Origin of the sequence: Corallococcus sp. AS-1-6, from assembly GCF_020037015.1 — a bacterium.
In the GTDB taxonomy this organism is placed as follows: domain Bacteria; phylum Myxococcota; class Myxococcia; order Myxococcales; family Myxococcaceae; genus Corallococcus.
The window spans coordinates 226966-284636 of sequence record NZ_JAIQDE010000011.1; the positions used below are offsets into that span (position 1 = coordinate 226966).

The 57671-nt window shown below is 68.5% G+C and carries 23 protein-coding genes, 1 tRNA gene and 2 pseudogenes (2 of these 26 only partly in view); 14 read left to right on the plus strand and 12 right to left on the minus strand.

Annotation, left to right across the window (positions count from 1 at the left end):
- The 5 genes from K8612_RS17880 to K8612_RS17900 all read left to right on the plus strand — a co-directional run.
- Window positions 1–12214, plus strand: the 3' portion of a protein-coding gene (locus K8612_RS17880; protein ID WP_223763131.1) for a tetratricopeptide repeat protein. The gene continues 62 nt to the left of window position 1, outside the view; only the last 12214 of its 12276 coding nucleotides appear in the window; its start codon lies off the left edge, out of view; the stop codon is at window positions 12212–12214.
- Between the two features lie 136 nt (window positions 12215–12350).
- Window positions 12351–14495, plus strand: coding sequence for an adventurous gliding motility protein GltJ (gltJ, locus tag K8612_RS17885; protein WP_223763132.1), 2145 nt, complete (start codon window positions 12351–12353; stop codon window positions 14493–14495).
- 237 nt (window positions 14496–14732) lie between these two features.
- Complete coding sequence (locus K8612_RS17890) at window positions 14733–15641, plus strand: hypothetical protein (protein WP_223763133.1); 909 nt, start codon at window positions 14733–14735, stop codon at window positions 15639–15641.
- Between the two features lie 212 nt (window positions 15642–15853).
- Entirely contained in the window at window positions 15854–16336 is a 483-nt protein-coding gene (locus tag K8612_RS17895) for a toxin-antitoxin system YwqK family antitoxin (RefSeq protein ID WP_223763134.1), read from the plus strand.
- Between the two features lie 130 nt (window positions 16337–16466).
- On the plus strand, window positions 16467–17567 hold the full coding sequence (locus K8612_RS17900; protein WP_373692115.1) for a TIGR04552 family protein: 1101 nt from the start codon (window positions 16467–16469) through the stop codon (window positions 17565–17567).
- A 29-nt stretch (window positions 17568–17596) separates the two neighbouring features.
- Here the strand turns inward: K8612_RS17900 and K8612_RS17905 are convergent, their stop codons facing one another.
- From K8612_RS17905 to pabB, 3 genes are all read right to left on the minus strand, one after another.
- Entirely contained in the window at window positions 17597–19711 is a 2115-nt protein-coding gene (locus K8612_RS17905) for an Ig-like domain-containing protein (protein ID WP_223763136.1), read from the minus strand.
- A gap of 175 nt (window positions 19712–19886) precedes the next feature.
- The gene (gene ffh / locus K8612_RS17910) at window positions 19887–21533 is read right to left on the minus strand and encodes a signal recognition particle protein (RefSeq protein ID WP_223763137.1); all 1647 of its coding nucleotides are present in this window, start codon (window positions 21531–21533) and stop codon (window positions 19887–19889) included.
- Between the two features lie 154 nt (window positions 21534–21687).
- On the minus strand, window positions 21688–23802 hold the full coding sequence (gene pabB, locus K8612_RS17915; RefSeq protein WP_223763138.1) for an aminodeoxychorismate synthase component I: 2115 nt from the start codon (window positions 23800–23802) through the stop codon (window positions 21688–21690).
- A gap of 143 nt (window positions 23803–23945) precedes the next feature.
- Between pabB and K8612_RS17920 the strand changes: the two genes are divergently transcribed.
- Together K8612_RS17920 and K8612_RS17925 are read left to right on the plus strand one after the other, a co-directional pair.
- Window positions 23946–24031: transfer RNA gene (locus K8612_RS17920), tRNA-Leu, on the plus strand.
- Window positions 24032–24451: 420 nt separating this feature from the next.
- Entirely contained in the window at window positions 24452–25099 is a 648-nt protein-coding gene (locus K8612_RS17925) for a hypothetical protein (protein WP_223763139.1), read from the plus strand.
- An 8-nt stretch (window positions 25100–25107) separates the two neighbouring features.
- On the opposite strand, the pseudogene K8612_RS38910 reads toward K8612_RS17925, so the two are convergent.
- The 3 genes and pseudogenes from K8612_RS38910 to K8612_RS17950 form a co-directional block, all read right to left on the minus strand.
- Window positions 25108–25879: pseudogene (locus K8612_RS38910) on the minus strand (IS5 family transposase).
- Window positions 25880–26088: 209 nt separating this feature from the next.
- Window positions 26089–27897, minus strand: a complete 1809-nt coding sequence (locus K8612_RS17945) for a UvrD-helicase domain-containing protein (protein ID WP_223763141.1) — start codon at window positions 27895–27897, stop codon at window positions 26089–26091.
- Window positions 27898–27980: 83 nt separating this feature from the next.
- On the minus strand, window positions 27981–29666 hold the full coding sequence (locus K8612_RS17950; RefSeq protein ID WP_223763142.1) for an AAA family ATPase: 1686 nt from the start codon (window positions 29664–29666) through the stop codon (window positions 27981–27983).
- 167 nt (window positions 29667–29833) lie between these two features.
- On the opposite strand from K8612_RS17950, the pseudogene K8612_RS17955 reads away from it, so the two are divergent.
- Window positions 29834–30654, plus strand: a pseudogene (locus tag K8612_RS17955) (IS5 family transposase).
- Here the strand turns inward: K8612_RS17955 and K8612_RS39580 are convergent.
- From K8612_RS39580 to K8612_RS17970, 3 genes are read right to left on the minus strand one after another with little or no spacing between them, the layout of a single operon-like run.
- A complete protein-coding gene (locus K8612_RS39580) occupies window positions 30551–31111 on the minus strand; it encodes an AAA family ATPase (RefSeq protein ID WP_223763143.1) in 561 nt (186 codons plus the stop codon). The pseudogene K8612_RS17955 and the gene K8612_RS39580 overlap by 104 nt on opposite strands.
- A gap of 31 nt (window positions 31112–31142) precedes the next feature.
- The gene (locus tag K8612_RS17965; RefSeq protein ID WP_223763144.1) at window positions 31143–33875 is read right to left on the minus strand and encodes an AAA family ATPase; all 2733 of its coding nucleotides are present in this window, start codon (window positions 33873–33875) and stop codon (window positions 31143–31145) included.
- On the minus strand, window positions 33872–35002 hold the full coding sequence (locus K8612_RS17970; RefSeq protein WP_223763145.1) for a DNA repair exonuclease: 1131 nt from the start codon (window positions 35000–35002) through the stop codon (window positions 33872–33874). Before K8612_RS17970 ends, K8612_RS17965 begins: the two co-directional genes overlap by 4 nt.
- 176 nt (window positions 35003–35178) lie before the next feature.
- On the opposite strand from K8612_RS17970, the gene K8612_RS17975 reads away from it, so the two are divergent.
- Entirely contained in the window at window positions 35179–35484 is a 306-nt protein-coding gene (locus K8612_RS17975) for a hypothetical protein (RefSeq protein WP_223763146.1), read from the plus strand.
- 3 nt (window positions 35485–35487) lie between these two features.
- Here K8612_RS17975 and K8612_RS17980 read toward each other — a convergent pair whose 3' ends face one another.
- Both K8612_RS17980 and K8612_RS17985 read right to left on the minus strand, forming a co-directional pair.
- The gene (locus tag K8612_RS17980; protein WP_223763147.1) at window positions 35488–36462 is read right to left on the minus strand and encodes an NADP-dependent oxidoreductase; all 975 of its coding nucleotides are present in this window, start codon (window positions 36460–36462) and stop codon (window positions 35488–35490) included.
- 134 nt (window positions 36463–36596) lie between these two features.
- Window positions 36597–39593 (minus strand): DEAD/DEAH box helicase, encoded by a 2997-nt coding sequence (locus K8612_RS17985; protein WP_223763148.1) that lies wholly within the window; start codon window positions 39591–39593, stop codon window positions 36597–36599.
- A gap of 321 nt (window positions 39594–39914) precedes the next feature.
- Between K8612_RS17985 and K8612_RS17990 the strand changes: the two genes are divergently transcribed.
- The 5 genes from K8612_RS17990 (at window position 39915) to K8612_RS18010 (ending at window position 45862) form a co-directional block, all read left to right on the plus strand.
- The gene (locus tag K8612_RS17990; RefSeq protein WP_223745004.1) at window positions 39915–40703 is read left to right on the plus strand and encodes a hypothetical protein; all 789 of its coding nucleotides are present in this window, start codon (window positions 39915–39917) and stop codon (window positions 40701–40703) included.
- An 85-nt stretch (window positions 40704–40788) separates the two neighbouring features.
- On the plus strand, window positions 40789–42171 hold the full coding sequence (locus K8612_RS17995) for a di-heme oxidoredictase family protein (RefSeq protein ID WP_223763149.1): 1383 nt from the start codon (window positions 40789–40791) through the stop codon (window positions 42169–42171).
- A gap of 130 nt (window positions 42172–42301) precedes the next feature.
- Window positions 42302–43750 (plus strand): UbiA family prenyltransferase, encoded by a 1449-nt coding sequence (locus tag K8612_RS18000; RefSeq protein WP_223763150.1) that lies wholly within the window; start codon window positions 42302–42304, stop codon window positions 43748–43750.
- Between the two features lie 13 nt (window positions 43751–43763).
- Window positions 43764–45128, plus strand: coding sequence for an FAD-binding oxidoreductase (locus K8612_RS18005; protein ID WP_223763151.1), 1365 nt, complete (start codon window positions 43764–43766; stop codon window positions 45126–45128).
- A complete protein-coding gene (locus K8612_RS18010) occupies window positions 45125–45862 on the plus strand; it encodes an SDR family oxidoreductase (RefSeq protein WP_223763152.1) in 738 nt (245 codons plus the stop codon). The genes K8612_RS18005 and K8612_RS18010 overlap by 4 nt, the downstream gene beginning before the upstream one ends.
- A gap of 56 nt (window positions 45863–45918) precedes the next feature.
- Here the strand turns inward: K8612_RS18010 and K8612_RS18015 are convergent.
- Window positions 45919–57671 carry part of the coding region annotated (locus tag K8612_RS18015) for a non-ribosomal peptide synthetase (RefSeq protein WP_223763153.1) on the minus strand (this coding region is incomplete at its 5' end). 6085 nt of the annotated region lie beyond the right edge of the window, so 11753 of the 17838 annotated nt are shown.

The window sequence follows — 57671 nt, forward strand, 5'->3', positions numbered from 1 at the left end:
TGAAACCGAAGCGGCCCTGGAGAAGACGGGCCGGGTCGAGGAGCTGATCCGCCTGTACGAGGGGCGCTCGCGGGACGTTCCCACGGAGGAGGCGGCGCGCCTGCTGTGCCGCGCCGCGGAGCTGGCCCACGAGCGTCAGCGCAACGCGCCGCGCGCGGAGGACCTGCTCAAGCGCGCGCTGCTGGTCGCGAAGGACCCGATGCCCGCGCTGCGCGGTCTCAAGCGACTGCATGAGATCCGCCAGGACTCCTCGTCGCTGGTGGACGTGCTGGAGCGGCTGGGCGCCGCGACGCAGGGCGAGGAGAGCGCGGGCCACTACCTGAAGGCCGCGGACCTCTACGAGCAGAAGCTCTTCCGGCGCGACCGCGCGGTGCTGTGCCTGCAGCGCGCGGCGCGGGTGAAGCCGGACCGCGCGACGTTCCGGCGCGTGCGCCAACTGCTGCTGTCCGAGGAGCGCTTCCAGCCGGCGTTCGAGGCGCTGCAGCGCGAGCGCGCCGCGCTGGGCGACGCGGGCATGGCGGAGGAGTACGCCGCGCTCGCGGAGCGGCTGGTGGACGACCCCACCGAGCACACGCTGGCGCAGCAGGTGCTGGGCGTGGCGCGGGAGCTGGATCCGCAGAACGCGCGCGCGGACAAGGCCGCCCGCGCGATGCAGCGCTTCGAGCAGGTGTGGCGCGACAAGGTCCGCATGCTGCGCGGCATGTCGCTGGAGGAGCGCGACCGCAAGAGCGCCGCGCGCCTGTCGCTGCTCGTGGCGAAGCTGTTCGCCTGGTACGACCCGGGCTCCGCCGCCAAGGTGAAGGAGGCGTTGGACCGCTGCTTCCTCCTGTGGCCGGGCATGCCCGAGGCGCTCACGCTCATCGAGCGGATGGCGGGGCGCGCGGGGGACTACGGGCCGGCCATCACGCAGTTGGAGGCCATGGCGGGCGAGGCGCGCGACCGCACGGCGCAGGTGGACCTGTGGCTGCGCGTGGGCACGCTGAAGCTGGGGCGGATGAACGACGCGCCCGGAGCGCTCGCCGCCTTCGAGAAGGCCGTGGCGGCGGATGCGTCGCGCGCGGACGCGGCCAGCCTGGCGGCGGAGCTGATGCTCGGCCAGGAGCGCTACGCGGACGCGGTGGCCACGCTGGAGCGCTACCTGGGCACGGTGAAGGACCGCGCGCAGCAGGCCAGCCTGCGGCTGCGGCTGGCGGACCTGTGCATGCAGCAGTTGCAGGACGCGGACGCGGCGCGCGCGCACCTGGAGGCGGCGCTCAAGCTGGAGCCCACCAACGCGCTCGCGGCCTTCCAGTTGTCGCGCCTGCTGGCGGAGGACGAGAAGCTGGACGAGGTGCTGCCGCTCCTGGAGCTGGCCATGCTCGCCCCGCGTCCGCGCGCCGAGCGCGTGGCGTTCTGCGAAGCGCTGGCGCTGATGTTCGAGGAGCAGGAGAACGCGCGCGGCGCCTTCGAGGTGCTGGCGCGCGCGCTGGAGCTGGAGCCGGGGCGGCCGCTGCTGCTCGACACGGTGGTGGAGCACGCGGAGAAGGCCAACGCGCAGCCGGCGCTGGCGCACGCGCTCCTGCGCGCGGCGCAGGGGGCGACGCCTCCGGCCGTGGCGGTGGCGCTGTGGCGGCACCTGGCGCAACTGCTCCAGGGCCCGCTGGCGGACCCCGTGCGGGCGGAAGCGGCGTGGCGCGAGGTGCTCGCGCGCGCGCCGGGCGACACCGCGGCGAGCGAGGCGGTGAAGTCGCTGCAGGCGGCCGCGGCGCTGGCGGATGATCCGAAGACGCGGCTGGAGACGGACATCGCCCGGCGCGAGGCGGCCGGTGCCTCGCCCGTGGAGCTGGAGCCGCTCGTGCGTCAGTGGGTGCAACTGGCGCCCGAGGACTCGCAGGCGGTGCAGCGGCTCCAGGCGCTGTGCGTGGCGCTGTCGAAGTTCGAGGAGGCGGCGACGCTGGCGGGGAAGCTGGCGACGCTCTCCGAGACGCAGCTCGAGCGCAACGAGTGGACCGCGCGGCAGGCGAAGCTGTACGCGGAGCGGCTGAACCGCCAGGAGGACGCGGCGGACCTGTTCCTCGCGCTGCTGGCGGAGAACGTGTCCACGGGCGTGGTGGTGGGCGGCCTGGAGCGGCTGGCGGCCGGAGGCGTGCGCACGGCCGCGCTGACCGAGGCCCTGGCGAACCACTACGGCCGCACGGGTGACCACCAGCGGCAGGTGGCGGCGCTCCAGCAGCAACTGGACTCCACGACGGACGCGCCCACGCGCAAGCGGCTCCTGACGGTGCTGGCCAGCATCCACGAGAAGCAGCTCGCGGACAGCCGCGCGGCGTTCGACACGCGGCTGCGCATGGTGCGCGAGGAGCCGAAGGACGAGTCGGGACGCGCGGAGACGGCGCGCCTGGCGCGAGACCTGTCCGCGCACGCGGAGCTGGGCCGCGTGCTGCGCACGCTCGCCACGGAGTCCGAGGATCCCCTCCTCGCCGTGCAGTTGCTCTCCGAGGCGTCGGTGCTGGCGGAAGAGGGCGGGATGGCGGCGGAGGCCATCACGGCGCTGGAGGCCGCGCTGTCGCGCTCGCCCGAGTCGCCGCAGGTGCTCCAGCGGCTGGTGCGGCTGTACGGGCGCGCGGGCCGCTCCGCGGACGCGGAGACGCTGCTGCGCAAGCGCATCCACGCCACGCGCGGGCCGGAGCGGTTGGACCTGCTCCTGCGGCTCGTGGACCTGAACGTGGAGCTGGGCCGTCCGCAGCAGGCCGCCGAAGCGCTCCAGTCCGCCATCACGCATGGTGGCGAGGAGGGCCGGCACCTGCCGCGCCTCGCGGAGCTCTACGAGAAGGCCGGCATGCAGCGCGAGCTGGGGGACACCCTGGCGCGGATGATCGGCCTGGCGGAGACGGCCGGTGACGCGGACCACGTGTCGCGGCTGAAGCTGCGCCGCGCGCAGTTGCTGCAGGGCTCGCAGGACGGCAGCGCGGAGGCGGTGCAGAGCTACGCGGACCTGCTGCGGCAGCGCCCGTCGGATCCGGACGCGCTCTCGGCGCTGGAGGCGATGCTGGCCTCGGGCCCGTCGCGCGAGGCGGCGGCGCGCGCGCTGATTCCGGCGTACGAGCGCACGAAGGAGCACCGCAAGCTGGTGGCGACGCTGGACGTGCTCGCGGAGGTGGCTCGCGACGACGCCGGCCGGGTGCAGGCGCTGCGTCACGCGGCCCAGGTGCACCTGGCGCACCTGCGGCAGCCGGAGCTGGCGTTCGCGTCGCTCGCGAGGGCGATGCGCCTGGCCCCGGCGGACGGGGGCCTGCGGGCCGCCGCGCGTCAGGCCGCGGAGGACGCGGACGCGCTCGACAGCTTCGCGGAGATCCTCTCCGAGCTGACGGAGGAGGGCGACGTGGGCCCCGCGCGCGCGGCGCTGCTGCGCGAGCTGGCGGAGGTGCAGGAGAAGAAGCTCGACGACCGGCCCGGCGCGGTGAAGGCGCTGCGCGCGCTGTTGGAGCTGGAGCCGGGCAACCTCGACAGCCTGCGGGCCTTGCAGCGGTTGCACCGCGCGGGCGAGGAGTGGGCGGCGCTGGCGGAGGTGCTGGAGAAGCTGGCGGCGGCCATCCAGGAGCCCGCGGATCAGCTCGTGTGCCTGCGCGAGGCCGCGCTGCTGCACGAGGCGAAGCTCACCGACAAGGAGAGCGCGGCGTCCGCGTGGCGCGCCATCGCGGAGCGCGACCCGGCGCAGCGCGAGGCCGCCACGGCGCTGGACCGCCTCTACACGGAGCTCAACCGTCCCAAGGACCTGGCGTGGACGCTCACGCTGCGGCGCAACCAGGAGGGCCAGAGCCCGCAGGGGCGCGAGGTGTCCTTCCGCCTGGCGGAGCTGCTGCGCACGGTGCTGGACGACGCCAACGCGGCGCTGGGCCTCTACAAGCGCATCCTCACCGAGGACCCCGGCCACCCGGGCGCGAGGGCCGCGCTGGAGGCCTGGGTGAAGGCGGCCGTGCCCATGAGCGGCGCGGCGCTGGAGGTGCTGGACAAGGTGCTCGCGCAGGTGGGCGACCATGCCCGCCGCGTGGCGCTGCGCGAGACGCGGATGGAGTCCGCGCTCACGGTGGAGAAGATCATCCTCGCTGGCGAGGTCCGCCGCATCTACGAGCGCGACATGCAGCAGCCGTCGCTCGCGTTCATGGCGGCGGTGAAGGCGTTCGCCAACGACCTGGACCGCGAGGGTGTGCGTCCGGACCTGGAGCGGCTGGCCCGCGACACGGGCAGCCACGAGGTGCTGGCGGAGATCTACGAGAGCGCCGCGGTGGATCTCACCGCGGGAGACCCGGCGACGCTGGACCTGCTGCGCCGCGCGGCGGAGCTGCGTGAGAGCCTGGATCAGCCCGAGGAGGCCACGCGCCTCTGGAAGAACCTGCTCGCGGACGCGCCGCAGGACCGCCAGGCGCTGGAGGCGCTGTCCCGGCTCTACGAGAAGGGCCAGAACGCCAAGAGCCTGTCGGAGGTCTACGCGCGTCAGGCGCAGCTCTCCACCGACCCGGAGGCGCGGCTGGGCCTGCTGCTCAAGGCCGGCGAGGCCTACGCGAGCGCGGGCGAGGACGCGAAGGCCATCGAGGTGCTCCGCTCCGCGCTGGCCATCCGCAAGGTGCCCGAGGGGCTGCTGGCGCTCGACAAGCTGTACGCGAAGACGCGCCACTTCGTGGAGCAGGCGGACGTGTTGGATCAGCTCGCGGAGCTCGCGCCGGACGAGCCCGGGCGCCGCGCGTACCTGCTGCGCCGCGCGCAGTTGCTGGAGAAGGAGGTCGGCCCCACGGAGGCGCTGCCGGTGTACCGCCGGCTGCTGGAGCTGTCGCCGGGCGACGGTCAGGTGGTGGCGGGCCTGGAGCGCCTGCTCGCGCACGACGGCCCCCGCCTGGAGGCGGCGCGGCTGCTGGAGCCCGTCTACCGCGGCCTCAACGACACGCGGAAGCTGGTGGACGTGCTGGAGGTGCTCCTGCCGGGCGTCCCGCCGGAGCAGCGCCTGGAGCGGCTGCAGGAGATCGCCGTCCTGCGCGAGGGCCTGGGCCAGACGTCGCTGGCCTTCGTCGCGCGCCTGCGCGCGTTCAACGAGCTGCCCGCGGAAGCCGGCGTGCGCGACGAGCTGGAGCGGCTCGCGGCGGACTCGGGCTCCTTCGAGGAGGTGGCGGCGGCCTACGAGGACCAACTGGAGCGCGACCCCGCGGAGCCCCTGGCGGGCGACCTGTGGCGGCGGCTGGCGGCCATCTACGACAACCGCCTGAAGCGCTACGACCTGGCGGTGCGCGCGCTGGAGCAGGTGAGCCGGCGCGACCCGATGAACAAGCCGGTGCTGGAGTCGCTCGCCCGCGTGCACCGCCGCACGGGCGCGCACCGCGAGCTGGCGCTCGTCATGCGCCGGCAGGTGGCCGCGGAGACGAACCCGTCCTCGCAGATCAACCTGCTCTTCGAGCTGGCGCACCTGGCCGAGGAGACGCTGGCGGACAAGTCGCTGGCGGCGCAGGCGTACCGCGAGGTGCTGGAGCGCCGGCCGGAGAACGCCAACGCGCTGAAGCTCCTGGGCCGCGTGCTCGCGGACATGGAGCGCTGGGCGGAGCTCGCGCAGCACGTCGAGCGTGAAATCCAGATGGCCGACGCACGCGACGCGCAGGAAGAGGCGTCCGACCTGCGCGTGCGCCTGGGCCGGCTGAAGGTGTCGCGCCTGGATGATCCGCGCGGCGCGCTGGAGCTGTACCAGGCGGTGCTCGCGCGGCGCGCGGGACACCCGGGCGCGGTGGGCGCGCTGGAGGAGCTGGCGCGTTCGGAGAGCCCGCTGCGCGGCGCGGCGGCGAGCGCCCTGGAGCCCATCTTCGCCTCGGTGGGCAACCACCTGAAGCAGGTGGAGATGCTGGAGTCGCGCGCCTCCGCGGAGGCCGTGCCGCAGGAGCGGGCCGCGCTCCTGCGCCGCATCGCGGAGATCTACGCCTCCGCGCTGGAGAACGCGGAGATGGCGTTCCTCTCCGCCACGCGCGCGCTGCGCGAGCTGCCGGAGGACCCGCGCTCGCTGGAGCTGTGCATCCAACTGGTGGACAAGGCGGAGGCGCCCGAGGAGCTGTGCGCGGTGCTGACCGAGGTGGCCCCCAAGGCCAGCGACGCGGCCCGCGCGGAGCTGTACCGCGCGCTCGCCCGGATGCAGGTGGACCTGGGTGAGCCGGCGGAGGCGCTCCAGTCGTGGAAGCGCGTGCTGGAGCTCAAGCCCACGGACACCGAGGCGCTGGACGGCACCGCGCGGCTGGTGGCCTCGCAGGGCCGTCCCTCGGAGCTGCTGGAGGTGCTGCGCCGTCAGCTCGCGCTGTCGGAGGAGCCGGCGCGGCGCGCGGCGGTGCTCCACCAGATTGGCGCGTTGCAGGAGGAGCAGCTCAAGGATCCGCTGGGCGCGCTGGCCACGTTCCGCCGGCTCCTGGAGCTGCAGCCGGACGACGCGGTCGCGCTCGCGCGCATGGACAGCCTCTGCCAGAAGCAGGAGCGCTGGCCGGAGCTCGCGGACGTCCTCGCGCGGCGCATCGCGCTGATGCCGCCGGAGGAGGGCCTGGAGCTGAAGTTCCGCCTGGCGACGGTGCGCGAGTCCAAGCTGCTCGACAAGTCGGGCGCGCTGTCGCTGTACGGCGAGGTGCTGTCCATGCAGCCCAACCACCCGGGCGCGGTGGGCCGCATGGAAGCCATCGTGGCGCGCGAGCCGCAGAACCTGCTGGCGGTGGAGACGCTGCTGCGCGCCTTCCGCGCGAGCGGTGACGTCATGCGGCTGGCGCAGTTGATTGAAACGCGCGTGGGCGTGTCGCCGGACGCCATCGAGCGCAAGCAGTTGCTCGGGGAGCTGGCCACGCTGCGCGAGACGCAGGGCGAGGGCGAGCTGGCCTTCCTCGCGCTCTACCGCGGCTTCAAGGAAGACCCGAACGACAGCGAGGTCCGCAGCCGCCTGGAGAACGCCACCGACGTCGCGGGCAGCTACGACGAGCTGGTGGTGCTCTACGAGGAGGCCCTGCCGCGCATCGCCGAGGCCGCCGACGCGGCCCAGGTGTGCCTCAAGCTGGGCCAGTTGCTGGAGACGCGCCTGCGCGACCCGGACCGCGCGGTGTCCTACTTCGAGCGCGCGCGCACGCTGCACGCGTCGGTGCAGCAGAGCTCGCTCGTCGCGTTGGACCGGCTCTACCTGCACCTGGAGGCGTGGCCGGAGCTGGCCGGCGTGCTGGAGGCGCTGGCCACCGGCGCGACCCAACCCGCGGACAAGATCGGCTTCCTCTTCCGCCTGGGGCAGCTCTACCAGGAGCGGATGGACAGCCCGGACCGCGCCGCGGGGGCCTACGAGGCCATCCTCGCGCTGGATCCGTCGCACCTCGCCTCCGCGCGGCTCCTGGAGGGCATCTACGAGGGCGCGGGCGCGTCCGAGAAGCTCTACGCCATCCTGAAGCTCCAGGCGGACAAGGTCACTGGCAGCGAGCGGGACCGCGTCCTGGGCAAGATGGCGCAGGTGTCGGCCGAGGGGCTGTCGGACCTGGGCCGCTCCATCGACCTGTACCGCGAGCTGCTGGCGAAGAACCCGCGCAACGAGCAGGTCTTCAGCGCGCTGGAGTCGCTGTACGAGCGCGCGGGCCGTCCGCAGGACCTGCGCGAGATGCTCGAGGGCCGCCTGGCCATCACGCTGGATCCGCGTGAGGTGGTGCGCCTCAACGAGCGGCTGGGCCGCGTGGTGTACCGCCTGCTCAAGCAGCCGGAAGCGGCGGTGCCGTACTTCAAGGCGGCGCTGGACCGCGACGCCCGCCACCGCGGCGTGCTGGACACGCTGCGCGAGCTGTACGACGAGACGGGCCAGCGCGAGGAGCTGGTGGGTGTGCTGCGCCGCCTCATCCCGCTGCAGGACAGCAGCGACGGCGTGAAGGCGCTCCGCCTGCGCATGGCGGAGGTGCTCGCGGGCATGGGCCGGCGCGAGGAGTCGCTGGACGCGGCCCGCCGCGCGCTGGAGGTGGAGCCGCACGCCGTCTCCGACCTGGAGCGCGTGTACGCGCTGTCCGTGTCGCTGCGCGCGTGGAACGACGCCGTGCGCGCCCTGGAGCTCAAGGTGCAGGTGCACCTGGCGTCCGAGGAGCGCGACCCGGCCATCGCCGCGTACTTCACGGTCGCGGACCTGTGGGAAGGGCAGGGCGGCAAGCCGGAGCTGTCCGCCGGCGCGCTGGAGAAGGTGCTGGAGCTCGACCCCGCCAACCGCACCGCCTACGAGCGCGTGTGCACGCTGTACCGCGCGAACAACGACTGGCGCGCCTACGCCACGGTGATGGACCGCTACATGCCCCACCTCGTCACGGACGAGGAGAAGATGGCGGCGCTGCGGGAGATCGCCCGGGTGCAGGAGGAGCGCCTGGGCCAGAAGGACGTGGCCTTCCTGGCGCTCTGCCGCGCGCTGCAACTGGACGCGGCCGAGGACGCGCTGCGCGAAGAGGTGGAGCGCCTCGCGGACGAGACGGGCAGCCACGAGGAGCTGGCGGCGGTCTACGAGGAGGTCGCGGACGAGCTGCCGCGCGGCCCGCTCGCGGAGCGCATCTACGCCACGCTCGCGCGCATCCACGACTCGCGGCTGGATGATCCGCAGGCGGCCGAGGCCGCGTTCCGGAAGATCCTCGAGTTCGACCCCACCAACGCCACCGCGCTGGACGGGCTGGCGGCGGTGTTCCAGCGGCGCGGCCGCGACCGCGAGTACGTCGTCGCGCTGGAGCAGAAGCTGGAGGCGGCGGGCTCCATCGAGGCGCGCAAGGGCATCCTCAAGGAGATCGCCCGCGTCTGGGACGAGACGCTGGACGACCCCACGGAGGCCGCCAGCGCCCTCTTGCGCGCGCTGGAGCTGGAGCCGGACCTGGAGACGCTCGGCGTCCTCACGAACCTCTACCGGCGCGGGAACGCGTTCCGCGACGTGGCCACCACGCTGCTGCGGGCCCGCGACCTGGCGGCGTCCAACGAGGAGCGCGCGCGCATCCAGGTGGAGGTGGCGACCGTCTACGAGCGCGACCTCAAGGACGACGAGTCCGCGGTCTCCGCGTTCCGCATGGCGCTGGAGTTCGACCCCTACAACCGCGAGGCGCTGGAGTCGCTGGAGCGGCTGCACACGCGGTTGGACCAGCCGGCGGACCTGCTCGCCATCTACGAGCGGATGCTGGAGCTGTCGCAGGACTACCGCGAGAAGGTCCGCGTCCTCTTCCGCAGCGCGACCATCTGGGAGGACACGTACCAGAACCCGGCCAACGCCGACGCGTGCGTGGAGGGCGTGCTCTCCATCGACCCGCAGAACGTGCCGGCCATCAAGTCCCTCATCCGCCTGCGCCGCGCGCAGTCCCGCTGGGAGGACCTCATCCTCGCGTACGAGCGGCAGCTCGCGCTCGCCACCAGCCCGCAGGAGCAGGCGGAGCTGTACGTGGAGATCGGCAACGTCCAGTACCAGAACCTCAAGGCCGTGGACCGCGCGGTGAACAGCTACCACGCGGCGCTCGCCACCGACCCCGAGTCCCGTCCCGCGCTGCACGCCCTGGGCAACCTCTACGAGCGCAGCGGCAACTGGCCCTTCGCGCTGGAGATGCTCCAGAAGGAAGCGCAGGTCGTGGGCAGCGACCCCAAGGCCGTGGAGCTGTGGCACCGCCTGGGGAAGATCAACGAGGACATGCTCGCGGACATGGCGAGCGCGCGGAACGCGTACCAGCAGGCGCTCGCCATCGACCCGGGCCACCTGCCCACCATCCGCGCCCTCAAGGGCATCCAGGAGCAGGAGCAGGACTGGAGCGGCTACGAGCAGACGCTGCTGCAGGAGGCGCAGCAGACGGATGATCCGGCAGCCAAGGGCAAGGCCCTGCTGGACGTCGCGCGCTACCACGCGGAGACGCGCGACGACCGCGACACGGCCACGCCCTACTGGGAGGAGACGCTCAAGCACATCCCGGACAGCCTGGAGGCGGCGCGCCCGCTGGCGGACGTCTACATCGCGCGCGAGGACTGGGCGTCCGCGGAGCGGATGCTGGACATCGTCACGCGCAAGATGGCGGAGAAGGCCATGGCGGAGAAGGACCCCGCCATCGCGCAGGACCTCTGCCGCCAGCTCTACCGGCTGGGCTACGTGACGGAGAAGCTGGGCCGCCGCGACAAGGCCCTGTCCTCGTACGAGAAGGCCTACGGCCTGGACGCCACGTACCTGCCCGCGCTCGAGGGCTACGGCAACCTGCTGGTGCAGGCGAAGCGGTACGAGGACGCGCTCAAGGTCTTCCAGACCATCCTCATCCACCACCGCGAGGAGCTGACGGACCTGGAGGTCGTGGAGGTCTACTGGCAGCTTGGTGACGTGCACGCCGCGCTCGGCCAGACGGACCGCGCGCAGAACCACTTCGAGAAGGCGCTCGCCATCGACCCGCAGCACGAGCAGACGCTGCGCGCGCTGGTGACGCTGATGGACAAGGCGGGCAACTTCGACAAGTCCGCGGAGCTGCGCCAGGAACTCGTCAACAGCCTGGAGGGCGAGGCCAAGGTCAAGGTCTACCTGGAGCTGGGGCGCATCGCGCGCGACGAGCTGCACGACCCGTACATGGCCATCGACGCGTTCACCGGCGCCCTCAAGACGCAGCCGGACGCGCCGGAGGTGATGGACGCGCTCTACCGGCTGCTGCGCGAGACGCGTCAGGGCCAGAAGGCCGCGGACGTGCTGGGCCGCATGCTGGCGCTGCCCGCGCTCGCCCTGGAGCCGCACAAGGCCAAGCGCGTGTGGTTCGCGCTCGGCGAGATCCGCCGGGACGAGCTGAAGGACGTGGAGGGCGCCGCGCAGGCCTTCAACGCCGCGCTCGACCTGGACCACCGCTTCGTGGAGGCCTTCAGCGCGCTGGAGGCGATGCTCGGCGGCGCGCGCCAGTGGAAGACGCTGGAGGAGAACTACACGCGCATGCTCGCGCGGCTGCCCAAGACGCCGGACACGCACCCCGCGCGCATGACGCTGTGGCGCGCGCTGGGCGACCTGTACCTCCAGGTGCTCAAGCACCCGGAAGGCGCGGTGGCCGCCTACGGCGTCGCGGCGAAGGGCCTGCCGGACGACGCGCCCATCCAGGAGACGTTCGCGGAGGTCGCGGGCCAGATGCCGGGCCGCGAGGAAGAGGCCATCGTGGCGCTGCGCCGCGCGCTGCCGAACACGCAGAACCCGCGCAAGGTGGTGGGCCATCTGGTGCGGCTGTCCGCGGTGCGCAAGGACTACGACACCGCGTGGCTCGCCGCGCAGGCGGTGTCCGGCCTCCTGGGCGAGGCGGGCGAGGACGAGCAGGAGATCCTCACCAAGCTGGGGCCCTACGCGAAGAAGAAGGAGCTGGCGCAGCGTCCGCTGACGGACCGGCTGTGGCAGACCGCGCTCTTCCACCCGAAGGTGCGTGGGCCGCTGTCGGAGCTGCTGGGCCTGCTCTTCGAGAAGGCGGGGCACCTGTACGCGGTGCCCTTCCCGCAGTACCAGTTGGTGCCCAAGCGCCACCGCATCGACGTGGCGACGGCGCAGGAGTACCACGTCAACCACTACCGCTACGTCGCGCGGCTCTTCGGCATGGAGGCGGTGGAGCTGTACTCGCCCTTCCTCGTGGCCACGCGCGAGCGGCTGGCGAAGCGCTCCAACGAACCGGCCCCCGAGCCGCTCGTGAACGTGGATCTGCTTCAGACGCATCCCGCGTGTGTGCGTGTGGGCGGCAAGTACTTCGCGGAGCAGGGGCAGAAGGAGGTGTACTACCTCCTGGGCCGCACCCTGGCGCTGGCGCGTCCGGAGCTGGCGTTCAGCCAGCGCGTCGCGCCCGAGCGGCTGGAGGCCGTGGTGCAGGCCGCGCTCAGCCTGGTGGTGGGCAACGTGCGCTACACGGTGGATCCGCGGCTGGTGGACGTGGAGCGGCAGTTGCTCCAGAAGAGCCTGAGCGAGCCGGACCGGGCCGCCCTGGCGAAGGTGGCGAGGGCCTACCTGCCCACGGCGACGCCGCAGGACGTGCGCACGTGGCTGGAGGGCGCGGAGCTCACCGCGTCGCGCGCGGGCCTCTTCGCCGCGGGCGAGCTGGAGCCCGTGCGCCGCATGGTGCAGGGCGAGACGGGGTCCGCCTTCCGCGTCGCCCCGCGCACCAAGCTGCGGGAGTTGCTGGTGTTCGCCACCTCCGAGGACCTGCACGAGCTGCGTGTGGCCGTTGGCACACACGTCGAGGTCCAGGTTCGAAAGTAAGGCCCTCAGACCGCGACGAGGGTTCACGCGTTGAAAGCAGGCGGGCGTTCAAGGCGGGTGTCCTTGATCTCCGCCTGTGGCCACTTCTACGATTCCGACGGGATTTCGCCCGTCATTTCTGAGGCTTACGGGAACGATGCGTTTCGTCTGCGACAGCTGCCGCGCGCAGTACATGATCAGCGACGACAAGGTTGGCCCGAAGGGGGTCAAGCTGCGTTGCAAGAAGTGCGGTCACACCATTCTGGTGAGGCCCGCCGGTGCATCGGCGGCGAAGGAGGGCGGGGCGGAGGCCTCCGCGTCCACCGAGACCAAGAGCAGCGCGGATGCGAACGCGCCACGCATCGTGGAGTCGTCCGGCACGGGGCTGCCCGCCACGCTGGGCACGCCGCCGGAGGGGGGCCTCTTCACGGACGTGGAAGAGGATGAGATTGGCGCTGTCTTCGACCAGGTCCTGAGCACGGGCTCGCAGAAGCTCAAGGCCGCGGAGGCGGAAGCGGAGGCCAAGGCCGCGAAGGCGGAGGCCGTGCGCAAGCTCGCCGAGGCCGAAGCCGCCGAGCCGACCGCGGAGGAGAAGGCCGCCACCGCGTCGCACGAGTGGTACGTCGCCATCGACGAGAAGCAAGTGGGCCCCTGGACGGTGGAGAAGGTGAAGGACGCCTGGGACCGTGGCGAGGTGGGCCCGGACAACCTCTGCTGGCGTTCGGGCTTCAGCGACTGGATTCCCCTGTCGGAGACGGCGGAGCTGGCGTCGGTGCTGGCGCCGCGCCCGGCCAAGCCGGTCATCGTCGCGCCCGCGCCGGTGTCCACGTCGTCGCCCACGCTTCCCGCCGGTCCGGTGGAGTCCGCCTTCAGCGCGGGCGCCTCCCGTCCGGGCGCGGGTGGCAACTCGGCCGCCGCCGAGGAGCCGGTGGGCTGGAAGCCTTCGGCCGCGAGCGTGCTGGCCTCGCTGGTGAAGGAGGAGAACGACGCCCTCAGCAAGCCGCCGCCGCGTCCGGCGCCGTCGCTGGAGCGCGAGCCGTTGTCACAGTCGCGCCTCCTGGATGTGCCCGTGCCGCCGCCGGAGCCGGGGTCCTCTCCGGCGATGCCCGGGGCCATGATGGCCGCCGCGCCGGGCATGGCCGCGCCCGCGCCCTACGCGCCGCCGCAGCCGCAGGGCTACGCGCCGCAGCCGCCGGTGCAGCAGCAGTACGCGCCGCAGCAGCCCGTGGCCTATGCGCCGCAGCAGCCCCAGATGCCGTACGGGCAGCAGCCGCAGGGCTATCCGCCTCCGGGGTACCCGGCGGCCTATCCGCCTCCCGCGGCGGCACCGGCGGGCGGCAAGGGCCGCATCGGGATGATGGTCGCGCTGACGGCGGGCGTGCTGGTGATGGCGGGCGCTGCGGTCGTCTTCGTCGCGCGCGGCAATTCGTCCGACCGCCCCGCGGAGCAGCCGGTCCAGGTCGCGGCCGCGCCGACCCCCAAGGCGGAGATGCCGCCCATGCCACCGCCTCCAGCGGCGGTGCAGACGCCTCCTCCGGCGGCGGTACAGCCCGCGGCGACGCCGACCGCGCCCGCCGCGACGCCCACGGAAGGCACGGCGACCGCTGCCGCGGGGACGCCCGCCGCGGGTGGCACGCCTCCCGCCGCGGGGGCAACGCCGCCCGCCGCCGCGCCCGCCGTGGCCACGGCTCCGGCCGCCACGCCGACGCCTCCTCCGGCGGCGGTGCAGCCTGCCTCCACGACGCCCAACATGGGCACGGCGGTGGCGCGCGTGGATTCGCGCACCCATCGCAAGTCGGGCTCCAGCGGGAGCCGGGGCTCCTCGCGGGAGGACGACGAGGGCGATGCCATCACCGTGTCGAAGCCTTCCTCTTCATCGTCGTCTTCGTCGACGAGCTCCGGTGGCGGGGATGACGACTTCGACGAGCTGTTCGGCACGAAGAAGGCAGCGCCGGCGAAGCCCGCCAGCAAGCCGACGGCGACGGCGTACATCCCACCCGAGCCGGGAGGCGGCACGCTGGATCGCCTGCAGCAGTCGGACATCATGCAGGTGGTGTTGAGCAACAAGCCGGCCATCGTGAAGTGCGTGAACGAGCAGAAGCAGAAGGACCCGTCGCTCAGCGGCAAGCTGGTGATGCGCTGGACGGTCCAGACGAGCGGCAAGACGAGCAACGTGTCGTGCCGCACGGATGAGTTCCGCTCGAGCTACATGGCCACGTGCATCACGGGCCTCATCAAGAGCTGGTCCTTCCCGAAGCACCAGAAGCAGGGCGAGCCCATCGACTTCCCGTTCACGTTCTGAAGTCCAGCAGCGACATCGCCGTCACGTATGACGGCGATGTCGCTGTGACGTGCATCAGGATTGTGCGCTTTCGTGAACAGTGAATTTCCTTGGGGAGGAGCCGTGGGAAGGTCGGTCAACACTCGTTGACACGTCTGGAGCGAGAGGACTAAAGCCCGCTCGACTTCAAACCCCGGTGTCTGGAGTCAGGTGGCCGGAGACGCCGGGCGACGTACCCCATCCAGGAGGATGTTCCGAATGCAGCTGCGTAAGATGATGGTGATGCTCGCCGCGGTGAGCTCGATGAGCCTGGCCCTGACGGCCTGTGGCGATGACGCGACGACGGTCGAGTCCTGTACGTCGGACACCGACTGCTCCTCCGGTTTCTGCAACACGGCGGCTGGCGTGTGCATGGACACCTGCGAGAGCGGCTCTGACTGCTCGGACACCGAGAAGAACTGCGACGTGCTGGCCGGCTCGGGCAAGACGCAGAAGGTCTGCCAGTGCCAGACCAACCAGTTGTGCAACTCGGGCGACTCCACGGACCTGGTCTGCGGCACCGTGTCCAAGCGCTGCGAGGAGCCCGGCTCCACCCCCGCGGGCTGCACCAAGGACTCTGACTGCGGCGCCGGCAACACCTGCGACGAGGCCACGGGCGTGTGCAGCCCGGCCGCGACGACCTGCTCGGGTACGGGGCAGTCCACCTGTGCGTACGGCAGCTACTGCGGCGGCACCACCTGCACTGCCGTGCCTGCGCCCACGTGCGACAACTTCAATCCTTCCAAGGGTGGCAAGACGCCCGTGTGGAGCGCGACCTCCTCCTCCGGCCCGATCATCTACAGCATCACCAAGCTGACCTGGGGCGCGGACGTCGTGTCTCCTGCGTTCTGCTCTGGCGATACCCTCCGGGCCGAGGTCAAGGCCTACGCCCAGACCGCGGGCACCTTCCCCTCTCAGAAGTCCGCCCTTCAGGGCCTCTTCTATGTGACGGTGAACGGGAGCCAGCAGGATGGTTCGCCGCTCATTCGTCCCTCTGGCTACACCCCGTCGGCTGACGGCAAGAGCGCGACGTTCATCATGAACTTCTGCCCTGCCGGTATCTCCACCATCTCGCTCGGCCTGTACTTCACGGGCGGCAACGAGATCTGCGCTCAGCTCAGCAAGTAGGGCGCAGTCCGGGCTGCCTCATAGGGCCGGTTTGAGCAAATTGGCCTCGTCCCGGTAGGTTGGGACGAGGCTTTTTGTTTGAATCGAAAGCATTCTGTTGGTGGATGGTGTGCGGCGGGAATCTCGGGTGAATTTGCCGAGCGCTCGTGCGTTCTTGACGGTGGCGGCCCGAAGAAGGGCTCCTCGCCGTCTCGCAAGGAAAGGAAGCATCCATGTTTCTGAAGCAGGCTCCCCAACTCCTCATCGCGTCCATGTTGGCCTTTTCCGCGACGAGCCTTGCCGCGGATGCGCAGTTGTCCTGCCCCGCTGGTTCGCTCCAGAAGGGCAAGGCCGGTAGGGATGAGGCTGTCTATTGCGCCAAGATGAACCAGAAGGCTGGCGAGCCGGTCATCCACGGCGCCTATGTGGACTACTGGCCCAACGGACAGAAGCAGTCTGAAGGGCAGTACCTGAACGGTTTCCGCACGGGCCACTGGACGTTCTGGGATGCCAACGGCGTGAAGACAGGGGAAACCGATTTCGCCGCAGGCGACTATCACGGCACCCGTGTACAGTTCTTTGCCAACGGGAAGCCGAAGATGATCGAGCAGTACCGGAAGGGCTTCCGGAACGGCACCGTCCAGGAACTCAGTGAGGATGGGACGGTCATCCGCCAGATGCAGTTCGCGGACGGTCACGAAGTCGCCTCGCGGTAGCGCCTGGAAGGCCGTGGGCCTGCCTGGCTGCAGGCCCACGCTTGCCATCTGGACCGTCGAGGTTGATGGCAACTTTGGGGGCGAATGAGGCTCTTTCCCTTCGCGCCGTGGCCGACTAGGAACGATGCCCGTGAAGGCACCCTCCCTCGCCCCCGTTCTACCTTCCATTCCTGTCCGCACCGTCGACCAGATGGGGCTGCGGGAGCTTGAACGCATCCGGCTCATCCTGCGGGGTGGGTCCGTCATTGACTGGCGACGGATGCACTTCCAGACGCGGGACGAGGTAGACCGTTTCCTGCGCCTGTGTCAGCTCGACGTGTCCCGCTCCTATGACGATGCGTGGGCTCGGACGGTCCTGGCGGATGCAGTGGAGTATCTTCGAAAGACCTTCGACTACCGGGTCGCGGAGGCTGTCGCGGATCCGGAAGAACTCCACGATCTATTTCTCTTTGCGTCGGGAGCGAAGGGCCTCGCTCGCTACCGGCGGATCGCCTGCATCGTTCTGAAGGTCATGCACGTCATCCAGCACATCGAAGGGCGTGACCTGCTCTTCCGGCTGGCGGCCTCCGAGGCCGAACTGGCGGAGATGGTCACGGAGAAGGTGCTGGGCGTTGCTCGTGAGATGAAGGAAATGGGCTTGCCCATCGTGGAGTTCGCCCACTCCATCAAGACGCGGGACTCTCTGGTCACGAAGCTGATCGCGAAGAAGGAGACCGTGGCGGCGCAGGTCTATGACCGCACGCGGTTTCGGGTCATCACCCGAAGTCGGGAGGACCTGTTGCCGGTCCTCTACTACCTCACGCAGCGTCTGTTCCCCTTCAACTTCGTCGTCCCGGGGCAGACGGAGAACTCGCTGCTGCCGTTCAAGGGGCTCCTGGAGGAGAACCCTCACTTCGAGCAGTTCATCCCCCAACTCCACCTGGACCGAGACTTCGAGGACCGCGAGGACCGGACAGGGAACGCCTTCTCTGGAGATTCCTACCGGGTCCTCAACTTCGTCGTGGACCTTCCCCTGCGGATGGACCCCTATCTACCTCCGCCCGAAAGTGATACCCGCTCTCGAAAGGGGCGGGTCACCTTCGCGCTTGTTGAGTTTCAAATGGCGGACGAGGAGACGGCCCGTCGCAATGAGCTTGGTGACAACGCACATGAAAGCTACAAGCGAAGGCAGAAGCGCCGCGTCCTGAATCGCTTGAGCCGGGGGCTCGTTGTACCCAAGCGACAGGGTTGAGGTCTTCCTGAGCTTGGCCTCGCGTGCTGTCAGTAGTTGAGCCTGAAGACGTGGACATTTGCGGACGTCGCATCTGCCTCAGTCCAGGCAATGACCGGCTGTCCATTGGCGTCCATTGAGACGGAGGGGCCAAACGCAGGGGTGCCACTTGCCGTCAAGGCGCTAATAGGCAGTCCCATGGGCTTCCATGAGTTGTCAATCCAACGGCTGACAAGAATGCTGCGTTCAGACGCCGCGACGCCGCTCCAAGCAAGGACATGTGGAGTACCTGCCCCCAGTGCGAGGCTGGGCGAATTGTTCCCCGTGGAGTTATTGCTGACGAGTGTAGGTGTGCTCCATCCACTTGCTTCCCATCGGGCCCAATAAAGCATCCCATCCGTTTCTGCCTGAGCCGGTGATTGTACCCACGACACCCAAGGCCGTTGCGTCGTATCCACCGCGACCGAAAGCACTCGTGCGTCTGTTCCAAGCGTTGTTCCCCCCAGGAGAGACGCGTCGTTCGCAAGAACGGCCACACCTCGACGTGAGGCTGTATCGTCGTAGACCGAATAGGCTGTGAAGATGCTATTGCCCGCCGCGGCTACTGAAATGCTGTCCGCATTGAGATGGCCAGTGGGGTGGACAGGGTTCAGATCGATCCATGCCGAGCCTGTTGATGGAAGCTTGAACCCACGGACCTTTGAGTTGTTTCCATCGTGTTGGGTGGCATGAAAGAAAAGGTCCTCATTGGCTCCGACGACGAGTTGCGGCCGCAAGGCGTATTCTTGTGAGCTGGAGACCAGCGGAATGTATGGCAATGAAGTCCAGGTGCTTCCCGTCCACCGACGCGCGAACACGTCCCGGCCCTCGCCATTGCCAGTGGCCTCGTCCCAGACGACGACCGGACGATTGGATGCGTCGATTGCCAGGTCGGGCCTCGCCGCATCTGTTCCAAGAGCAATCAGACCGCTCAGGGGCGCCCCCAACATGTCCCAGGCTGCACCGGACCATTTGGCAACGTAGATGTTCCGGGTCGAGCCATCGGATTCCGACCAAGCGATGACAGGACGACCCTCGCGGTCCACCTTCAAGATGACATCTTCGGCCGACGTCCTGCCCGCCACGGCGCTGATGGCGCCACCGAGCGGGAGCCAGGAAGGAACCGTGAACTTCCAGGTGGGAGCCGTCTGCACTCCATTTCCTGCCAGATCCGTGATGTTGCTCACGAGCGTCGTGAGATCGACGGAGATCGTATCCGGGGCCGCCAGGGGCTCGTTCGGAGTAACAGTCAGGACTTGTCCGTCCGCAGAGACCGACACCGATTTGGGAATGGCGACCCCCGCGCCTGTCTTGAGCCCCACCGCCGCCTCCGTCACCGAGAGGGGGTTCATGGGCTCACTGAAGGTGACCCGGATGGACTCGTGGACCCCCACGGTCGCCGCGTCCTTGGCCGGCAGGAAGGACGCCACGGTGGGCGCGGTCCGGTCGACGATGATCGTCCTCGGCGCGCTGGTGAAGACCGCTCCGCCGCGGGTCGCGCGGATGGACAACTGGTACGTCCCCTCCGCCTCCGAGGTCGTGTCCCAGGTGAACGAATAGGGGCTCCCCGTGGGTTTCACGAGCACCGTGGAGTCCTTCAGGATCTCCACCTGCTCCGCCGCGCCTCCTTCCACCGTGAACTGGAGGAGCAGGGGGCCTCGCGTGTATGCCTTGCCGGGCGTGGGCACGACCCAGTTCACCACCAGGTCACCGGGCTTTCCGACCGTCACCGTCAGCGTGGCCTGCTTCGTGACCGAGCCGCTCTTGCCCTGGAGCGTCAGCGTGTAGGCCCCGGGCACCGTGCCCGCTCCCACGCGGATGCTCAGGGTGGCTCGCGTTTCTCCCTGGGGCAGGGTGTACGCCTGGAGTTCGATGCCCGCGGGCGGGGACACGAGGTTCCAGGTGACCGCGCCTCCTGCGGCTTCTGTCCAGGCGAGCTGGACGCCGCAGTCCAGGGTTCCTCCCGGGAGGACCTGCTCCTGGGCGGGCGTCGCCGTGAAGGTGAAGTCCGCGTCGGGGGTCGACCGCGGATCCTCCTTGGGCGGGTCATCCAGCGGGGGGACGTCGATGCATGCGGGGCTCAGGCCGATGCAGCTCAACAGCAACAGGTGTTTCAGGTTGGGCATGGGGGCGTGTTTTGCAATGTCAGGACCGGTCCGGTCCCGAGGGCGAACACTGCCATGCCCGTCCGGGGAACAGGACAGGCGTCCGGATCCGCAGGCCCCGGAAACACGACTGCCCGCCGCCCCCTGGACTTCAGGTGGGGACGCGCGGGCAGGGGGGACTGCTGAAGACCGCTGACTACTTCTTCTTGCGGTTCTTCTTCTTGTTCTCCTTCTCCTTCTTGCGCCGCTCCTTGATGGCGTCGCGGTCGTCCGGCTTGCTCACGGACGGTGGCGCGTAGCCCATCAGGCGGGCCTTGGCCATCGCGGCCTGACCCATGGGCGGCGTGTAGCCCGGGGCGATCTGCGGCAGTTGCATGGGCATACCGCCCATGCCTCCGCCCATCGCCGACATGGCCTTCTCCAGCGCCTTCGGGTCCTTCCCGAACATGCTGCCCAGGTCCATGTTCTTCATCTGGCCCAACTGCCCCAACTGCTTGAAGCCGGGGATGCGGCCCAGCAGGCCCGGGTTCTGGCCGATGGTGCCCATCACCTGCTGCATCATCCCGAACTTCTGCAGGAGCTCGCGCACCTCCTCCGGCTTGCGGCCACTGCCCTTGGAGATGCGGTTGATGCGGCTGGTGTTGATGATGTCCGGACGCAGGCGCTCCTTCTGCGTCATCGAGTCGTACATCGCCTCGATCTTCGTGAGCTCCTTCTCGTCCGGGTTCAGGTGCTCGGTGAGGTCGCCGAAGAGGGGGAACTTCTCCAGCAGGTCCTTCAGCGGGCCCATCTTGCGGACCATGCGGATCTGCTCGACGAAGTCCTTCATCGAGAACTGGCCGGAGAGCAGCTTGCGCGCGTCGTCCTCGGCCTTCTTCTCGTCGACGACCTTCTCGAAGTCCTTCATCAGGCCGACGATGTCGCCGAAGCCCAGGATGCGGCCCGCGAGGCCCTCCGGACGGAACTCCTCCAGCTTGTCCATCGACTCGCCCATGCCGAGGAACTTGATGGGCTTGCCCGTCACTTCCTTGATGGACAGCGCCGCGCCGCCGCGCGCGTCACCGTCCAGCTTCGTCAGGATGAAGCCGTCCAGCGTCAGGCGCCGGTCGAACTCGGCGGCCGTGCGCACCGAGTCCTGGCCAATCATCGCGTCGCACACCAACAGGATGGTGTCCGGCTGCACGTTGGACTTGATGGACTCCAGCTCCGTCATCAGCGTCTCGTCGATGGCGAGCCGGCCCGCCGTGTCGATGAGCACCACGTCGCACTTCTGCTCGCGCGCGGCCGCGTAGCCCCGCTTCGCCAGCTCGGGCGGCTGCACGCCGGGCTCGTGGTAGACGGGGACCTTCAGCCGCTCGCCCAGGACCTTGAGCTGATCCACGGCGGCCGGGCGGTAGATGTCCGCCGCGACCAGCAACGGCTTGCGCCCCTCCGCGAGGAGCCGGCTGGCGAGCTTGCCCGTGGTCGTCGTCTTACCGGAGCCCTGGAGGCCCACCATCATGATGCCGGAGAGCTGGCCCTTGGGCTTCAGGTGGAGGCTCGTGTCCACCGGGCCCATCAGGGCCTCCAGCTCGTCGTGGCAGATCTTGATGAAGTGGTCCATCGCGCTGACCTTGCGCTTCTGGCCCCCCGCGTCCGTGACGGTCGTCTGCACCACCTCGCCCACGGCCTTCTCGCGGACGCGGGCGACGAACTTCTTCACCACGTCGAAGGCGACGTCGGCCTCCAGCAGGGAGACGCGGATGTCTCGCAGCGACTCGTCCACCAGCTCGGGGGTGAGTTCGCTCTTGCCGGCGAGGCGGTTCTTGGCGGCCCGGAAGCCCTTGGTGACGGTCTCAAGCATGGGGGGCGCTTTATAACAGCGTCCCGCCGGATGCGACGGTCACGGAAGCCCCGGTCGTCCAGCAGTGGAGGAATCGAGGGGCTTTCCCCACCACCCGGGATGCCACTGCCCCGGGAGCCCCACCCCGGAAGGCCCTTTTCGCCCCTTCCCGGGCTCAGTCCGCCGCCGTCCAGGCCCTGGAATCGGCTCCGGGCCCGGGCAGTCCGTCCGGGCGCCCGAGCGCCGTGCACAGCGCCTTCAGCACCACCCGCGACTTGAGGAGCATCTCCTCCAGTTCCGCCGCCGGGTCGGAGAGCGCCACGATGGCTCCGCCCGCACCGATGCTCACCTCGCCGGGACGGACCACCGCCGTGCGGATGACGATGTTCAGGTCCGCGGCGCCGGTGGCGGAGAGGTACCCGATGGCGCCCGAGTACACCCCCCGGGCCTCCCCCTCCAGGCGGTCGATGAGCTCCATCGTGCGCTCCTTGGGGGCCCCCGTCATGGAGCCTCCCGGGAAGGCGGCGCGCACCGCGTCCACCGCGGTGAGCCCCGGGCGCAGGTGGCCCCGGATGGTGCTCACCAGTTGGTGCACCGTGGCATAGGACTCCACGTGCATGAGCCGGGGGACGTGGACCGAGCCCACCTCGCACACGCGCCCGAGGTCGTTGCGCACGAGGTCCACGATCATCAGGTTCTCCGCCCGGTCCTTCTCCTGGGAGCCCAGTTGCTGGCGCAGGCGTTCATCCTCGGCTGGTGTGGAGCCGCGGCGCAGGGTGCCCTTGATGGGCTTCGACTCGACCCAGCGCTCGGCGTCCACGCGCAGGAAGCGTTCGGGGGAGGAGCAGGCGATGCCCAGCGCTCCCATGCGGAGGTAGGCGGCGTAAGGGGCTGGGTTCAGCCTGCGCAGGCTCCGGTACAGGTCCAGGGGCTCGACGTGCGTCCGGGCGAGGAGCTTGTTGGTGAGGCAGACCTCGTAGGTCTCGCCTTCGTGGAGCTGTTCCAGGCAGCGCTGGATGTCGGCCAGGTAGGTCTCGCGGTCCCTGGCGAGGCGGACCGGGAAGGGGGCTCCGGGGCCTGGCTCGAAGGGGGCCAGCGGGGGGAGGGTGCGCAGGCTGGATTCCGTGGCGTCGAACCAGGCCTGGACCTGGGCCGATTCGTGTTTGGGGGCGAGCGCGACGAGATAGACCGTGCGTTCGAGGTGGTCCCAGGCGAGCAACCGGTCCGCCAGGATGAGGCTCGCGTCTGGATCCGGTGAGGCATGCGGGGCGCTCGCGCCGCAGTCGTGCTTCAGCTCGTAGCCGAGGTGGCCCACGAAGCCGCCCTGGAAGTCGAAGGGCAGCCCAGAGGGAGGGACTCGCAGCCGCGCCAGCTCCTGCTGGAGGAAGTCGAACAGCCCGGTGGAGTGCTCCTCGGTTCCCTGGCTCCGGCGCACGGTGAGCCGGCGTGGGTTCACCCGGTAGTGGATGACGGCGCTGTGGGGGCCGGTGGCGTCCCCCATGAAGGAGAAGCGGGACAGGCCGGCTTCGACGCGGCTGCTGTCCAACCAGAACGCATGCTCCTTGCCTCCGAGGAGCGCGACGAAGGACTGCTCCGGGTCGGCATCGAGTCGCAGCTTCCGGTGATGGACCTGGAAGACTCCAGGCGGGGGGAGGGGCGTTCTCCGCTGGGGCGCTTCGGGGCGGCGACTGGGGCGGGGGGCCTGGTGCTCGCGGCTCAGGCGGACGAAGTTGGCGAGGAGCTGACGGCCGTGGGTGGTGGCGATGGACTCTGGATGGAACTGGACGCCCCAGCGTGGCAGGGAGGCGTGGCGCAGGGCCATGAGGACGCCGTCGGGGGCCCAGGCGGTCTCCACCAGGTCCTCGGGCAGGGGCCGGGTGAGGCAGAGCGAGTGGTAGCGCACCACCTGGAAGTCCTGCGGGAGGCCCTGGAAGAGGTCCGTCCCCGTGTGGCGCACCGGGCTCAGCCGCCCGTGCATGACCTCCGGTGCGTGCTGGATGCGCGCGCCGTGGACGTGGCCCAGGCCTTGATGCCCCAGGCATACGCCGAGGATGGGGACGTCCGCTTCGAGGAGCGCATCGCGGCAGACGCCGAAGTCCGCCGGGTGGTCGGGACGCCCGGGGCCCGGGGAGATGACGATGTTGTCGAACGCGAGCTCGCGCAGCTCCCGCCACGGCCGCTCGTCGTTGCGCACGACGAGGGGCTCTGTCCCTCCGACCTCCGCCAGCAACTGGAAGAGGTTGAACGTGAACGAGTCGTGGTTGTCGATGATGAGCGTCCGCTGCCGCACGGCGCGCACCTTACCGTGGGAGGGGCGACACGGAGACGGTTCGCGCACGGCTGCCGGGCGACCGTACCTGGAGGTCCAAGGATGAAGGGGGCGTGCGCAGGCGCCTCGCTTGAGCTGCCGGGTCTGCTATCTTTCCGTCCATCGCACGAGTGGCGGAACTGGCAGACGCAGCGGACTTAAAATCCGCTGACTCGCAAGGGTCGTCCGGGTTCGATCCCCGGCTCGTGCACTTCTAACCGGCCAGGAACATTGAGTATTTTGGGTCAGGTCGCACCATGGGCCCCTCGGCTGTGGCTCCAAGGTCCGCACGGCGTCTTTCTTCACGTCAGGGCTCAGGTGCGCCTACTTCATCGTCATCTCGATGGAGGCATGCCTTGACAATTCTTGTACGGCCCTTCAGCGGTATGCCACTCATCACCAAGTGGCTGGCAATGGAATGCCGCAGCGTGTGCCATCTTCACCGCGAGCGTGCTCGCCACCAACGCCCCTTCGACCAGAGCAATCCTGGCGGGGTGAGCGGGCGGTTTTGTCTGATGCAGGACAGTAAGATTCGCCCTGAAGGAGTGGACGGCGATTGTAGGCGACGCTGGTTGTCTATTCATCCTGAGGGCGCCTGATGACTCCTGTAGTCCCTTGTCACGATTTAGAGATGCTGTCCTGGTTCCTTGAGCGAACTGACTTCAGCTTCGTCTATGCGGGCGGCGTTCCGGTCGCGGGGCATTTTCCTCCTGAACTGAAAGCGGTTTCCGAAGCGGAGAAGAAGGTTGTCGTTGATCTCGCAGTGACATCCGCCAAGCTTCTGTCTGAGTTCATTGGCGAGCAGGTGCGCCCCGGGGCGACGGCGCTCTTCAGGGGAATCGAGCTCGTGGCCGTGCTTCACAGTCCGTTGCGGACTCAGGAGGCGCAATTCTTCGAACTGTTACTGTCGCAAGTCCCTGAGTTCAAACAGATGAAGCAGGAGGGCCGGGCGGCGATCGTCACCGGACTCCTCCGGTCCGCGGTGGACTCGGCTGGAATGGACCTGGAGAGCGGAGGGCTGGTGAAGCATAAATGGAGCGATGCAGAGATGGAGCAGACCATCGAGCTGCACCTACATCATCGCGCAGACCTGTCTGGCCGGGCTGATGCCATCGAGCAACTCGCCCGGAACCTGAAGCTCGGTGTGGGGCAGGTTTCGATGGCGGTCGATGCGGTCGGTACGCTCGACCCCCAAGACCCTCGCCGCTATCCCAAGCCCAGCAAGAAGCTTGCGAGGCTCTGGGCAAGACGAGGGTTCACCAACAAGCTTGGGATTTAGAGGTGATCTCAGAATTGCCTCAAGAGGATGAGGATGCACCCGAGGTGGAGGAAGCCGAGGAAGTTCTCCACCTTCACCTCGTAGCGCGTCACGAGGCGACGGAAGTTCTGGAGCCAGGCGAAGAGTCGCTCCACCTTCCAACGCCGTCGGTACGGAGCTCACGCCCGTCCTGCGTCTTCGTCTTGCGCCCGCGGCGGTGCGGGGCAATCAGCTTCACTCCGCGCTCGTGCCACAATCGCTCGTCGAGCTTGTCGGCGTCATAGGCCTTGTCGCCGATGAGCCGCTCGGGAAGCTCGTCGATGAGGCTTTCGTCGAGCGTGGCTTCGAGGAGCCTGGTTTCGTGGGGAGAAGCGCTTGCCGCGCCAATGGCGAGAGGAAGACCAGCGCCGTCTGCATCTGCCATGACCTTCGTCCCCTTGCCCCGCTTCGTCTTTCCGACGCAGGGCCCCCTTTTTCGCCGAGGCGAAGAACGCGTCGACGAAGCCTTCCTCCAGGTCAAATCCTCCGCGCTTCTTGAGGTCCAGGGCCAGGGCACGCAGGACCGCACGGAAGGTGCCGTCCTTCACTCAGCCCTGGAGCCAGCGGTGGACTGTCTTGTTAGGGCGGATACTTCCCCTGTGGCAGTTCGCTCCACTGCGCGCCGGTCCGCAGAATCCACAGGATGCCGTCCCACAGCGCTCGTGAGGGCGTGGGCGTTCGCCCAGGCCGGTCCTCCCGCTTCAACTTCCGCGCGGGAAGCAGAGGCTCAATCAGGCTCCACTGTTCATTCGTCAGGTCCACCGGTCAGCTTCGAACATGGCCATCCCCACCATGTCGATCAGCGGCCCGGCCTGCGCCCTCATGCCTGCTCGCTCAATTCTGAGACCGGCTCTAGTATGACTTGGTCATTTCGCGCTGAACTCCGGCGGATCCCCGAGGGAGATTTCCCTCAGGGAAGACCCAAAGTGACAAAGTCGGACTAGCCAGGATGAGAGAAAGAGGGCAGCGGTTCAGGAATGTCCGGACGCATGAATCTGGTTGCTTGGAAAGAGCCCCGATTCTTGGATCGACACGACTGCCTTCTTCACATCTTTCGTGAAGACAACGACGGCAAGCTCGCGGATGGCTCGAGAGCAGCATACATAGAAGAGCCGCCTCGTCCGTTCGATGGCTGGGTCTTTCGTGGCGGTGGTTGCATGCCGATTGCCAGGAGACGGCTCCTTCAAGCGAAAGTACTTGTCGTAGGAGAAGTGGGGGTGTGAACCCTCCTCTTCATCAATCACCGTCAAGACCCGGTCGAACTCAGCTCCCTTGACGCCTTGTTGCGTAGAGAAAGGAGACTCGTCGGACTGATGCACTCGATAGTGCCAGATTTGACTGGCGGGGCAGTCGAGGTAAGCCGCCAAGGCATGCCCCTCTGCTGAATCATCATCTTTGAAGGAAGTGTTCGAGGCGTCCTCGGACGTAGGCTTACGTTCCAGGGCCTCAATGAGTTTCTTCTCGAGCGACACCAACTCATGTTCTTGTACGAAGTTCAGGACGCACCGGGCTCGAGCGCTCTCGGAAGAGCAGAGTTCGATAAGGGCATTGAGGTCTTTCTGAATGTCGCGGAGCAATGCCGAGACATCCGCACCCACCAGTCGATCCTGAGCCAGACGCGGACAGTTTCTTCTCATCAGGTCGATGACTTCGAACTCCCTGCGGTTCCTTGCGGCCTCGACAAGGGGCACGATAACCCCCAGAAACGGTTTCAAGGGCCAAGCGGTGCCGTCAAGGAATCCGGCCTTGAGTCGATCAGGCGCGCCGTCATTGAGGGCCGAGTAGAGATCTGGGAACCCAAGCCGCCTGGCCGACATCCGATGCACGAGGACCAGATTGCGCACGCTGGTTCCCCCGGGAGCTGCCCAGGAAGGGTCCTGGGTCCACTCAGCCATCTGGTGGCGCACTGCCAGGAGTCGCTCGTCGCGCTTGTCATCGCCGGGAACGACGAAAAGGTGAGCCGCCCCCTGGGCCCCATTCCAGGATGCCGAATTGCCGTGAACCTGCTCAATCTTGTCTGCGTGCGCACGGATCCGATTGAGCACGGAGAGCACCTGGGGCGAACTTCGGAAATTCTCCGGCTTCGTGATGCGAGCCCATTCCGGTTCGAGTTTGATTTCACCCGCGCCCCCCGGGAAGATCTCTTGCATCGGGTCCCCAAAGAAGCCAAGGCAGAACGTCCCGATTGCGTCCTTCGCCACGGCTCGCAGCGCATCCACTACCTTGGGGAACGTATCCTGGCTTTCATCGACGAAGAGGAAGGGGAACCGGCGTGACACCAGCTTCCTCAAGAGAGGAGACTGCATCATTAGTTCGGGCACCATCCTGAGAATCGCCTCATGCCCCAGGATGCGCTTGGAGTAGTCCGTCCCATTGCCGTAGATGAACCCTCTGCCGCTCTGGAGGGTAGACAGATGGCCATCAAGTCTGGTGAGTGCTGCTTTATCCCTGTCCAGGGTCTGTTGCTGGCGCCTGCCCTTGGGCTCCGAAAGGCTCTTGCGTAACTCCTGGCACCTGGCTTCGATGTCCCGGAGGACCCAGCCTTGGATGTCGTCCTGGAAGGGCTTGATGAGGGACCATAAAAAGCTGTGGATGGTCGAGACGTGAAAGAGGGGCGAGCCTTTCACGTCCGTCAGGATCTCCTTCACCGCGACCTCGGTGTATGTGATGCAGGCGATACGTTGGCCCCGTTGCCACAGCGTCGTCCCCCGTGTCTGGGCTAGATGACTCAACGCCTTCACGAGAGATGTCGTCTTGCCCGAACCCGCCCCCGCGGTCATGACGAAGCTCCTCGGAGGCTGTGAGTCGAGGCAGGAGCGCAGTTCCAGGTCCGCCGAGGTGTCCGGCTTTCCAACGCGGGAGGTCAAGCTGCCTCCTCTTCAACGTGAAGGGAAGGCAACGGCACGACATCGCGGACTTCCAGTTGGGCTGCGAGCCAGTGCAGGCCTTCGGCGATGTATCCAGGCACTTCCCACCCGCCATCTTCACGGTCGTATGCCAACAGTGCCAGTGCGAAGTCTGTTTTCTTGAAGCTGCTCTTGAGGAGCTTCTCTTGAAGTTTGCTGGTCAGGTCATCCAAGGATAGGTGTTGATTGCCTCGGATGTTGAGCTTGAGTTTCGAACGTGATCTGTCCTGACTCCAGGCCAGGTTCTGGAAGGCGAATGCCGCCTCGAAGGTTCGGCCTGTCCTCGAACTTGATTCTCCCCTCCAGGTCATGGCGCAAGGGGTCTGATAGGCCACGCGAACAAGGGCGGAATTCTCTCCACTCAACCATGCCTGCTTCTCTTCGCCAGGCGTGGCGAGGAGGTCCTGAACAAGGTTCTTCTTTGGAATCCATTGAGCGAGCGTCTGGTTCGACGTGACTGCTCCTTGAACTTCGGGTTTGCATGCTGTGCGCCCCCGAGAGTCTGGTTCATCGTCTTCATCGGATTCCTCCGCGCTCATGCTGGAGTTCCCCGCTGCCGGATCGGGTGGGTAGGTACTGTCGAGGTCCGTGATGATCAGGGTCGTGATGCTCAGAAACTCAAGGAGCTTCTTGAATCGATGTGCGAAGGCGCCGCCCAGTTCAAGGATGCTCAGGCACCTGCTCCTCAGTCCCTTCTGCGCCTTCTTGACCATCAGGGGGAGTAACAGTCTCTCGACGTTTCCCTCCACCAGGATTGCAGCGTCAGCGAAGAAGAGGTCGCAATGGGTCAGTTTCATATACCGCAAGAGGAAGTCGCGATCTTCCTCATGCTGATCGGCATAGAAACGCGACAGGTTCAAGATTTGGGAGGTGTGGCGCCCCGAGGTTCTCGACATGCGCCGGAAATAGCGAATGGCACTGAAGCCGCTCTCGTGGAGGATGTGAGGAGAGTGGGTGGTTACGACGAGTTGACTGCTGAAGTGTCCCTCGTCATTGGCGTTCAGCTTTAGGAGTTCCAGGACCTGATGGATGAAGACCTGTTGAAGTTGAGTGTGGAGATGCGCTTCGGGCTCTTCAACGAATATGAGGTGGAGTGGGGGACGCTCTTCGGTCTCCTCCCAGCTTGCCTTGAACTCTGTGAGTTCGATTGCCATGTAGAGCAGGTTCTTGCTTCCCAGCCCATTGTATTTGTCAGGGAGGAGCAGTTCCGCCGCACCCTCGCTCGCTGCATCGAGTACGTAGTGAACACGGGCGCTCCCACTGTTCGAGAGCATGCTGGCGGGATTGAGCGCGGACCCAATCTTGAGGCGAGGATTGTCGAACCCTGGGTAGCCAAACTCCTTGAGGGAATCAAGGACCGGGCTGAGGGCCTGATTGAGGTGACTGCTCAAGTGCTCTTCAGCGCTTGAGAGGGCTCGCAGGGCGTCGTAGTTGGTGTTCGTCTTGTCCCGGATCCTCTCGTAGAATCTGCTGAGCCGCTGCGATAGGTCTTGCGCGCGGCCTGCCGAGTTCACGTCGGAGAGATGCTTCTGGGCGTTGAGGAAGTCGATACGGATTAACTTCTTGAGAAGCTGCTCACCCTGCCGAGCGCTTTCCGAGCCAAGAGGAACTGGCGCATCGTCCGAGTTGGACTGCGATTGCACGGTGTGCTTTTCCGGGTCGAGAACGAAGTAGCGGAACGCGTATTCCTCGCCTAGCTTCCGTGAAAGGTAATCGCTCAGGCTCCGAGGCCAGGGATGGAGCGGCGCGGTTCCTCCGCTACTAGGCCGTGTCCGCAAATAGTTCGAGCGGAGCCAGGTGTTAGGAGGGCATGAGCCGAGGAGAGCTGACGGACGCCCAATGGGAGCGGCTGGCAGGACTGCTGCCGCCCCAGAAACCCGCGCGGGGGCGTCCGAACAAGGACCACCGCGAAGTGCTCGACGGAATTCTCTGGGTGCTGCGCACGGGAGCGCCGTGGAGGGACGTGCCTCGGGAGCAGTTCGGCAGTTGGAAGACGCTCAGCAGCCGCTTCTACCGCTGGCAGGAGGCAGGCATCTGGGCGCGGGTGCTGCGGCAGTTGCAGGCTGAAGCGTACGAGGATGAGCACCTGGACTGGACACTGCACTTCCTGGACGCCAGCGTCATCCGCGCCCACCAGCACGCAGCCGGCGCACGCGGCACGCCGGCAAAAGGGGGGAGGCCGAAGCGCTGGGCCGCAGCCAGGGAGGCTTCTCAACCAAGCTGCACGTCCGGGCGGAGGGCCAGGGCCGGCCGCTCGTTTTCGAACTGACGGCGGGCCAACGCCATGAGACGCAGGCCTTCACTGCGCTGATGACGGGCGGCAGCGTGCCGCGCGCGCACTCGCCGGGTGCGCCACGTCGCTTGCCCGACGCCCTTGCGGCGGACAAAGGCTACAGCTACCCCAGCCTGCGAGCTTGGTGCCGTAAGCACGGGGTGCACGCCATCATCCCCACCCGCTCGGACCAGCCCCGGCAGCGAGCCTTCCGGCGCGCGGCCTACCGCAAGCGCTGCCGGGTGGAGTGTCTCTTCAATCGCTTGAAGCAGAACCGGCGGGTGGCGACGCGCTACGAGAAGCGCGCCGCCAATTACCTGGCGATGGTCCAAATCGCCTCCATCCGCCTCTGGCTCTAATTTGCGGACACGGCCTAGGTTGGGCGTGGGCGGACGCCTCCCGGTTGAGTTCGCGGTAACGCATCAGGGTTGTTGCTTCATCCCTGGGGCTGTACTCGATGCGAATGCCTACCTTGCCTTCGGGCCAGCGCAAGCTCGGAATCAGGTCGATGACCCGGTGGAGATCCGCGTCCTCGACCTTCAACCAAAGGTCGAGGCTCATGGTTGGAAAGGGTGTGGTGTGCTGGCCTTCGGGTTCGCTGCCAATCCTGTCAAACGTGCTCCGACAGTCCACGCTGAAGTCATGGATCGAAAGAGCGCTCCTGTCACCCTGGCCGACAAAATGATGGAAGACCTGGGTGGCGGAAGTCTTTCCGCTGTTGTTGGCGCCGACGAAGATGGAGAAGTCCTTCTCAAGATCGATCTGGACGTTCTTCAATCGCCGGAAGTTCCGAATGGAGAATGAATGAAGGTGCATGAGAATAGATGGATGTGTGGCGGAGGCCGGATCAAGGGGATTGCGCCAGAGCCAGGAGGTCGTGTGTCTTCGCGCCCATGAGGGTGCGGTATCGCTCAGGAAATGCTGTCAGGATGAGAATCTGGAGGGTGTTTCCAGCAGCCTCGATGAGTTCCAATGCTCGCTGGAGGCGGAGTGCATCTGTGTTGACCAGGGCGTCATCCAGCACGATGAGCTGCGGTTCCGGATGAGAGCCTCGGTTGGCCAGCAGTTCACCAATGGCCAGCCGAAGCGCGAACTGGATCTGCTCCTGGGTCCCCCAGGAGAAGGTGTCGAGTGCTTTCGGTCCTGCCCCCGTTTGGAGCTGGGCGTCTGCGAAGTTTGCGTCCAATTGGAGGCGCCCGGGGGCATCCACACCTCGGACGTGTTCCAACCGTGCATGGACCGCGTTTTCGATAGGGCCCAGGAAGGATCGGCTCACCTGCTCCTGCCAGGCTATCGTCAAGGTTCGCAGGACGCGGGCGGCTTCGGCCTTGAGCTGCGCCTGGTGTTTTCGCTTTTGCTCCAACTCGAGTGCCTCCTCCGCTTCGCACAGATGAGCGTAGAGGTCTTCCGCTGCGGCCTGCTCGATGAGGGTCTCCGCGCGGATGATGCGTGCATGCATCGTCTTTTCGGCTTCCTGAACCTGTTCAAGGGCTTGCTGGAGCTTGCCTCGCTGGGTCGTTGCGCGTGCCTCGGGACGGGGCAATCCGGATTCGAGCCCCTTGACCATATTCTCGTGGCGCCGGACTTCCGCGGCTGCCTTCGCCACCTCCGCTCCGAGTTGTTCGAACGTCCATCCCAATGCCTCAAGCTGGGATTGAAGGGTCTGTTTCAGTGTCCCGACCGCTTGGAGCGCACGCTCCTGCTCCAGGGCAATGGTGCGTTGGTGCTGCTCCGCTTCCCTGACCCGGGCTTCCGCCTCTTCATGCGCCTTCTCCTGGAGCTTCACCTCTCGCCTTGCCCGTTTCAGTTCTTCCGAAAGGGATTCCGTCTCAGGGCTTTTCTGTGCTGACAACTGCTCCAGCGAGAGGGAGAGTTGCTCCGCTACGGTGCCCAACTCTCCCGCCAACTCGCGCAGTTGCTCCCTCAGTGCGTCGAGGCTTTCGACGCTCGCCGCCTCTAGAAAGGCCTGGAGTGCTCCCTGTCGTTGCTTCTGCTCCTCAATCTGCGCCCGTTGCTCCTCCCATGCGGTTTTCAGCCCAGGGAGATCACGGACTCCTTGTTCGTGAAGCCGGCGGGCCAGTTCCTTGCGAAGCTTGTCGACTTCCGCTTGAAGCTTGCAGACTTCGTCCGCTCCCGTGCGAACGCTCAGGGTGCCAACGCCCTTGATTCTCAGTTCCCCTGAAGTCACCCCCATGAAGCGCTGCTGCTCGGCTTTTGCGAGCTTGTACTCGTGGGTCGCCCCTTGCTCCTCCCACTCCAGCGTCCGTGCGGTTTCCGCAGTAAAGCACACCTCGGTACCCTGGGCTTCCAATCGGCTTCGGGCCAGGAGCAGCTTGCGTTCCAGTTCCTCCGCGCGCTTCACGGCGGCGTCGGACAGGCCCCCCGCTGGAAGCTTCCGCATGCTGTTCTTGAGGGCCGCTTCCAACCGTTCGCCCTGCTTGATGAGTCCCTCCAGGTGATGCTGCTTCTCCTGGAGCCCCAGGGCCTTTTCCAGAAGCCGCCCCCGCTCCAGGCGCTGCTCTACTTTCTCGAACGCGTCCCGTTGGGCCTTGAGCTTCTGCCGGGCTTCCTTCCATGCCCCTTCCACGACATGGAAGACTTCACGGGCCTTCAGGAGCAGAGGCTGCCGCTGCGCCGCGACAGTCTCTTGCTTCGTCGCCTTGTCCTGCAGTTCCAGCAGAGCGCGCTGCTGCTCATCCAGGCTTTGAGCCCGCTGGCGCTGGCGTTCGGCGTCCTTCCGGATCAGGAGGAGTTCTTGTTCTTTCCGTTCCTCTTCCTGGATGCGCTCCTGCAGGTCGGTGAGTTGCTTGGTGTAGCCATCTTTCTCCGCCTGTAAGGCAGTCAACCGGAGGCGGTTGTCGGCGAGTGAGTCCGCGTTCCTGGACAGATCCTCCTTTCGCTGGAGCAGATGGGTCACGTTCTCCGTCAGGGACTGGATGCGTTCCTCTACCCGGGTGAGTTCACTGCCAACGGTGGGCTTGCCTGTCTTTGGCGTGTAGTATTGGCAATAGGCCGCGTCCACGGCCTTGATCAGCGTCTGTTCCTCGGGACTGAGGGCCGCGATACCCATGGCCTCCAGGAGTCGTCCTTTGAGCGAGGGATCAAGGGCTGGAAGGTCCTGGCGTTCCGGAACTTGGTTCAGCCACAGTAGGCGTGCGATTCCCCACTGCCCGAGTTTCGTGGCACCGCTCAGTGAGCCACCTGAATTCAGGAAGGCTCGCACGCGTTCGTCCGCATTCAGTGAGTCCGCTACCCGTTCGAACCGCGCTCCCGTCCACTCTTCCAACAGGCTGGAAGCTTCGTCTAGAAAAGCCTTTTCCAACTTGTAGCGGCGTCCTCCGGCTTCGAACTCCATGGTGATGCGGGGCGAGAGGTCGGTCTTCCATGGCCGAAGCTGGTGGATGGTCCGGTCCTTGGTGTTGTGGCGGTCGAAGAGCGCACGGGCGAGTGCCAGCACCAAGCTGGATTTACCCGACTCGTTCGGGGCGTGAATAACGTGCACGCCCAGTCCCATGCCGGACAGCTCGACAGGGTTGCGGAAGCAGCGGAAGTGCTGGACTCGGAGACGGTTGAGAATCATTTCCACACCTCCATGGCCAGCTCGGCCAGCAGATGCCGGGCCTCGGCACGAACGGTGTCGGTTGTTGCTGTTGGGCCGGGGGGAGGCTCGTTCCGGCTCAGTTGCTTCAGCAGTGCGGTCAGTAGATCGCTCGATGGGGCCAGCTCCGCGAGACGGCCTTCCGCGTTGGCACGTGAGACATCCTGCCTTTCGAGTTCGACGTGGAGGAAACCCTTACCCCAGAGTTCGTCAACGAGTGCGGTCAGCGCGACCGAGTCTTCATCCGAGGACGTTCCAAGGGTGTGCAGCCGAAGCAGGGTCTTGCCTGGATGCGGCAATGCCGCGACGGCTTGACGGATACGTGCGAGTTCCAGTCCACACCCCTGGCTCAGGTCCAGTTCCTGGGCTTGCCATGTCAACAAACCCGTGGAGACCGGAGTCAACTGGGGGATAGCACCATGAGAGGCGATCTCCACCAGCAGTGCCTGCCCGGCTCCCGTTTCGCCAAACTTCGTGACCTCGTGGCTGCCAGCGTAGGCTGTGCGTTGCTGGTAGACGTAGTGGCTATGCCAGTGTCCCAGTGCGAGGTAGTCGAGATTGCTTCGCGTCACCGCATCCAGGGCGATGGGAAAGTCGTCCGAGGCGTACTTTCCTTCAATGCGCAGGGAGCCATGAGCCACGCCAATCCGGATGTCATTGCCTTCGACCCGTGGAGCCCAGCCCGCGGTCGGATCCCTCATCCCGCTCTTGTGTCTGAGAGGGGCGGGAAGGAGGACTCCGTTCGTTCCGGGAATCGGGACACCACTGTCGGATTCCAGCATCCGGATGTGCGCCGGCCGTCCCCGCCAGGAGGCGCGCAGATAGACGGAGTCCGGAGTCAGGGGGTCGTGGTTCCCCGGAAGGACATAGACAGGTGCTCTGGAGTCCTGGAGGACCGTCAGGAGCTCGTGGACGAGGCGATCTCCTACGGAGGTGTCCTCGAAGACGTCGCCTGCGAGCACGACGGCGTCCACTCCCAGGGCATTGGCGGATTGGATGAGCTGCCGCGCGGAGTCCATCCTCGCTGCGCGTACGGCCGCGGCAGCATTCGCGACGTGTCTGGCCCGTAGGCCCATCTGCCAATCAGCGGTATGGAGAATCCGGATCATGAGGCCACCTTCGGATCAGTCAGGTCCTTCGCATGGCGATTGATGTGCCAACCCTAGTGGATGGGCACGACCCGATGACCCTACAGATGGCCAGAAGCCCCCGATACTACCCGTTCGGGGTACGGAGCCCGGCCTCGAAAAGCATTAGGCTGAGCATCCCTGCTATCCTTGCCGCCATGACCGGCCCGCAGTCCAAGACCTGTGCGACGTGCGGACGCGTCATCGCCGCGCATGCCGTGTACTACCGCTTCAGTCTGGTGTTGGAAGGGGAGCAGGACCTGCTCGACCCTTCGGATGACCTGGAGGGCAATCCGGCGGAGGTGCTCGCGGAGATGGTCCGCCGGCTGGATGAAGGCTCCGCGGACCCCGGTGAACTGGAGGCTCAGGTGCACTGGGAGCGCACCGGGGTTGTCTGCTCGGAGTGCCGCTCCGTGGCGGTGCGGATGCTCAGCACCTCCACGAAGGACGCGGGACCGCATTGAGCGTCATTGGATCTTCATCGCGTACTTGCCCAGGTGGTGCTTGAGCACCTCCTGCTGGGCCTTCGCGGCTTCCTCCAATGCGTAGAGACTGCCAATCTCCAGGTGGAACGGCCCCGCTTCAATCAGCTCGTTGAGCCGCTTCATCACCCAGGGGTTGGGGATGCCGTCGTAGGCCTTGGTCTCGACGCCCTCGGGACCCTTGGGCGCCGGCTCCACGCCGTTCGGATAGGCGATGCGCCCTCCCTTGCGGACGTTGCGGAGCAGGGGCTCGGCGGCGTCTCCCCGGGCCAGCACCAGCGCCGCGTCGAAGCCTTCTGGCGCGAAGTCGCGGCAGACCTTCTCCAGGTCCTCCTGGTGGCCCTCCGCGACCGCGTCCGCTCCCAGCCTCCGCGCCAGCTCCACGCCGTCCTGCCCGGACGCGACCGCCAGCACCTTCGCGCCGATCCTCTTCGCGAGCTGCACGGCGATGTGCCCGATGCCTCCGCTGGCGCCGAAGATGAGCAGCTTCTGCCCTGACTTGAGCTGGAGGTGCTCCTCCAGGCCCAGCAGCCCCGTGAGCCCGTCCGCGGCGAGCACCGCCGCCTGCTCCACCTTCAACCCCTTGGGCACCTTCGCCGCCTGGTCTTCCTTCACGGCGACGTACTCCGCGTAGAAGCCTCCCTTGGAACTCAAGAACGCGGAGCCGTAGATCTGATCTCCGACCTTGAAGTCCTTCACCTTCTTGCCCACCGCGATGACTTCTCCCGCGCCGTCGGCTCCGGGCACGTAGGGGAACTTCGGCCCGCCTGGGATCATCCCGGCCATCTGCCCTTCGCGCTCCATCCAATCCCAGGCACCGATTCCCGCCGCCACGACGCGCACGAGCACCTCATCGTCGCCACACGTGGGCACGGAGAGGGTCTTGATGCCCAGGACCTCCGGGCCTCCGAAGCGGTCGAGCGCCGCGGCCCTCATCTTGTCGGGAATGGATGCTGGCATGGTGTGACTCCCTCTCGGATTGAACGGTGTCCTCCGAGACGATGCGCATGCTTGGTGTGACGTCCAGCGTCACGGGCCCCACGTAGGCAGGGCGGGGGAGGGGACTTGCGCCCTCCACCCCGCCTCGGAATCGCTCAATCCAACAACTGCATCAGGTCCGCTCGCGTGAGCGCGGCGCCTCCCGTGGCGCCTCCGAGCGCGGCTTCGAAGAGGGCCCGCTTCTTCTCCTGCAAGAGGAGGATCTTCTCCTCCACCGTGCCCTGGGACACCATCCGGTACACCATCACCGGGCGCTGCTGCCCGATGCGGTGCGCCCGGTCCGCCGCCTGCGCTTCCACCGACGGGTTCCACCATGGATCCACCAGGAAGACGTGGTCCGCCGCCGTCAGGTTGAGCCCCGTCGCTCCCGCCTTCAGCGAGATGAGCATCACGGGCGCTCCCTTCTCGTCCTGGAAGGACGCCGCCACCGCGCCCCGGTTCGCCGTGCCGCCGTCCAGGCGGATGAACCCGATGTCCGCCTCGCGCAGCGCGGGCTCGATGAGGTCCAACATCGACGTCCACTGCGAGAAGACCAGCGCCTTGTGCCCGTCCGCCACCGCCGTGCCGAGCGCCTCCACCAGCGCCTGCACCTTCGAGGACGTCCTCGCCTGCTGCCCCGGCACCAGCGCCGGATGACAGGCCGCCTGCCTCAAGCGCAGCAGCGCCTCCAGCGCCTTCAGCACGCTGCCGCCCTCCTCGAGCTGCGACACCACCTCCTCGCGCGTCGCGGCGTGGACCGCGTCGTAGACGGCGCGCTCCTGCTCCGTGAGTGTGACGTGCCGCACGGCCTCCGTGCGCGGTGGCAGCTCGGGCGCCACGTCGCGCTTGAGCCTGCGCAGCACGAAGGGGCGGATGCGCGCGCGCAGGGCCTCCGCGGCGCCCTTCTGGTTCTCCGACACCGGCCGGGACCAGCGCTCCTCGAACGCCTTGCGACCGCCCAGCAGGCCCCGGTTGGTGAAGTGCATCAGGCTCCACAGCTCCTCGAGCCGGTTCTCGATGGGCGTGCCGCTGAGCGCGATGCGGAAGGCCGCGTCCAGCTCGTAGGCCGCTCGCGCCACCTGGCTGTCCGGGTTCTTGATGGCCTGCGCCTCGTCCAGCACCACCGTGTCCCACGTCTTCGCCGCGAGGAGGGCCGCGTCCAGCCGCAAGAGCGCGTACGTGGTGAGCGTCACGTCCGCGGACTCGTCCAGCGTGCGCCCCACGCCGTGATAGACAGACACCTTCAGCGACGGGCGGAAGCGCTTCACCTCCGCTTCCCAGTTGGGCAGCACGCTCGTGGGTGCCACCACCAGCGTTCCCTTGCCCAACGTGCAGATGGTCTGCAGCGTCTTGCCCAGACCCATGTCGTCCGCCAGCACGCCTCCCAGGCCCGCCTGTCTCAGGAAGGTGAGCCAGCTCACGCCCTGCAACTGATATGGGCGCAGCGTCGCGGTGAGGTCCTTCGGGAGCAGGGGCTCGGGGAGCTTCTCGAAGCCCTGCACCAGGGGCGCGAGCCGCTCCATGACGGGCGGGGCGGGGTGCTCCAAGGCCTCGCACAGGCCGGTGAGCTGCGGGATGGCGTGGTTCGCGAGCCGGCCGTCCCGCTCGCGCGCGGCCAGCAGGTCCGTCACCCGCTGGCCGTGGGCCTTCAGCCAGCCCGTGGGCAGGGGCGCCCAGCCTCCGCCCTCCAGCGGCACCAGCCCCAGGCCCTCCTCCCAGGCCCGCATCACCGCGCCCGCGTCCACGGTGCGCTTCTCGCCGGGGCCCAGGCCCTCCACCTGGAAGTCGAGCGAGAAGCCCACGCGCGGCACGCCCGCGTCGGTGGAGGCCGTATCCAGCGTGAGCATCGGCCGGAGCTTCACGTCCGGGCTGACCACCCCCGCGGCGTTCCCCGTCAGGCCTCCGCGCCACTTGCGCAGCCTGTCCGCGAGCTGCACGGCCTCCTTGCCGTGGACCGTCACGCGCCGGCCCGGCGCCATGTTCAGCTCGTCCCGCAGTTGGTGGATGAGCTTCGTCTCCGCGGGCTCGTCGCGCACCGGCGCGGCGCCCTGGAGGTACACGAGCTTCCCGTTGTCGATGCGCGCGGTGGGCGGCGAGCCGTACACCAGCGTGGGCAGCACCGAGAGCCCCGTGTCGAGCTTGTCCAGCTCCAGCGAGATGCGCGGCTTGAGCGTCCGGTCGATGGGCGGCAGCCGCCGGCTCTTCACGTCCACCGGCATGCGCCTGGCGAAGTCCGGCAGCACCTTGCTCGTCAGGTCCGCCAACTGCTCCGGGGCGAAGACGCGCTCCTGGGGCAGGTTCTCCAGCCGCGCGCCGGTGAGCGACAGCTCCCCCAGCCGGCAGAGCGCGCCCGCGCACAGCGCGACGCCGGGGCTCACCAGCTCATGGATGCGTGGATCCTTCTCCACCTTGAGCACGGTCTGCTCGCCCCGGTCCTCGACGGTGACTCGCGGGAGGAGTTGCTCGTTGGAGACGGAGACGAGCTGGCCGTCGAAGAGGACGGTGCGCGCCTTCTCCAGCACGTGCAGCAGGGCGTCCAGCTTGCTCTGCGGGAGCGCGCCGCGTGTGGGCTGCGCGAGCAGCTTGTCCGCGAGCAGATCACACGGCTCCACCTGGATGCGGGCGGCCTCCACGGGGTTCTGGAGCACGGACGCGAGGCTCCGGGCCAGCAGCCGCGCGGTGTTGTCCGGCCGGACCACCAGCCGCTCCAACTGGAGGCCTCCGTCCGCGCGCTTGAAGCGGTACACCAGCCGCTCCGGCTTGGGCGCGGTGCCGGGGCGCGGCGCGGAGGATGCCGGACCTGGACGGGCAGGGGACGCCGCCGCCGTGGCCTTCCGGCCCTCCGCCTGCCGCAGGACGATGGCCGCGGCGATGACGTGCTCGCAGGGGTCCGCCTTCCCCCGGCAGTCGCACTCCCAGATTTCATCCTCGGGGTAGAGGGTCGTGGTGAGCGGGGTGGGGCGGCCGGGGATGCGGACCCGCAGGACGACCTCTTCCTCGTCCACGGACTGCACCGACACGACCCCCGCGCGAGACAGGGCCTGTCCGGCGGACCACGTGGCCGGGCCTGACTCCTCCCGGATGGCTTCGAGCAGTTCCGCGAGCGCCGACATACGAGGGGCGATTCCCTAGCCCCGTGCCGCTCCCGGCGCAAGACACCGGGCGCGTGGCTGTGACACCGGGGGACACACGGTCCCGCGCTCCTGTAACCGGCGGCGCTACAGCGGCCACGACACCCGTGTCATCCGCGGCGGGGCCTTCCGAGGAAAGCCCCGAAACCTTGGGAGGTGGCGTGGCAGGTGCAGGGGGATGGGGTGGAACGCGCGTCCGGTGCCTCCCCTTGCATCCGCCTGCCGGGCCCCGCGTCTCCGCCCGTTGTGAGTGAAGCAGACAGTGTCCCCCACACAGTCGAGGTCCCACACATGCACCTGAAGATGACGAGTCGCCTCCTGGCGGCTGCGTTCCTGAGCCTGGTGGCTGGTTGCCAGGGTGAGCCGACGCAGTCTCCCGAAGGTTCGCAGTCCGCGACGCTGTCCGCCAAGGCGGATTGCGTGCAGCGGTTCGACGGCATCACCACCTGCGCCAAGGGCAACGCGTCCCTGGCCGTCTCCGAGAAGGGCGTGCAGGTCTCCGGGCTGAAGGACGCGAAGACGGACGGCGTCTCCAGCTCGTTCAACGCCGGCATCACCTGGTCCCAGCAGGCGCAGATCCGCGTGGGCAGCCAGAAGGGCAGCCTCACCCTGTCCGCGCGCGACGGCGATCAGGTCGTCAGCACGCTGAGCATCACCTCCAGCGCCGACCGCCAGGTGAACGTGACGCCGGGCTTCACCGGTTCGCCCTCGGGCTCGTACCGGATGAACGTGTACCGCGACGGCCGGCTCGTGGACACCATCCACCAGCCGCAGGCCTTCGTCATCACGTTCTACGACTGGTGGTCCTTCGTGAACTGGTGGAACATGCACTGGCACTTCTTCTCCTACCGTTCGTACCTCCACGGTGGTGACAGCAGCCTCGATGGCGCCTGCGGCTGGCGCATGGGCTCGCCGGGCACGACGTTCTCGCTCAAGGGCGCGAACGGCCAGACCATCGTCGGCGACACGGCGGAGTTCATCGAGGAGATTGGCGACGGCGCCTACCCGTACCGCCACTTCTCCGGCATCGACGTGAACGCCAGCGCCACGGACTTCCTCGTGACGGGCGAGTCCTTCGGCCAGGAGAAGTAGGCTGTCCCTCCACCGGGCGGGGGCTCCTGTTCCCGCCCGGTGGTGTCTGTCTGTCTTTGTCATTTTTTGTCGAGGAGTCGTGACGATGCGCGTGCCCTGGTCTCTCGCTGGCATCTCCGCCGGAGCGCTGCTCATCGGCGCCGCATGGGCCACCGTCGTCCGCCGCCCCGAACCCCTGGTGCTGGGCGCGCTGCCCCCGGTCGTCCTGCCGCACGTGGAGCAGTCCGGCGGCGCCACCACGGTGACGGACACCGGCCGCAACGCCTTCGGACGCGCGCCCATGAACATGCCGCGCTCGCGCTGGCCGGACTTCTACGCGGGCAAGGGCGTCTTCGATCGCGACTGGAGCGACTCGCGGTTGCGTCCCGCCGTGGCGGGGCCCTTCTTCAGCGCCACCGGCTGCATGACCTGCCACGTGAAGGACGGCCGGGGCCAGCCGCCCGCGAGCCCCACGGAGGCGCCCGTCTCGCTGGCGTTCCAGTTGAGCGCGCCCGACGGCGCCAGTCCCCACCCGCTGTACGGCATGCAACTGGACATGCACGCCGTGGAGGGCCACGTCCCGGAGGGCCAGGTCCGCGTCGAGTTCGAGGAGCTGCGCGGCGCCTTCGCCACCGGTGAGCCGTACTCGCTCGTGCGCCCGCGCTACCAGTTCCAGGGGCTGGTGCACGGCCCCCTGGGCGAAGGGGCCCTGTTCTCCGCCCGCGTGTCGCCCGTGAACTTCGGCCTGGGCCTGCTGGAGGCGCTGCCGGAGGCCGACATCGTGGCCCGCGCCGACCCCGAGGACCGCGACCGGGACGGCATCTCCGGCCGGGTCAACCGGGTGCTCGACGTGGAGACGGGCGAGACGCGCCTGGGCCGCTTCGGGTGGAAGGCCAACCAGCCCACGCTGCGCCAGCAGGTGGCGCATGCGCTCGTCGCGGACATGGGCGTCACCACGACGCTCTACCGCCAGGAGCAGGGCCGGGACGCCCCGGGTGAACCGGAGGTGTCCCAGGACGACATGGACCTGCTGATGATCTACATGCGCCTCATCGCCGTGCCCAAGCGGCGCGACTGGGAGGCGCCGGAGGTCCAGCGGGGCCATGCCGTCTTCCGCGCCATCGGCTGCGCGGCGTGCCACGTGGACACGCCCCAGGAGACGGGGACGGTGGAGGGCTTCGACGAGGTCTCCCGCCAGGTCATCTACCCCTACACGGACCTGCTGCTGCACGACCTGGGCGAGGGCCTGGCGGACGGGCGTCCGGACGGTCTGGCCACGGGCAGCGAGTGGCGCACGCCGCCCCTGTGGGGCATCGGGTTGGTGGAGGCCGTCAACCGGCACACCCGCTTCCTGCATGACGGCCGGGCCCGCTCCCTGGAGGAGGCCGTCCTCTGGCACGGCGGCGAGGCGGCCCCCGCGCAGGCACGCTACGTGCGGCTGCCCCGGGAGGACCGGGCCGCGCTGCTCGCCTTCCTGAAGTCACTCTGAGGCCCGGACGGGACGCCCTCCCGCCCGGATGGCGGCCGGGAGGACCGTCGCCTGGAGGGACTTTGGCCGCCGTGGAGGTACGGAGCGGTGGGACGCCCCGGGCCCTTGGGTTACCCTGCGGGCCCTCTTCATGCAGCCCCAGACCCCCATTCCCGAGGATGCCCCCGACGTCCCGCTCGCGGTCGACCTGGACGGGACGCTGGTGCGCACGGACACGCTGCACGAGAACCTGCTCGTGCTGCTCAAGCACGCGCCGTGGCTGCTGCTGCTGGTGCCGTGGTGGGTGCTGCGGGGCAAGGCCTTCTTCAAGGCGGAGGTGGCCCGCCGCGCGCGGCTGGACGTCACCTCGCTGCCGTACAACGCGGAGCTCGTCGCCTTCCTGCGCGAGGAGCACGCCCGGGGGCGGCGGCTGGTGCTGGCCACGGCCGCGGACCGGAGCATCGCCGACGCGGTGGCCGCCCACCTGGGCCTCTTCCACGCCGTGGTCGCCAGCGAAGCCGGGGTGAACCTGTCCGGCGCGCGGAAGCTGGAGCGGCTGCGCGAGCTGCTGGGCCGCTTCGACTACGCGGGCAACGACGCGGTGGACCTGCACCTGTGGCGCGAGTGCCGGCAGGTCATCGTGGTGCATGCGGCGCCGGGCGTGCTGCGCCAGGCCCAGGCGCTGGGCCGCCCCGTGCACCGCGTCTTCGAGGCCCCGCCCGGAGGGATACGCCCCTGGGTGAAGGCGCTGCGCGTGCACCAGTGGGCGAAGAACGCGCTCGTCTTCGTGCCGCTGCTGGCGGCGCACAAGGCCACCCAGGGCGGCATGGCTCCGCGCGCGGTGCTGGCGTTCGCCGCCTTCAGCCTCTGCGCCTCCAGCGTGTACATCATCAACGACCTGCTGGACCTGGCGTCGGACCGGCGGCACCCGTCCAAGTCGAAGCGGCCCTTCGCGTCCGGGGCCCTGCCGGTGCGCGCGGGCGTCGTGCTGGCGCCGCTGCTGCTGGTGGGCGCCGCGGCGCTGGGGCTGGCGACGCTGCCCCTGTCGTTCTCCGGGCTGCTGGCCGCGTACTTCGTGCTCACGCTGGCGTACTCGCTGCGGCTCAAGCAGGTGGTGATGCTGGACGTGCTGGTGCTGGCGGGCCTCTACACGGTGCGCATCTTCGGCGGCGCGCTGGCGGTGGGTGTGCCCACGTCGAGCTGGCTGCTCATGTTCAGCACCTTCCTCTTCCTGTCGCTGGCCCTGCTCAAGCGGCTGAGCGAGGTGCGGCGGCTGCGCCAGTCCAACGAGACCGCCGCCCCCGGGCGCGGCTACCTGGCGCAGGATTACGAGCAGCTCGCGAGCCTGGGCGCGGCGGCGGGCCAGGTGTCGGTGCTGGTGCTGGCCCTCTACATCACCAGCAAGGAGGTCACGGCGCTGTATGCCCACCCGGAGCGGCTGTGGCTGCTGTGCCCGGTGATGCTGTACTGGGTGGGGCGCATCTGGTTGCTGGCGCACCGGGGGCTCGTGAACGAGGACCCGCTCGTCTTCGCGCTGAGGGACCGCGTCAGCTACGTCGTGGGCGCGATCGCCGCGCTGGTGCTGTGGGTGGCGACGTGACGGGAGCGTGGCGATGAGCACGTCGGATTCCTGGGGACGCTTCCCCCGCGTGGAGCAGCGGACGCGCGCGCTGGTGTGGCGCTCGGACGCGCTGCCCCAGGTGGACGGCCCCGTCCTGCCGCATGGCCTGGGCCGCAGCTACGGCGACTCCTGCCTCAACGGCGGAGGCACGGTGCTGCTCACCGAGGGCCTGGACCGGCTCATCGACTTCGACCCGGCGACGGGCGTGGTGCGCTGCGAGTCAGGCGTGTCGTTGGACACGCTGTTGCGCCTGGCCGTGCCGCGCGGCTGGTTCCTGCCGGTGACGCCGGGCACGAAGTTCGTCACGGTGGGCGGCGCCATCGCCAACGACGTGCACGGCAAGAACCACCACCGGGCCGGGACGTTCGGCCGGCACGTGCGGAGGTTCGAGCTGGTGCGCTCGGACGGCAGCCGCCGGATGTGCGCGCCCGATGAGAACCCGGACTGGTTCGGCGCGACGATTGGCGGCCTGGGACTCACGGGGCTGATCACGTGGGCGGAGGTGCAGCTCCAGCCCATCCGCAACCCCTTCGTGATTCAAGAGACCGTCCCGTTCGAGAACCTGGACGGCTTCATGCGCGTGTCCGCGGAGTCCGAGGCGGACCACGACTTCACCATGTCGTGGGTGGACTGCCTGGCGCGGGGACGCAAGCTGGGGCGCGGACTGTTCTACCGGGGCAACTTCGCGCCCACGCAGTTCGACCGGCTGCCCCTGGCGAAGAGCCACCTGTCGCATGGCAGCGGGCTCGCGGTGCCCATCGACCTGCCGGGCTTCTGCCTCAACCGGCTGTCGGTGTCGGCGTTCAACTTCCTGTACTACCACCGGGAGCGGATGAAGCCGTCGCCCCGGCTCGTGCACTACGATCCGTTCTTCTACCCGCTCGACAGCGTGTACGGCTGGAACCGCATCTACGGCCGCCGGGGCTTCCTCCAGTTCCAGTGCGTGGTGCCCCACGCCACCGCGCGCGACGCGCTGAAGGAACTCCTGGAGCGCAGCGCGCGGGGCGGGCTGCCCAGCTTCCTGTCCGTGCTCAAGACGTTTGGCGACCTGAAGTCCCCCGGGTGGCTGTCCTTCCCGCGCCCCGGGTACACACTGGCCCTGGACTTCGCCAACCAGGGCGAGAAGACGTGGCGCCTGGTGGAGTCGCTGGACCGCGTGACGCGCGAGGCGGGCGGGGCGGTGTACCCGGCCAAGGACGCGCGCATGAGCCCGGAGAGCTTCGCGGCGTACTTCCCCAGGCGGGAGCAGTTCTCCGCGTACATCGATCCCGCGTTCTCGTCCTCCTTCTGGCGCCGGGTGAACCCGGTGCCGCTGCCCCTGCCCGCGCAGGAAGACCGTCAGGCCGCCAACCCATGAAGAAAGTCATTGTCCTCGGTGCCACGAGCGCCATTGCCCAGGCCACGGTGCGGCTGCTCGCCGCGCGCGGGGCCTCGCTGTACCTGGTGGGCCGCAACGCCGCGAACCTGGAGGCGGTGGCCCGGGATGCGGCCACGCGTGGCGCGCAGAAGGTGGAGTTCCGCGCGCTGGACTTGAACGACTGTGAAGCGCACGCGAGCCTCGTGGAGCGCGCGTGGCAGGCCTTGGGCGGGCTGGACGGGGCCGTGCTGGCGCATGGCGTGCTGGGAGACCAGGCGGAGAGCCAGCGCTCGTGGGCGGCGGCGGAGGTGGTGCTGCGCACGAACTTCCTCTCCGCCGCGTCGCTGCTGACGGAGCTGGCCAACCGCTTCGAGGCGCAGAAGGCAGGCACGCTGGTGGTGATTTCGTCGGTGGCGGGAGACCGCGGTCGGCAGAGCAACTACGTCTACGGCGCGTCCAAGGGCGCGCTGACCGTGTTCCTCCAGGGCCTGCGCAACCGGCTGGCGAAGTCCGGCGTGGCGGTGGTGACGGTGAAGCCCGGCTTCGTGGACACGCCGATGACGGCCCACGTGCCGAAGAACAAGCTGTTCGCGTCGCCGGAGCAGGTGGCGCGCGGCCTCTTGAAGGCCGCGGACGGGCGCAAGAACGAGGTCTACGTCCCCGGCTTCTGGGCGCTCATCATGCTCATCATCCGCAGCATCCCGGAGCCCGTGTTCAAGCGGCTGAAGCTCTAGCTTCGGGCGTTGCCCCTTCCGTGCCCGGAGCGCGGACACGGAAGGGGGAGCAGGGTTCAACTGCCGGTGGCTTCAGCCTGCGTGAGGGACGACAGGGCCCGGCGCAGGTGCTCGACGACAGGTCCGAGGTGCGGGTCCTGCATCAGCTCGTGGTGTCCACCGGGGACGTCGTGCACCTGGAGGCCCCCTCGCACGAGCGGCTCCCAGCCTCGGTGGCGCGGAGTGCCTGCGGCGACGGTGCTGGCGCTCAGGAGGAGGGCGGTGCCGTCGTACGGCTGGGGGACGTACTTCTCGTGGGCGAAGAGGTTGGCCCGGAAGACGTTGAAGAGGGCGCGCAGTTGGGCTGGGCCGGAGTGCGCGTCGAGGATTCGCGCCCGGAGTCCTTCCTGGAGCAGGTGGCCCAGCATCGCGTCGTCGTCGTGTGCCAGCACATCGTCCGGGACGGAGAGGTGCTGACCGAAGGCGGTGGCGGTGGCATGGGCGAAGGCGAGCCGCGCGCGGGACTCCGCGTCGAGCTGCGTCTCGGTTTGGGCGGGCTTCGTCAGGCCATGGAGGTGGGCATCAATGAGGGCGAGCAGGTCCACGGCTTCACCGGCCTCGCGCAGCCTGCGGGCCATCTCGTAGGCGATGACGCCGCCGAGAGACCAGCCTCCGAGCTGGTAGGGGCCATGGGGCTGCACGGTGCGGATGGCTTCGAGGTAGAGGGTGGCCATCTCTTCAATCGACTCAGCGACGGGCCGTCCGTCGAGGCCCCGCGACTGGAGGCCGTAGACGGGCAGTGAGGGGCCGAGGCGGCGCGCCAGCTCCGAGTAGGCCAGGACGTTGCCGCCACCAGGGTGGACGAGGAAGAGGGGCCGGTGCCCGGGCTTGCCGCGCTCCAGCGGGACGAGGGGCGTCCAGGCCTGGGAGTCGTCGCGAAGCACCTGGGCGAGCTGCTCGACGGTGGGCTGCTGGAAGAGGACGGAGAGGGGAATCGACTGGCCCAGGCGCTCGCGCACGGCGGCGACCATGCGCACGGCGAGCAGGGAGTGGCCGCCCAACTCGAAGAAGCTGGAGCGGACGCCGACGGAGGGGACGCCGAGGACGTCCTCCCAGATGCGGGCGAGCTGCATTTCGAGCGCGTCGCGAGGCGCGACGAAGTCCCGTGCTTCGACGGAGTGGGCGTCGGGCTCTGGCAGGGCCTTGCGGTCCACCTTGCCGTTGGCGTTGAGGGGCAGGGCGTCCAGCACCATGACGGCCGAGGGCACCATGTACTCGGGCAGGTGCTGCTTGAGGCCTGCCTTGAGCGCGTCCGCGTCCAGCGAGTGGCCTTCGCGCGCGGTGACGTAGCCGATGAGGCGCTTGTCCGCGTCCGTGCCGCGCGCCACGACGATGGCCTCGTTGACGCCGGTGCAGGCGCGCAGGGCGGCTTCGATTTCGCCCAGCTCGATGCGGAAGCCGCGCACCTTCACCTGGAAGTCGACGCGGCCCAGGAAGTCGAGCGTGCCGTCCTCCTTCCAGCGAGCCTTGTCGCCCGTACGGTAGAGGCGCTCGCCCGGAGTGGAGGCGAAGGGGTGGGGGACGAAGCGCTCCGCGGTCAGCTCGGGGCGATTCAGGTAGCCCCAGGCCAGACCCTGGCCACCCACGTACACCTCACCCGCGACACCCACGGGCACTGGATGCAGGTGCGCGTCGAGCACGTACACCGTCGAGTTGGAGAGAGGCCGGCCAATGGGGACGGCGCCTTCCACGCGCGTGCCGTGCTGCATGGCGAAGGTTGTAGAGAAGGTGGTGTTCTCCGTGGGTCCGTAGCCATTGATGAAGGTGGCGCCTTCCGGGAGACGCGCGAGGTGTTCGCGCACACGGGCGGCAGGCAGCACGTCGCCACCGGCGAGGACCTGTCGCACGCCCGCGAGCGCTTCGCCCTGGTGCAGGGCCATCTGCTCGAAGAGGGCGGCGGTGAGCCAGAGTGACGTCACGCGGTGGTGACGCAACTGGGCGGCCAGTTCCTCCAGGGAGAGGGAGTGCGGCGGAGCGAGGACGAGCTTCGCGCCGTGCAGCAGCGCGCCCCAGATTTCGAGCGTGGACGCGTCGAATGCAACGGGTGCGAACTGCAGCCAGACTTCGTCCGCGCCGAAGCGCATGAAGGTGCTGCCGAGCACCAGCCGCGTGATGCCCCGGTGGGGTACGCAGACACCCTTGGGGCGACCCGTGGAGCCTGACGTGAACATCACGTAGGCCAGGGCTTCACCCTCCACGCGAACATCCGGCGCATGCTTGGGCCGCGCGGCAATCTCCGCGGACTGGGCATCCAGCCAGACGCGGGTGCCAGTGGCGGGGAGCAACGAAGCGAAGGGCTGGTGCGCGAGCGTCACGCTGACGTCCGCATCCTCCATCAGCATGGCGATACGCTCCACGGGTGCATTGCGGTCCACGGGAACGAAGGCCGCGCCCACCTTGAGGATGGCGAGGAGCGCCGTCACCAACTCGAAGGAGCGCTCGACAGCGAGGCCGACGCGCGCACCCGGGGCAATGCCCAGGGCCAGCAGGTGATGGGCCAGTTGGTTCGCGCGTGAATCCAACTGGGCGTACGTCAGCGAATCATCCCCCAGCACGAGAGCGACAGCGTGAGGCGTACGCTGAGCCTGCTGGGCGAAGTGCACGTGGACGGGGACCTCCGTCGGGCTGGTTGCGACGGTGTCGTTCCACTCGACGAGGACACGCTGACGCTCCTCGCTGGAGAGGAGGGACAGCCCGGCCATGGATTGCTCGGGCTTCGCGGCCACGGCCTCCAGCAGCGTGCGCAGGTGGGCGGCCATCCGCTCCACGGTGCTCTGCTTGAAGAGAGCGGTGCTGTACTCCAGCGTGCCTCGCAGGCCGTCGGACGTCTCCGTGAAGAAGACGCTCACGTCGAACTTCGACGTCGACTGAGTAGATTCCAATGCGCGGAGACGGAGCTCTGGCAGCCGTACGTCCTCCGTGGGCACGTTCTGGAGCGCGAGCAGCGTCTGGAAGAGCGGCGTGTGGCTGAGGCTGCGCGTCGGCTGGAGGACCTCCACCAGCTTCTCGAAGGGCACCTCCTGGTGCTCGTAGGCCTCCAGCACCGTGGCGCGCACCTGCTGGAGCAGCGACCGGAAGGACTGGCCTTCATCCACCTTCGCGCGCAGGACGAGCGTGTTGACGAAGAAGCCAATGAGGCCCTCTGTCTCCGCTCGCGTGCGGCCCGCGATGGGCGAGCCCACGCTGATGTCCTGCTGGCCCGTGTAGCGCGCAAGCAGGCCCTGCCATGCAGCCAGCAGCACCATGAAGAGCGAGCCGCCTTCCCGGTGGGCCAGACTCCGGAGCGCTTGCGTCAGCTCCCGCGACAGGGTGAAGCCGAGAGTCGCGCCCGCGTTGCTCCGGACGGCCGGGCGGGGGAAGTCGGTGGGCAACTCCAGTACGGCAGGGGCGCCGGAGAGCTTCTGCTCCCAGTAGGCCACTTCCTGCCGCAGCGCCTCACCCGAAAGTGTGCGGCGCTGCCAGTCGGAGTAGTCCGCGTACTGCACGGGAAGGGCAGGCAGGGGCGACGGCTGCCCAGCGGAGAAGGCCGCGTAGAGCGTGGTGACTTCACGCACCAGCACGCCCAGCGACCAGCCGTCGGAGACGATGTGGTGCATCGTGACGACGAGGACGTGCTCGTGCCCAGAGAGCTTGAAGAGCAGCGTGCGGAGGAGCGGCCCGGTGCGCAGGTCGAAGGGCCGGCGCATCTCCATGTCCACCAGACGCCGCGCTTCGGACTCGCGCTGCGTCTCCGGCACGTCCGTGAGGTCCACGAGTCCCAGGGGCAGCGGATGGTCAGGATGGATGAGTTGGACCGGTTCGCCGTCCACCTGGGCGAAGGTGGTGCGCAGGGCGTCATGTCGGTGCACGACCTCCTGCAGGGCACGCTCCAGTACGTCCATGCGCAGGTGGCCCTCCAGCCGGACGGCGACAGGCACGTTGTATAGAGGGCTGCCCGGTTCGAGCTGATCAATGAGCCACAGCCGCTGCTGGGCGAAGGACAGCGGCAGCGGACCGTCATGCGAGACGCGGGTGAGCGGGGAGGTGTTCGTGCGGGTGAGTCCCGAGAGACGAACCGCGAGTGCCTCCACGGTGGGCGACTCGAAGAGCGCGCGCAGGGGCAGTTCCACGCTGAACTCCGCCCGCACGCGCGACACCACCTGGGTGGCCAGCAGCGAGTGGCCCCCCAGTTCGAAGAAGGAGTCCTTCACGCCCACCTGGGGCAGACGCAGGACTTCGGCCCAGATGGAGGCCAGCTTCGCTTCGACCTCCGTGCGGGGCGCTTCGTAGGTGTTACCGGACTGAGGCGCCTCCGGCTCCGGCAGGGCCTTGCGGTCGACCTTGCCGTTGGAGTTGAGAGGCAGGGCCTCCAGCACCACGAAGGTGGTGGGGACCATGTACTCAGGGAGGCCCTGACGCAGGTGCGTCTTGAGGGCTTCCACTTCCAGCGAGGCATTCGCCTTGGGCGTGACGTAGGCGACCAGCCGCTTGTCGGCGGCCTCACCCTTGGCGACGACGACGGCGTCCTTGAGTCCCGGAGCACGGCGGAGGGCGGCTTCGATTTCGCCCAGTTCGATGCGGAAGCCACGCACCTTCACCTGGAAGTCGATGCGGCCGAGGTACTCCAGCCGCCCGTCGAGGCGGTACCGGACACGGTCGCCCGTGCGGTACATGCGGCCACCAGGAGGACCGTAGGGCTCCGGCACGAAGCGCTCTGCGGTCAGGTCCGGGCGCAGCAGGTAGCCACGAGCCTGACCTTCGCCCGCGAGGTACAGCTCGCCCGCGACACCCACGGGCACCGGCTGCAACGAAGCATCCAGCACGTAGGCCCGCGTCGCGGGCAGCGGCCTGCCAATTAGGGGCACTTCGTCACGGCCGACGAGAGACGCGGTGGAGTAGGTGGTGTCCTCGGACGGGCCGTAGAGGTTGAAGAGCTTCTCCACGGTGGGCACCGCGTACACCTGCCTCGCGAGCGTTTCGGGCAGGGCTTCGCCCGCGAGGTTGATGACACGCACGGAAGGCGGCACCGCGCCCAGGCGCAGCAGTTGCGCCATGGCGGAGGGCACGGTGTTGACGAGGGTGACGTGCGAGGCCGTAGGCAGCTCCGCCAGGTGCAGGGCGTTGCGTGCCACTACCACCGCGCCCCCGCTGCTCAACGGAGCGAAGAGCTCGAAGACGGAGAGGTCGAAGTTGAGGCTCGTCGCGGCGAGGGTGCCCTTCAACTCCTCGGGGGTAAACGTCTCCAGGGCCCAGTGGAGGAAGGAGACGGCGTTGCCGTGGGAGATGGCGACACCCTTGGGACGGCCCGTGCTGCCGGAGGTGTAGATGAGGTAGGCGAGGTGGGCCGGGTGGATGTCCACCGTAGGCGCCGTGGTGGGTTGCTTCACCAGCTCCACGTCCGAGTCGAGGCACACGGGCGTGGCGCTGGTTTCGGGCAGGGCCTGCAGAAGGTGCGAATGCGCCACGAGGGCAGGCCCCTGGGCGTCCTCCAGCAGCCAGCCCAGGCGCTCACGCGGGTAACTGGGGTCCAGCGGCACGTAGGCACCACCGGCCTTGAGGATGCCGAGGGCTCCGATGATGAGGTCCTCGGTACGCTCGACGCACAGGCCGACGCGGACTTCGGGCCCGACGCCCAGGCCGCGCAGACGGTGCGCGAGCTGGTTGGCCTTCGCGTCCAGCTCCCGGTACGTCAGCCGCCGCTCGGGCGTGATGACTGCCACGGCATCCGGCGTGCGGCGCACCTGGGCTTCCACCATCGCGGGGATGCTGCGCTCACGCACCACCTGCGAGGCAGGCGGGTTCCATTCGACCAGGAGCTGCTGGCGCTCGGCATCCGTGAGCAGCGGCAGGTCGCCAAGCTTCGTGTCCGGCTTCTTCGCGATGGCCTCCAGCAGCACGCCGAAATGGCCCGCCATGTGCTGGATGGTCGCCGCGTCGAACAGGTCCGTCGCGAAGTCGAACGAGCCGACGAAGCCGTCCGGGCCCTCGCGCAGACCCAGGGAGAGGTCGAACTTGGCGAAGTGGGCTTCCAGCGGGAGGGCCTGGAAGGACAGCCCTGGCAGGCGCAGCGCCTCGGTGGGCGTGTTCTGCAGGACGAACATGGCCTGGAACAGCGGGCTGCGGCTCAGGTCGCGCGTGGGCTGCACGGCTTCCACGAGCTTCTCGAACGGCAGGTGCTGATGGTCATAGGCCGCGAGCGTCGTGCCTCGGACCTGGGTCAGCAGCTCCCGGAACGTCGCGCGCGGATTGAGTTGGGCGCGCAGGACGAGCGTGTTGATGAAGAAGCCGATGAGGCCTTCGGTCTCCGCCTGCGTGCGGCCCGCGATGGGCGTGCCCACGCTGATGTCATCCTGCGCGGAGTAGCGCGACAGCAGCACCTGGAAGGCCGCCAGCAACGTCATGAACGGCGTGGCGCCTTCCCGCTGTGAGAGGGCCTTGAGGCCATCCGCGACGCGCTTGGGAATGCGCACGTCCACCGAGTCGCCCCGGTGCGACTGCACGGGCGGACGCGGGTGGTCCGTGGGCAGCTCCAGCGCCGGGGGCGCCCCGGAGAGCTGCTGCTTCCAGTAGTGGATTTGCGCGTCCAGCGCCTCTCCCTGGAGCCAGTTTCGCTGCCACGCCGCGAAGTCCGCATACTGCACGGGCAGCGGCGGGAGCGAGGGCGACCGGCCCGTGGAGAAGGCCGCGTAGAAGGTCGCCACTTCCCGGACGAGGACGCCCATGGACCAACCGTCGGAGACGATGTGGTGCATCGTCACCAGCAGCAGGTGGGAGTCCTTGGCCAACCGTACCAGTGTGCTGCGCAGCAGCGGGCCCCTGGCCAGGTCGAACGGCCGTCGTGCTTCCTCGTCGGCCATCCGCCGCGCCTCTTCTTCCCGGAGTGCTTCAGGCCGGGCGGAGAGGTCCACGAGTGGCAGCGCCCAACCGCAGGGCGCATGGACCGTCTGGATGGGCTGGTCCTGGTGCTGGTGGAAGGTGGTGCGCAGGGCCTCGTGGCGCTGGATGAGCGCTTCGAAGGCACGGCGCAGCGACTCCACGTCCAACTGCCCCGAGAGCTGGAGCGCCGTGGGGATATTGTACGACGCGTCCCCAGGCTGGAGCTGATCCAGCAGCCACAGCCGCTGCTGCGCGAAGGACAATGGCCGCGGGCCGTCCGCGTGCATCTGGGTGGGCGCGGGCAGGTGGCGGTTCGGCGTGGCCGTCTGGAGCCGCTCCGCGAGCGTGGCGACCGTGGGGGACTCGAAGAGGACCCGCAGCGGCAGCTCCACGCGGAACGTGGCGCGCACGCGCGAGACGAGCTGGGTGGCCAGCAACGAGTGGCCGCCGAGCGCGAAGAAGTCGTCGTGGACGCCTACGCGCTCCACGCGCAGCACCTGCGTGAAGAGGGCCGCGAGCTGCTCCTCGGCGGGGGTGCGCGGTGCGACGTAGGTGGAAGCGAGCGCGGAGCCCTGGGGGGCGGGCAAGGCCTTGCGGTCCACCTTGCCGTTGGTGTTGAGCGGCAGCGCTTCCAGCACCAGGAACGCGGAAGGCACCATGTACTCGGGCAGGTGCTGCTTGAGGAAGGTGCGCAGCTCGGTGGAGTCCAGGGACTCTCCCGCCTCGGGGACGAGATAGGCGACGAGCCGCTTGTCTCCGGGCACATCCTCGCGGGCGAGGACGACGGCTTGATGCACGGCGGGATGGCCCAGCAGGCGGGACTCGATTTCACCCAGCTCGATGCGGAAGCCGCGCACCTTCACCTGGAAGTCGGCGCGGCCCAGGTAGTCGAGCATCCCGTCCGCGCGCCAGCGCACCACGTCGCCGGTGCGGTAGAGGCGGGCACCCGGGGTGGAGGAGAAGGCATCCGGGATGAAGCGGTCCGCCGTCAACTCCGGGCGGTTGAGGTAGCCGCGCGCGACGCCCTCACCGCCGATGAAGAGCTCACCGGCGACGCCAATGGGCACGGGGCGCAGCGTGCGGTCCAGGACGTAGACGCGCACGTTGGGAAGGGGCCGGCCGATGGTGGGCGTGGGGGAGGCGTCGAAGGCGCAGGCGGTGGCGTCGACGGTGCACTCGGTGGGGCCATAGACGTTGAAGACGCGGGGGCGCGGGGCCTGGGCGAGGTGGCGCCAGGTGGCGGGGTCCACGGCTTCACCGCCGACGAGGACGCGGTGGGGAACTGCCGTGCGCTCCAGCAGGCCTTCATCCACCAGCAGGCGCAAGTGGGCCGGAGAGCAGTCGAGGACGTCGAGAGCGTCCTGGCCAATGCGGTTGACGAGCTCGCCGACGTCGGCGCGGGCCTCGTCGGGGACGATGCAGAGGGTATGGCCATCGAGGACCTGGATGAGCTGCTTGACGGAGGCGTCGAAGGAGAGAGGCGCATTGACGCTGACGCGCTCCCCCAGCCGGGCGTCCGCGTGCACCGTGGAGGCGAGGGCGACGCGCAGGTTGAGCACGGAGCGGTGCTGAATCATCACGCCCTTGGGACGGCCGGTGCTGCCGGAGGTGTAGATGATGTAGGCGAGGTGCTCCGGCGTGACGGACGTCACCGGGGGGGCGTGGGACTCAAGAGCAAGGTCCGCGGCGTCGGAGTCCAGGCAGAGGGTGTGCGCGGAGTGCGGAGGCAGTGAGTCGCGCAGGCGCTGCTGGGTGAGGACGACGGGAGCCCCGGTGTCGGTGAGGACGTGGGCAAGCCACTCGCGGGGGTAGCTGGGGTCGATGGGGACGTAGGCGCCGCCAGCCTTGAGGGTGCCGAGGATGCCGACGAGGGCTTCCACGGAGCGCTCCACGCAGAGCACGACGCGCACGTCGGGGCCAACGCCCCGCTTCACCAGCCGGTGGGCCAGTTGATTCGCACGCGTGTCCAACTCCCGGAAGGTGAGCTGCTCCTCGCGGCAGATGACGGCCAGGGCGTAGGGCGTGCGAAGGGCCTGGGCGCTGAAGGCCTCATGGAGGCAGAGGTCGCGGGGGAACTCCGCGTTGGGCCCATTCCAATCCACAAGGAGCTGCTGGCGCTCCGGCGCGGTGAGCAGCGGCAAGCTCGCGAGCGTCGAGTCCGGCTGGGCGGCGATGGCCTCCAGCAGCACGCCCAGGTGTCCGGACATGCGATGGGCCGTCGACGCGTCGAAGAGGTCCGTCGCGTACGTCAGCAGTCCGACGAAGCCCTGGGGGGACTCGCCGAGCGTCAGCGTGAGGTCGAACTTGGAGGACCGCGTGTCCACCGGGACGCTCTGGAAGGACAGCCCGGACACGCGGAGCGTCTCCGTGGGCGCGTTCTGCAGGGAGAACATCGCCTGGAAGAGGGCGCTGCGGCTCAGGTCGCGCACGGGGTGGAGGACCTCCACCAGCTTTTCGAAGGGCAGGTGCTGATGCTCGTAGGCAGCGAGCGTCGTGCGGCGCACCTGGGCGAGGAACTCACGGAACGTCGCGCGCGGATCCACCTGGGCGCGCAACACCAGCGTGTTGACGAAGAAGCCGATGAGGCCCTCGGTCTCCGCCTGCGTGCGACCCGCGATGGGCGTACCCACGCTGATGTCGTCCTGCGTGGAGTAGCGCGCCAGGAGCAACTGCCACGCCGCGAGCAGCAGCATGAAGGGCGTCGCGCCTTCATCCTGGGCCAGGGCCTTCAGGGACTGCGAGATCTCCAACGGGATGCGCACGTCCACCGTGGCGCCCCGACGTGACTGCACCGGCGGACGCGGGCGGTCCGTGGGCAGCTCCAGCGCGGAAGGTGCCCCACCCAACTGCTTCTTCCAGTAGCCCAACTGCGCATCCAGCGCTTCGCCCTGGAGCCAGCCTCGCTGCCACACGGCGAAGTCCGCGTACTGCACGGGCAGCGGCGGGAGCGACGGCCACTGGCCCATGACGAAGGCTTCGTAGAAGGCCGCTGCCTCCCGGACGAGCACGCCCATGGACCAGCCGTCGGAGACGATGTGGTGCATCGTCACCAGCAGCAGGTGCGAGTCCTGTCCCAGCCGCACCAGCGTGCTGCGCAGCAACGGGCCCGCGGTGAGGTCGAACGCACGCCGGGCCTCCGTGGCCGCCACGCGCTGGGCCTCCTCTTCCCGCCGCGATTCAGGCAGGGACGTCAGGTCGATGAGGGGCAGCTCCCAGCCAGCAGGCTCCTGGATGCACTGCGACGGCTCCTCCTCCGACGTGGAGAGCGTGGTGCGCAGTGATTCGTGGCGCTCCACCAGCGCTTCGAAGGCGCGGCGCAACGACTCCACGTCCACCGGGCCCGTCAGCCGCAGGGCGGTGGGGATGTTGTACGAGATGTCTCCCGGCTGGAGCTGATCCAGCAGCCAGAGCCGCTGCTGGGCGAAGGACAGCGGAATGGCGCCTTCGCGCGGCATGGGCCGCAGCGGCGGCGCGCGGAGCCCGGCGGACCGGGCCTCCTCGAGCTTCGGCGCGAGGCCTTCGACCGTGGGCGCCTCGAAGAGCGCCCGCAGCGGCAGCTCCACTCGGAACGTGGACCGCACGCGCGAGACGAGCTGGGTGGCCAACAGCGAATGGCCTCCCATGGCGAAAAAGTCGTCCCGCACGCCGATGCGCTCCACCCGGAGGACCTCGGCGAAGAGGGTGGCGAGCTGCTCCTCGGCGGCGGTGCGCGGCGCGACGAAGACGGTGCTCCGAGGCGTGTTCCCCGGCTCCGGCAGGGCCTTCCTGTCCACCTTGCCGTTGGCGTTGAGGGGCAGCGCGTCCAGCACCACGAAGGCCGACGGCACCATGTACTCCGGCAGCCGCTGCTTGAGGCCTGCCCGGAGCGTGTCCGGGGTCGGCGAATGGCCCTCGCGCGCGGTGACGTAGCCGATGAGGCGCTTGTCCGCGCCGGTGCCCCGCGCCACGACGACCGCTTCATTCACGCCAGCGGTGGAGCGCAGCGCGGTCTCGATCTCGCCCAGCTCGATGCGGAAGCCACGCACCTTCACCTGGAGGTCGACGCGGCCCAGGAAGTCGAGCGTCCCGTCCTCCCTCCAGCGCGCCTGGTCGCCCGTGCGGTAGAGGCGCTCGCCCGGAATGGACGCGAAGGGGTGGGGGATGAAGCGCTCCGCGGTCAGGTCCGGGCGGTGCAGGTAGCCCCAGGCCAGGCCCTGGCCCCCCACGTACACCTCGCCGGCAATGCCCACGGGCACCGGGTGCAGGTGCGCGTCGAGCACGTAGACGGTGGAGTTGGAGGGCGGCCGGCCGATGGGGATGGCGCCTTCCACGCGCGAGCCATGGCCCATGGCGAAGGTGGTGGCGAGGGTCGTGTTCTCCGTGGGGCCGTAGGCGTTGTGGAAGCTCGCGCCCTCGGGGATGCGGGTCAGGTGCTCCCGCACGCGGTCCGCGGGCAGCACGTCGCCACCGGAGAGGATCTGCCGCACGCCCGCGAGCGCTTCACCCTGGTGCAGGGCCATCTGCTCGAAGAGCGCGGTCGTCAGGAACAGCGTCGTCACGCCGTGGTGGCGCAACTGCGCGGCCAGATCCTCCAACGAAAGCGAGTGCGGCGGAGCGAGGACGAGCTTCGAGCCATTCAACAGCGCGCCCCAGATTTCGAGCGTGGAGGCGTCGAAGGCGATGGGGGCGACCTGGAGCCAGACCTCGTCCGCGCCGAAGCGCATGAAGGTGCTGCCGAGCACCATCCGCGTGATGCCCCGGTGCGGAATGCAGACGCCCTTGGGGCGGCCGGTGCTCCCGGAGGTGAACATCACGTAGGCCATGGCCTCGCCGTCCACGCGGACGTCGGGGGCGTGGGTCGGCCTGGTGGCGATGACGTCGCGCTGCGCGTCCAGCCAGACGCGGGTGCCGGTGGCGGGCAGCAGGGACGCGAAGG

Excerpts from the sequence above, each read along its gene's own strand:
- gltJ (WP_223763132.1), top strand. The coding sequence starts at position 12,351 with ATGCGTTTCGTCTGCGACAGCTGCCGCGCGCAGTACATGATCAGCGAC.
- K8612_RS17890 (WP_223763133.1), top strand. The coding sequence starts at position 14,733 with ATGCAGCTGCGTAAGATGATGGTGATGCTCGCCGCGGTGAGCTCGATG.
- K8612_RS17895 (WP_223763134.1), top strand. The coding sequence starts at position 15,854 with ATGTTTCTGAAGCAGGCTCCCCAACTCCTCATCGCGTCCATGTTGGCC.
- K8612_RS17905 (WP_223763136.1), bottom strand. The coding sequence starts at position 19,711 with ATGCCCAACCTGAAACACCTGTTGCTGTTGAGCTGCATCGGCCTGAGC.
- ffh (WP_223763137.1), bottom strand. The coding sequence starts at position 21,533 with ATGCTTGAGACCGTCACCAAGGGCTTCCGGGCCGCCAAGAACCGCCTC.
- K8612_RS17925 (WP_223763139.1), top strand. The coding sequence starts at position 24,452 with ATGCTGTCCTGGTTCCTTGAGCGAACTGACTTCAGCTTCGTCTATGCG.
- K8612_RS17945 (WP_223763141.1), bottom strand. The coding sequence starts at position 27,897 with ATGACCGCGGGGGCGGGTTCGGGCAAGACGACATCTCTCGTGAAGGCG.
- K8612_RS39580 (WP_223763143.1), bottom strand. The coding sequence starts at position 31,111 with ATGCACCTTCATTCATTCTCCATTCGGAACTTCCGGCGATTGAAGAAC.
- K8612_RS17965 (WP_223763144.1), bottom strand. The coding sequence starts at position 33,875 with ATGATTCTCAACCGTCTCCGAGTCCAGCACTTCCGCTGCTTCCGCAAC.
- K8612_RS17970 (WP_223763145.1), bottom strand. The coding sequence starts at position 35,002 with ATGATCCGGATTCTCCATACCGCTGATTGGCAGATGGGCCTACGGGCC.
- K8612_RS17975 (WP_223763146.1), top strand. The coding sequence starts at position 35,179 with ATGACCGGCCCGCAGTCCAAGACCTGTGCGACGTGCGGACGCGTCATC.
- K8612_RS17980 (WP_223763147.1), bottom strand. The coding sequence starts at position 36,462 with ATGCCAGCATCCATTCCCGACAAGATGAGGGCCGCGGCGCTCGACCGC.
- K8612_RS17985 (WP_223763148.1), bottom strand. The coding sequence starts at position 39,593 with ATGTCGGCGCTCGCGGAACTGCTCGAAGCCATCCGGGAGGAGTCAGGC.
- K8612_RS17990 (WP_223745004.1), top strand. The coding sequence starts at position 39,915 with ATGACGAGTCGCCTCCTGGCGGCTGCGTTCCTGAGCCTGGTGGCTGGT.
- K8612_RS17995 (WP_223763149.1), top strand. The coding sequence starts at position 40,789 with ATGCGCGTGCCCTGGTCTCTCGCTGGCATCTCCGCCGGAGCGCTGCTC.
- K8612_RS18000 (WP_223763150.1), top strand. The coding sequence starts at position 42,302 with ATGCAGCCCCAGACCCCCATTCCCGAGGATGCCCCCGACGTCCCGCTC.
- K8612_RS18005 (WP_223763151.1), top strand. The coding sequence starts at position 43,764 with ATGAGCACGTCGGATTCCTGGGGACGCTTCCCCCGCGTGGAGCAGCGG.
- K8612_RS18010 (WP_223763152.1), top strand. The coding sequence starts at position 45,125 with ATGAAGAAAGTCATTGTCCTCGGTGCCACGAGCGCCATTGCCCAGGCC.